At 69.3% G+C, this 57,671-nt stretch carries 52 protein-coding genes and 1 tRNA gene (1 of these 53 cut by a window edge); 46 read left to right on the top strand and 7 right to left on the bottom strand.

Annotated features, from left to right (window positions below; translation table 11 throughout):
* On the top strand, positions 1–206 hold the 3' portion of the coding sequence (locus AOP72_RS07015) for a SixA phosphatase family protein (protein WP_062134243.1). 301 nt of this gene lie to the left of the window's left edge; the window shows 206 of its 507 coding nt (coding positions 302–507); its start codon lies beyond the left edge, outside the window; it ends in the stop codon at positions 204–206.
* A 49-nt stretch (positions 207–255) separates the two neighbouring features.
* Here AOP72_RS07015 and serB read toward each other — a convergent pair whose 3' ends face one another.
* Positions 256–888 (bottom strand): phosphoserine phosphatase SerB, encoded by a 633-nt coding sequence (gene serB, locus AOP72_RS07010; RefSeq protein WP_062134242.1) that lies wholly within the window; start codon positions 886–888, stop codon positions 256–258.
* On the bottom strand, positions 885–2,126 hold the full coding sequence (gene glgC / locus AOP72_RS07005; RefSeq protein WP_062134240.1) for a glucose-1-phosphate adenylyltransferase: 1,242 nt from the start codon (positions 2,124–2,126) through the stop codon (positions 885–887). Before glgC ends, serB begins: the two co-directional genes overlap by 4 nt.
* A gap of 72 nt (positions 2,127–2,198) precedes the next feature.
* Here glgC and glgA point away from each other — a divergent pair, with 72 nt between their 5' ends.
* From glgA to AOP72_RS06945, 14 genes are all read left to right on the top strand, one after another.
* Entirely contained in the window at positions 2,199–3,401 is a 1,203-nt protein-coding gene (gene glgA / locus AOP72_RS07000; RefSeq protein ID WP_062134238.1) for a glycogen synthase, read from the top strand.
* Between the two features lie 10 nt (positions 3,402–3,411).
* Entirely contained in the window at positions 3,412–4,194 is a 783-nt protein-coding gene (locus tag AOP72_RS06995; RefSeq protein ID WP_062134235.1) for an ABC transporter ATP-binding protein, read from the top strand.
* A gap of 114 nt (positions 4,195–4,308) precedes the next feature.
* Positions 4,309–4,746, top strand: a complete 438-nt coding sequence (locus tag AOP72_RS06990) for an NfeD family protein (RefSeq protein WP_152650280.1) — start codon at positions 4,309–4,311, stop codon at positions 4,744–4,746.
* A gap of 2 nt (positions 4,747–4,748) precedes the next feature.
* Positions 4,749–5,825, top strand: coding sequence for an SPFH domain-containing protein (locus tag AOP72_RS06985; RefSeq protein ID WP_062134232.1), 1,077 nt, complete (start codon positions 4,749–4,751; stop codon positions 5,823–5,825).
* A gap of 166 nt (positions 5,826–5,991) precedes the next feature.
* A complete protein-coding gene (locus AOP72_RS06980) occupies positions 5,992–6,792 on the top strand; it encodes a TrmH family RNA methyltransferase (protein ID WP_062134229.1) in 801 nt (266 codons plus the stop codon).
* A gap of 115 nt (positions 6,793–6,907) precedes the next feature.
* On the top strand, positions 6,908–7,627 hold the full coding sequence (imuA', locus tag AOP72_RS13395; protein ID WP_062134226.1) for a DnaE2-dependent mutagenesis accessory factor ImuA': 720 nt from the start codon (positions 6,908–6,910) through the stop codon (positions 7,625–7,627).
* On the top strand, positions 7,624–9,396 hold the full coding sequence (locus AOP72_RS13785) for a Y-family DNA polymerase (RefSeq protein ID WP_238581632.1): 1,773 nt from the start codon (positions 7,624–7,626) through the stop codon (positions 9,394–9,396). Before imuA' ends, AOP72_RS13785 begins: the two co-directional genes overlap by 4 nt.
* A 9-nt stretch (positions 9,397–9,405) precedes the next feature.
* The gene (locus tag AOP72_RS06965) at positions 9,406–12,792 is read left to right on the top strand and encodes an error-prone DNA polymerase (RefSeq protein ID WP_062134223.1); all 3,387 of its coding nucleotides are present in this window, start codon (positions 9,406–9,408) and stop codon (positions 12,790–12,792) included.
* Positions 12,793–12,971: 179 nt separating this feature from the next.
* The gene (locus AOP72_RS06960; protein WP_152650279.1) at positions 12,972–14,912 is read left to right on the top strand and encodes a hypothetical protein; all 1,941 of its coding nucleotides are present in this window, start codon (positions 12,972–12,974) and stop codon (positions 14,910–14,912) included.
* Positions 14,913–15,021: 109 nt separating this feature from the next.
* The gene (locus tag AOP72_RS06955; protein ID WP_062134217.1) at positions 15,022–15,375 is read left to right on the top strand and encodes a hypothetical protein; all 354 of its coding nucleotides are present in this window, start codon (positions 15,022–15,024) and stop codon (positions 15,373–15,375) included.
* Positions 15,376–15,432: 57 nt separating this feature from the next.
* Positions 15,433–15,840 carry a hypothetical protein gene (locus AOP72_RS13390; protein ID WP_152650278.1) on the top strand — a complete coding sequence of 136 codons (408 nt, stop codon included), beginning with the start codon at positions 15,433–15,435 and terminating at the stop codon, positions 15,838–15,840.
* A gap of 315 nt (positions 15,841–16,155) precedes the next feature.
* Positions 16,156–16,239, top strand: a tRNA-Leu gene (locus AOP72_RS06950).
* Between the two features lie 255 nt (positions 16,240–16,494).
* Complete coding sequence (locus tag AOP72_RS13565) at positions 16,495–16,641, top strand: GPGG-motif small membrane protein (protein WP_193746376.1); 147 nt, start codon at positions 16,495–16,497, stop codon at positions 16,639–16,641.
* A gap of 185 nt (positions 16,642–16,826) precedes the next feature.
* Entirely contained in the window at positions 16,827–18,128 is a 1,302-nt protein-coding gene (locus AOP72_RS06945; RefSeq protein WP_062134214.1) for a M20/M25/M40 family metallo-hydrolase, read from the top strand.
* Positions 18,129–18,162: 34 nt separating this feature from the next.
* Here the strand turns inward: AOP72_RS06945 and AOP72_RS06940 are convergent, their stop codons facing one another.
* The gene (locus AOP72_RS06940) at positions 18,163–18,417 is read right to left on the bottom strand and encodes a DUF5703 family protein (protein WP_152650277.1); all 255 of its coding nucleotides are present in this window, start codon (positions 18,415–18,417) and stop codon (positions 18,163–18,165) included.
* Between the two features lie 42 nt (positions 18,418–18,459).
* On the opposite strand from AOP72_RS06940, the gene AOP72_RS06935 reads away from it, so the two are divergent.
* Complete coding sequence (locus AOP72_RS06935; protein WP_084631892.1) at positions 18,460–18,846, top strand: hypothetical protein; 387 nt, start codon at positions 18,460–18,462, stop codon at positions 18,844–18,846.
* Positions 18,847–18,873: 27 nt separating this feature from the next.
* Here the strand turns inward: AOP72_RS06935 and AOP72_RS06930 are convergent, their stop codons facing one another.
* Complete coding sequence (locus AOP72_RS06930) at positions 18,874–19,833, bottom strand: aldo/keto reductase (RefSeq protein ID WP_062134211.1); 960 nt, start codon at positions 19,831–19,833, stop codon at positions 18,874–18,876.
* 67 nt (positions 19,834–19,900) lie between these two features.
* Between AOP72_RS06930 and AOP72_RS06925 the strand changes: the two genes are divergently transcribed.
* Together AOP72_RS06925 and AOP72_RS06920 are read left to right on the top strand one after the other, a co-directional pair.
* Complete coding sequence (locus AOP72_RS06925; RefSeq protein WP_062134210.1) at positions 19,901–20,764, top strand: undecaprenyl-diphosphate phosphatase; 864 nt, start codon at positions 19,901–19,903, stop codon at positions 20,762–20,764.
* Positions 20,765–20,829: 65 nt separating this feature from the next.
* Positions 20,830–21,627: a hypothetical protein gene (locus AOP72_RS06920; RefSeq protein WP_062134206.1), complete on the top strand. Its 798-nt coding sequence runs from the start codon at positions 20,830–20,832 to the stop codon at positions 21,625–21,627.
* A gap of 12 nt (positions 21,628–21,639) precedes the next feature.
* Here AOP72_RS06920 and AOP72_RS06915 read toward each other — a convergent pair whose 3' ends face one another.
* On the bottom strand, positions 21,640–22,506 hold the full coding sequence (locus AOP72_RS06915) for a PAC2 family protein (protein WP_062134203.1): 867 nt from the start codon (positions 22,504–22,506) through the stop codon (positions 21,640–21,642).
* A gap of 24 nt (positions 22,507–22,530) precedes the next feature.
* Here AOP72_RS06915 and AOP72_RS06910 point away from each other — a divergent pair, with 24 nt between their 5' ends.
* Both AOP72_RS06910 and AOP72_RS06905 read left to right on the top strand, forming a co-directional pair.
* Positions 22,531–23,217: an HAD family hydrolase gene (locus tag AOP72_RS06910; protein WP_238581631.1), complete on the top strand. Its 687-nt coding sequence runs from the start codon at positions 22,531–22,533 to the stop codon at positions 23,215–23,217.
* 94 nt (positions 23,218–23,311) lie between these two features.
* The gene (locus tag AOP72_RS06905) at positions 23,312–24,889 is read left to right on the top strand and encodes a cache domain-containing protein (protein ID WP_062134200.1); all 1,578 of its coding nucleotides are present in this window, start codon (positions 23,312–23,314) and stop codon (positions 24,887–24,889) included.
* Between the two features lie 3 nt (positions 24,890–24,892).
* Here AOP72_RS06905 and AOP72_RS06900 read toward each other — a convergent pair whose 3' ends face one another.
* Positions 24,893–25,729, bottom strand: coding sequence for a RecB family exonuclease (locus AOP72_RS06900; RefSeq protein ID WP_062134197.1), 837 nt, complete (start codon positions 25,727–25,729; stop codon positions 24,893–24,895).
* Between the two features lie 127 nt (positions 25,730–25,856).
* Here AOP72_RS06900 and AOP72_RS06895 point away from each other — a divergent pair, with 127 nt between their 5' ends.
* From AOP72_RS06895 to pyk, 22 genes are all read left to right on the top strand, one after another.
* Positions 25,857–26,999 carry a site-2 protease family protein gene (locus AOP72_RS06895; RefSeq protein WP_062134193.1) on the top strand — a complete coding sequence of 381 codons (1,143 nt, stop codon included), beginning with the start codon at positions 25,857–25,859 and terminating at the stop codon, positions 26,997–26,999.
* A 19-nt stretch (positions 27,000–27,018) separates the two neighbouring features.
* Positions 27,019–28,086 (top strand): tRNA (adenine-N1)-methyltransferase, encoded by a 1,068-nt coding sequence (locus AOP72_RS06890; RefSeq protein ID WP_062134189.1) that lies wholly within the window; start codon positions 27,019–27,021, stop codon positions 28,084–28,086.
* Positions 28,086–29,495, top strand: a complete 1,410-nt coding sequence (arc, locus tag AOP72_RS06885; protein WP_062134186.1) for a proteasome ATPase — start codon at positions 28,086–28,088, stop codon at positions 29,493–29,495. The genes AOP72_RS06890 and arc overlap by 1 nt, the downstream gene beginning before the upstream one ends.
* A gap of 2 nt (positions 29,496–29,497) precedes the next feature.
* Positions 29,498–31,021, top strand: coding sequence for a depupylase/deamidase Dop (dop, locus tag AOP72_RS06880; protein ID WP_062134183.1), 1,524 nt, complete (start codon positions 29,498–29,500; stop codon positions 31,019–31,021).
* A 9-nt stretch (positions 31,022–31,030) separates the two neighbouring features.
* Positions 31,031–31,216 (top strand): ubiquitin-like protein Pup, encoded by a 186-nt coding sequence (locus tag AOP72_RS13385; protein WP_062134180.1) that lies wholly within the window; start codon positions 31,031–31,033, stop codon positions 31,214–31,216.
* Positions 31,217–31,251: 35 nt separating this feature from the next.
* Positions 31,252–32,661: a Pup--protein ligase gene (gene pafA / locus AOP72_RS06870; protein ID WP_238581630.1), complete on the top strand. Its 1,410-nt coding sequence runs from the start codon at positions 31,252–31,254 to the stop codon at positions 32,659–32,661.
* Positions 32,662–32,694: 33 nt separating this feature from the next.
* On the top strand, positions 32,695–33,618 hold the full coding sequence (locus tag AOP72_RS06865; protein WP_062134177.1) for an FKBP-type peptidyl-prolyl cis-trans isomerase: 924 nt from the start codon (positions 32,695–32,697) through the stop codon (positions 33,616–33,618).
* Entirely contained in the window at positions 33,618–34,388 is a 771-nt protein-coding gene (gene hisF / locus AOP72_RS06860) for an imidazole glycerol phosphate synthase subunit HisF (RefSeq protein WP_152650274.1), read from the top strand. The genes AOP72_RS06865 and hisF overlap by 1 nt, the downstream gene beginning before the upstream one ends.
* Positions 34,385–36,259, top strand: coding sequence for an ABC transporter ATP-binding protein (locus tag AOP72_RS06855; RefSeq protein ID WP_062134172.1), 1,875 nt, complete (start codon positions 34,385–34,387; stop codon positions 36,257–36,259). The genes hisF and AOP72_RS06855 overlap by 4 nt, the downstream gene beginning before the upstream one ends.
* 23 nt (positions 36,260–36,282) lie before the next feature.
* Entirely contained in the window at positions 36,283–38,031 is a 1,749-nt protein-coding gene (locus tag AOP72_RS06850; protein ID WP_238581681.1) for an ABC transporter ATP-binding protein, read from the top strand.
* Between the two features lie 185 nt (positions 38,032–38,216).
* Positions 38,217–38,576 (top strand): phosphoribosyl-AMP cyclohydrolase, encoded by a 360-nt coding sequence (hisI, locus tag AOP72_RS06845; RefSeq protein ID WP_062134166.1) that lies wholly within the window; start codon positions 38,217–38,219, stop codon positions 38,574–38,576.
* Complete coding sequence (locus AOP72_RS06840) at positions 38,525–40,120, top strand: anthranilate synthase component I (RefSeq protein ID WP_084631455.1); 1,596 nt, start codon at positions 38,525–38,527, stop codon at positions 40,118–40,120. Before hisI ends, AOP72_RS06840 begins: the two co-directional genes overlap by 52 nt.
* 29 nt (positions 40,121–40,149) lie before the next feature.
* A complete protein-coding gene (locus AOP72_RS06835) occupies positions 40,150–40,386 on the top strand; it encodes an HGxxPAAW family protein (RefSeq protein WP_062134163.1) in 237 nt (78 codons plus the stop codon).
* A gap of 42 nt (positions 40,387–40,428) precedes the next feature.
* On the top strand, positions 40,429–40,761 hold the full coding sequence (locus tag AOP72_RS06830) for a DUF4190 domain-containing protein (RefSeq protein WP_062134160.1): 333 nt from the start codon (positions 40,429–40,431) through the stop codon (positions 40,759–40,761).
* Positions 40,762–41,205 carry a DUF2752 domain-containing protein gene (locus AOP72_RS06825; protein WP_062134158.1) on the top strand — a complete coding sequence of 148 codons (444 nt, stop codon included), beginning with the start codon at positions 40,762–40,764 and terminating at the stop codon, positions 41,203–41,205.
* An 85-nt stretch (positions 41,206–41,290) separates the two neighbouring features.
* Positions 41,291–42,100, top strand: coding sequence for an indole-3-glycerol phosphate synthase TrpC (trpC, locus tag AOP72_RS06820; protein ID WP_062134155.1), 810 nt, complete (start codon positions 41,291–41,293; stop codon positions 42,098–42,100).
* On the top strand, positions 42,097–43,305 hold the full coding sequence (gene trpB, locus AOP72_RS13780; RefSeq protein WP_062134152.1) for a tryptophan synthase subunit beta: 1,209 nt from the start codon (positions 42,097–42,099) through the stop codon (positions 43,303–43,305). Before trpC ends, trpB begins: the two co-directional genes overlap by 4 nt.
* Positions 43,302–44,102 carry a tryptophan synthase subunit alpha gene (trpA, locus tag AOP72_RS13775; protein ID WP_062134149.1) on the top strand — a complete coding sequence of 267 codons (801 nt, stop codon included), beginning with the start codon at positions 43,302–43,304 and terminating at the stop codon, positions 44,100–44,102. Before trpB ends, trpA begins: the two co-directional genes overlap by 4 nt.
* Positions 44,099–45,097, top strand: a complete 999-nt coding sequence (lgt, locus tag AOP72_RS06805) for a prolipoprotein diacylglyceryl transferase (RefSeq protein WP_062134146.1) — start codon at positions 44,099–44,101, stop codon at positions 45,095–45,097. The genes trpA and lgt overlap by 4 nt, the downstream gene beginning before the upstream one ends.
* A 119-nt stretch (positions 45,098–45,216) precedes the next feature.
* The gene (gene gltB / locus AOP72_RS06800; RefSeq protein WP_062134143.1) at positions 45,217–49,752 is read left to right on the top strand and encodes a glutamate synthase large subunit; all 4,536 of its coding nucleotides are present in this window, start codon (positions 45,217–45,219) and stop codon (positions 49,750–49,752) included.
* On the top strand, positions 49,745–51,208 hold the full coding sequence (locus AOP72_RS06795) for a glutamate synthase subunit beta (protein WP_062134140.1): 1,464 nt from the start codon (positions 49,745–49,747) through the stop codon (positions 51,206–51,208). Before gltB ends, AOP72_RS06795 begins: the two co-directional genes overlap by 8 nt.
* A 19-nt stretch (positions 51,209–51,227) precedes the next feature.
* Complete coding sequence (gene pyk, locus AOP72_RS06790) at positions 51,228–52,646, top strand: pyruvate kinase (RefSeq protein ID WP_062134136.1); 1,419 nt, start codon at positions 51,228–51,230, stop codon at positions 52,644–52,646.
* 69 nt (positions 52,647–52,715) lie between these two features.
* On the opposite strand, the gene AOP72_RS06785 is transcribed toward pyk, so the two are convergent.
* The gene (locus tag AOP72_RS06785) at positions 52,716–53,180 is read right to left on the bottom strand and encodes a methylglyoxal synthase (RefSeq protein WP_062134132.1); all 465 of its coding nucleotides are present in this window, start codon (positions 53,178–53,180) and stop codon (positions 52,716–52,718) included.
* A gap of 105 nt (positions 53,181–53,285) precedes the next feature.
* Here AOP72_RS06785 and AOP72_RS06780 point away from each other — a divergent pair, with 105 nt between their 5' ends.
* The 4 genes from AOP72_RS06780 (at position 53,286) to AOP72_RS06765 (ending at position 57,580) form a co-directional block, all read left to right on the top strand.
* Positions 53,286–53,600, top strand: a complete 315-nt coding sequence (locus AOP72_RS06780) for an ArsR/SmtB family transcription factor (RefSeq protein ID WP_062134129.1) — start codon at positions 53,286–53,288, stop codon at positions 53,598–53,600.
* A complete protein-coding gene (locus AOP72_RS06775) occupies positions 53,597–54,652 on the top strand; it encodes a permease (protein ID WP_062134126.1) in 1,056 nt (351 codons plus the stop codon). Before AOP72_RS06780 ends, AOP72_RS06775 begins: the two co-directional genes overlap by 4 nt.
* 32 nt (positions 54,653–54,684) lie before the next feature.
* Positions 54,685–54,927 (top strand): thioredoxin family protein, encoded by a 243-nt coding sequence (locus tag AOP72_RS06770; RefSeq protein WP_062134123.1) that lies wholly within the window; start codon positions 54,685–54,687, stop codon positions 54,925–54,927.
* 298 nt (positions 54,928–55,225) lie between these two features.
* Positions 55,226–57,580 (top strand): putative bifunctional diguanylate cyclase/phosphodiesterase, encoded by a 2,355-nt coding sequence (locus tag AOP72_RS06765; RefSeq protein WP_062134120.1) that lies wholly within the window; start codon positions 55,226–55,228, stop codon positions 57,578–57,580.
* Positions 57,581–57,671: the final 91 nt, after the last annotated feature.

Below are 57,671 nucleotides of genomic sequence, written 5' to 3'. Positions count from 1 at the left end.
CGGTGATCCTCGTGGGCCACGAGCCCACCTCCTCGGCCGCGGCGGCGTTCTTCGCGGGCGTGGGTTCCGACACCACCGCGCTCAAGCGCGTCGCGCACGGCCTGCCCACCGGCACCGCCGCCGTTCTCGAGTTCGACGGATCGTGGGCAGACCTCGGTTCGCGTCAGGCCCGCATGACCGTGGTGCTGTCCGGCCGGGATGTCTGACCACAGCCGGCCCTCGTCGCATTCACGTGCGACGCTGCTCGGCGCCGAGCTACCGCTCGATGACCTCCAGGACGGCGTCGAGGCGCGGGGCGTTGACGGCGATGTCCGCCTGGCTCTGGACGAGCGGCTTGGCGTTGAAGGCGATGCCCAGCCCCGCCGCAGCCATCATGTCGAGGTCGTTCGCGCCGTCGCCTACTGCCACCGCATCGGCCGGAGAGATCCCCAGCTCGGCGCAGAACTCACGCAGGGCGTGAGCCTTGGCCGCCCGGTCGATGACCGGGCCCACGGTGCGGCCGGTCAGGCGCGCATCGGCCGTCTCGAGCCTGTTCGCGCGGAAGTGTTCGATGCGCAAGCGTGCGGCGAGCGGCTCGACCACCTCGGCGAAGCCGCCCGAGACCAGCGCGGCTGTCCAGCCCTCGGACTGCAGGATTCCCACCAGATTCTCGGCGCCAGGAGTGAACTGCACCTCGTCGAGCACCTCCGCGAAGACCGAGTCCGGGACGCCTTCGAGGGTCGCGACACGTTGGCGCAGCGACTCGGCGAAGTCGATCTCTCCGCGCATGGCCGCATCTGTCACAGCGGCCACCTCGGCCTCGGTTCCCGCGCGCCTGGCGATGAGTTCGATGACCTCGGCGGTGATCAGCGTGGAGTCGACATCCAGGACGATGAGCCGTCCGGTCATCCCTTGACCACAGTCCCCTTCGGCACGACGGTGATGCCCGACTCGGTGACGGTGAAGCCGCGCTCGATGTCCGCCTGGCGGTCGATGCCGATGCGCGCGCCCTCCTCGACGATCACGTTCTTGTCGACGATGGCGCGGTGCACCTGCGCATGACGATTCACGATGACGTGGTCGAGCAGGATCGAGTCGGAGACGGTCGACCACGAGTGCAGGCGCACGCCGGGAGACAGCACCGAGCCCGTGACCGTGGCACCCGAGACGATGACGCCGGGGGACACCACCGAATCGGCGGCGTGGCCAAGGCGGCCCTCCTCCGAATGGATGAACTTCGCGGGAGGCTCGGTGATGAGGCCCTGGTGGACCGGCCACTCGTGGTTGTACACGTTGAAGATGGGCTCGACCGCGATGAGGTCGAGGTGCGCGTCGTAGTACGAATCGATGGTGCCCACGTCGCGCCAGTAGTCGCGATCGCGGTCCGTGGATCCCGGCACGTCGTTGCGGACGAAGTCGTAGAAGCCGCACGTGCCCTTGTTCACGAAGTACGGGACGATGTCGCCGCCCATGTCGTGCTTGGAGTCCTCGTTCTCTGCATCGGCCTTGAGGGCCTCGAGCAGGGGCCCGACGGACGCGACGTAGTTGCCCATCGACGCGAGGATCTCGCCGGGGGAGTCCGGCAGGCCCTCCGGGTTGGTGGGCTTCTCGAGGAAGGCCTTGATCATGCCCGGGTTGTCCTTGTCGATGTCGATGACGCCGAACTGGTCGGCCATCTCGATCGGCTGGCGGATGCCGGCGACGGAGAAGTCCGCTCCGGTCTCGATGTGCGCATCGACCATCTGTGAGAAGTCCATGCGGTACACGTGGTCCGCTCCGACCACCACGACGATGTCGGGCTGCTCATCCTCGATGATGTTGACGGTCTGGTAGATCGCGTCGGCACTGCCCAGGTACCAGTGCTTCCCGCGGCGCTGCTGCGCGGGCACGGGCGCCACATAGTTGCCGAGCAGCGGTGACATGCGCCAGGTGCGGGCGATGTGGCGATCCATGGAGTGGGACTTGTACTGGGTGAGCACGACGATGTGCAGATAGCGCGAGTTCACCAGGTTGGACAAGGCGAAGTCGACGAGTCGATAGGTGCCGCCGAACGGGACGGCAGGCTTGGCGCGAGCGGCGGTGAGGGGCATCAGGCGCTTGCCCTCACCCCCGGCGAGGACGATGGCAAGTACTTTCGGCGCTGACATACGACCAGCATAAGCGCCACATCCGATGGGCGTGGGGCGGCACGGCGGGAAGACCCGGACTACCGTGGTGTCATGCGAGCCGACATCCTCACCCGTGAATACCCTCCCCACATCTACGGCGGCGCCGGAGTGCACGTCACTGAGCTGGCTGCCGTCCTCGGCCAGCACATCGACGTCGAGGTCCGCGCCTTCGACGGCCCACGTGACGAACCGCACGTCACGGGATACGAGGCGCTGGGCGGCGGCGTGGGCGATGCCGCGCTCGATGTCCTGGCGCACAACCTGCCGATGGCGAGGGACTGCGAGGGCGCCGACCTCGTGCACTCCCACACCTGGTACGCGAACATGGCCGGCCACCTCGCCGCGCGACTGCACGGCATCCCGCACATCCTCAGCGCTCATTCCCTCGAGCCGCTGCGGCCGTGGAAGGCCGAGCAGCTCGGCGGTGGCTATCGGGTGTCGTCGTGGATCGAGCAGACGGCCTACGAGGGCGCCGATGCGGTCATCGCCGTCTCCGGCGGCATGCGCGACGACATCCTGCGCTCCTACCCGACCATCGACCCCGGCAAGGTCCAGGTCATCCACAACGGCATCGATGTGGAGGCGTGGGCGGCGCCGTCGACCGACGAGGAGCGCGCCGCGGCCGCAGAGGTGGTGTCGCGCTGGGGGCTCGACCCGTCTCGACCAGCCGTGGTCTTCGTGGGGCGCATCACGCGGCAGAAGGGTTTGCCGCACTTCCTGCGCGCGGTCGAGAAGCTCCCGTCCGAGGTGCAGATCGTGCTGTGCGCAGGCGCGCCCGATACGAAGGACATCGCCGCTGAGGTCTCGGGACTCGTGTCGAAACTCCAGGAACGCCGCGATGGCGTGATCTGGATCGAGGAGCACCTGCCGCGCCCCCAGCTGGTCGCGGTGCTCGACGCGTGCACCGCCTTCGCGTGCCCCAGCGTGTACGAGCCGCTGGGCATCGTGAACCTCGAGGCGATGGCCGTGGGGCTGCCCGTCGTCGCCACCGCGACCGGCGGCATCCCCGAGGTCGTGGTGCCGGGCGAGACCGGCACGCTCGTGCCCATCGACCAGGTCGCTGACGGCACCGGCACGCCGACGGACCCCGAAGCGTTCATCGACGACCTGGCCGCAGCGCTCGCCGACATGGTGTCGGACCCTGAGCGTGCCCGCCGCATGGGCGCCGCCGGCCGTGAACGCGCCGCCGAGCACTTCTCGTGGGAGACCATCGGGGAGCGCACGCTGGCGCTGTACGAAGACATCCTCGGATAGGCTCGGAGCCATGACTGAGGTGCTGACTCTCGAAGGTGTGAGCCTGCGCCGCGACGGCAATTCCATCCTGTCGGGAATCGACTGGACCGTGAATGCCGACGAGCGCTGGGTGGTGCTGGGGCCGAACGGTGCGGGCAAGACCTCGCTGGTCACCATCGCGTCGGCTCGCATGCATCCCACCGAAGGCACCGTGCGGGTGCTGGGGGAGACGCTCGGCGAGGCGGACACGCAGGACCTGCGGACCCGCGTGGGGCTGTCGAGCGCCGCGCTCGCGGACCGCATCCCTGATGACGAGACCGTGCGCGACGTCGTGATGACAGCGGCGCACGGGGTCACGGGACGCTGGCGCGAGGAGTACGACACGATCGACGAGGACCGGGCCGATGCCCTGCTCGCGGCGTTCGGGATGAGCGGCTTCGCCGAGCGCGAGTTCTGGACGTTGTCGGAGGGCGAGCGCAAGCGCGTCCAGATCGGCCGTGCGCTGATGACCGACCCGGAGCTGCTGCTGCTCGACGAGCCGGCCGCGGGTCTCGACCTGGGGGGTCGCGAAGAACTGCTCGCGGCGCTGTCCGAGCTCGCCGGAGACCGCCGTTCGCCAGCGATGGTGATGGTGACGCACCATGTCGAAGAGATCCCCACGAACTTCACGCACGCGATGCTGCTGCGTGACGGAGCCGTCGTCGCCAGCGGGTCCCTGCGCGACACCCTCACCTCGGTGAACCTGACCGAGGCGTACGGCATGCCGGTGCGGCTCCACGCCTACGAGGGGCGCTGGACCGCTCGTCGAGGCTGAGCCCCGGTCTGCGGCTGATCCGCCACGCTGGGGACGCCTGACCGGGCGTTTTCATCCGTGAGGACGATGCTTCCCTTCAACCGTGCCTGTTAGGTTCGAAAAAGGAGGTGAGCCGTGGACTCTCTGTGGTGGTTCGTAGGAGCGATGGTGCTGGGCATCGTCGAAGTCTTCACGCTGGATCTGACCTTTGCGATGCTCGCTGGCGGCGCGATCGCCGGTGGCGCAGCGGCGCTGCTGGGCCTGCCGTGGTGGGTCTGCGTGATCATCGCGTGCGCGGTGTCCGCCATGCTGCTGTTCTCGCTCAGGCCCTACCTGCTCAAGTCGATCCGCGCCAAGGGCGCGGTCATCGAGACCAATGCGGCCGCCCTTGCGGGTGCCGCAGCCCGCTCTCTGGACGAGATCACCGAGTTCGCTGGTCGCGTCAAGCTTGCGGGAGAAGTGTGGTCTGCGCGTACCCAGGACGATGCGCCTGCGATCCCCGAGGGGGCCGAGGTCGTCGTGCTCGAAATCAGGGGAGCGACGGCCATCGTCGCGCCCGAGAAGGGGAACTAGTTATGGAGCCAGTCCAGATTGCGATCGCCGCCGCGGCGGTCGTCCTCGTCCTATTCGTCATCACGGCGATCGCCCGCGCGATTCAGATCGTGCCGCAGGCAGAGACCCGCGTGGTGGAGCGGCTCGGCCGTTACGCCCGCACACTGCAGGCGGGCATGCACCTCCTCATACCGTTCGTCGACCAGGTGCGTCAGAAGGTCGACATGCGCGAGCAGGTCGTGTCCTTCCCCCCGCAGTCCGTGATCACCTCGGACAACCTCGTCGTCGAGATCGACACCGTCATCTACTTCCAGGTGACCGACGCCCGCGCGGCGGTCTACGAGATCGCCAACTACATCGTCGGTATGCAGCAGTTGACCGTGACGACCATCCGTAACGTCATCGGCACCATGGACCTCGAGCAGACGCTGACCAGCCGCGACCAGATCAACGGCCAGCTGCGCACCGTGCTGGACGAGGCGACCGGCAAATGGGGCATCCGTGTGGGACGCGTCGAGCTCAAGGCCATCGACCCGCCCGTGTCCGTCAAGGACTCGATGGAGAAGCAGATGCGCGCCGAGCGTGACCGTCGCGCCGCGATCCTGACCGCCGAGGGCGTCAAGCAGTCGCAGATTCTGACGGCCGAGGGCCAGAAGCAGTCCGCGATTCTGAAGGCCGAGGGTGACGCGCAGGCCGCGATTCTCACGGCCGAGGGTGAGGCCCGCGCCATCCTGCAGGTGTTCGATGCCATCCACGAGGGCGACGCCGACTCCAAGCTGCTCGCCTACCAGTACCTGCAGATGCTCCCCGAGATCGCCAAGAACGAGTCGAACAAGGTGTGGTTCGTGCCCACCGAGTTCACCGGCGCACTCAAGTCGATCTCTGCGGCCTTCGGTGCCGAAGAGGCCGCCGAGCCTCTCACGCGCGACCACGAGCGTGGCAAGGACCGCAAGTCCAAGATCACCTCGGCGCTCGTGGATCCGGCGGAGGCGCTGCGGCTGGCCAAGCAGGAGGTGCTGGACGCCACGTCCGACGCCACCGAGGCCGGCACGACGTCGGGCCGTCCGTTCAACCCGGACGCCGAGAAGGGCCAGCAGTAGCCTGACCCGCCAGAGCCCCGGAGCGCAGCGCGCTCCGGGGCTCTCGCACGCCCGCCCCGCCCCTCCCCGCCCCACTTCCCGCCTTAGCGTCCCTGAGGGCGCTGAGTGTCGCCTGGTCGGCTCCGCGTGATCCTGGCGGGCGCCCAGTGTCGGACACAATGGGTCCGTGATCACGGACCCCGCCGACCCGCGCCTCGACGACTATCGCGGCCTCACCGACGTGGCGCTGCGCCGTCGCATCGAGCCCGAGCGCGGCCTGTATATGGCCGAGGGTGCCAAGGTGATCGAGCGCGCTCTGGCCGCCGGGCATCGGCCGCGTTCTGTGCTCACGAGCGAGCGCTGGCTGGACGGAATCCGGCAGGCGCTCGAGGTCGCGGGCAGCGACGCCCCCGTCCACGTCGCCCCTGAGTCCGTGATGGAGACTGTCACCGGCTATCAGGTGCATCGCGGCGCCCTGGCGGCGATGGAGCGGCCCGTCCTTCCTTCGCTCGAGGACATCGCCCGCGATGCGCGGCGCATCGTCGTGCTCGAGGGAATCGTGGACCACACGAACGTCGGGGCGATCTTCCGCTCGGCGGCCGGCATCGGCGCGGACGCCATCGTCGTCGCCCCCACCTGCGCGGACCCGCTGTACCGCCGCAGCGTCAAGGTGTCGATGGGAACGGTCTTCCAGGTGCCGTGGACCAGGGCGGACGAGTGGCCGGGGGCACTGGGGGAGCTGCGGGACATGGGCTTCGTCGTGGCGGCGCTGGCGCTGGCGGACGATGCGGTGGGCCTGGACGAGTTCGCGGCGCACGAGCACGTGCGGGTTGCGATCGTGATGGGGGCGGAGGGCGACGGGCTGTCCCGCGCGGCCCTGCAGGCGGCCGATGCGGTGCTCACCATTCCCATGGCCGGGGGAGTGGACTCGCTCAATGTGGCTGCCGCATCGGCCGTCGCGCTGTGGGCGCTGCGTCCCGAGCGGTGAGCCGTCCCCGGGGAGTCCAGCGCTCGGATTGACTCGGCGCCGATGTCGGCGTTCAATGCGATAATCGAACATATGTTCGAACGCGAGGACTTCTCGCAGTGATCGCAGGAGCGCCATGTCGACCCAGACGGACCCGGATGCCTCGCAGCAGCGGCGGCTGAGCCGCGCGCGTGCGGCGCTCAAGGGCGTCGAGGCGCGCATCGGCGCACCCCGCCCCGCGACGGACCGTCCGGTGCTGCCTCTTGCTCCGGAGCTCGCGCCGTTGCTGCCGGAGGGGCTCGGGCGTGGCCAGGTGGTCTCCGTCACCGGCGCCACCTCGCTCATGCTCGCTCTCGCCTCCGCGGCATCCGCTGCCGGCTCCTGGACTGCGGCGATCGGCATGCCCACGGTGGGGGTGGTGGCGGCCGCCCGGCGGGGCATCGCGCTCGAGAGGTTCGCCCTCATCCCTCACCCGGGGGCGCAGGCGGCGCAGGCGGTCGGCGCGTGCGTGGACGGGATGGATGTGGTGCTGCTTGGTGAGCGGCTCGCGCTGTCCGATGCAGACCGTCGCCGGTTGGCCGCTCGTGCCAAGGAGCGCGGCGGGGTGATCATCGCTGCGGGTGAGTGGCCGGGCGCGCACGTGACGCTCACGGTCGAGCGCTCCTCATGGGACGGGCTGGGCGCTGGCGACGGGAGGCTCATCGAACGCGATCTCACCGTCGCTGTCGGCGGGCGTCGACAGGGTGCCGTGAGGCGCGTGCGCCTCGCCTTGGACGCCGCCCCTGGCCTGCGGTTCGCACGCACTGGCGCACGCATCGACGTGGACCGCGTGAATGTCGACGGGGAGGTCGCATGAGCGAGATGGTGTCGCGACGTGCGGCCGGCGACGGTGCTCGGAGGGCCGATGCGCGGGCGGGGTCGGTCTCGCCCGCACGGTCCGGGCCCGTGGCGACGGTGCGGCGCGCGGTGCTGTGGGTCCCGGATTGGCCGGTGGTCGCTGCGATGTCCGACGCCGGCATCGGTGCGGACACCCCTGCGGCGGTGCTGCACGGGCGGGGCATGATGGCGGTCTCGGCTGCGGCACGGACTGCGGGGGTGAGGCGCGGGATGCGCAAACGCTTGGCCCAGCGGGCATGCCCCGATCTCGTGATCCTGCCCCACGACGAGGGCCGGGACTCGCGCGTGTTCGAGACCGTCGCGGCGGCGGCCGAGGACGTCGTGTCCGGCGTGGAGATCTCGCGGCCGGGGCTGCTGATGATCCCCGCCGATGGCGCCGCCCGGTTCCACGGCTCCGAGGAGTCGCTGGCGGAGGCCCTGGTGAACTCCGTTGCGGAACTCGCGGGCTGCGAGTGTGCCGTGGGTGCTGCCGACGGGCTGCTCGCCGCGATCCTCGCCGCGCGTGCCTCCGAGCTGGTGCCGCCGGGCACGTCGCGAGACTATTTGGCCGATGCCCCGGTGGGGGTGCTGCCACTCGCCGCCATGGAAAGGCGTCAGCGCGAGCAGGTCGAGGACCTCGTGGGGGTGCTGGTGAGGCTCGGCCTCACGTCGCTGTCCGACTTCACGGCGCTGCCGGCGGGCGACGTGCTCGCCAGGTTCGGCCCGGTGGGGAGGTGGGCCCACCGCATCGGCCGTGGGGAGGACGTGCGGCCGCCGGTGCTGCGTCGCTCCGAAGAGGACATCGCGGTGAGATACGATTTCGAGGAGCCGGCGCAGCGCGTCGAGCAGCTCGCCCTCGTCGCCGGTCACGTGGCTCAGCAGCTCGACGCCGCCCTCCTCGAGGCTGGCGTGCGATGTGGCCGGGTGCGGATCTCCGCCACCACCGAGCAGGGGGACATGCTCGAGCGGGTGTGGCGCACCGATGTGGGGTCGCGGTCGGGCGCGTTCTCCAGGCACATGACGGATCGGGTGCGGTGGCAGCTCGAGGGGTGGCTGTCGGGCACCTCCACCGGACCGGAGCCCGCGCCGCTGACCTCTTTGGGGCTGACGGCCGAGGACGTGGTGCCGCTGGGCAGCGAGCAGGCCTATCTGTGGGGAGGCGTGTCGGGTGCGGACTCGCGCGCGCAGCGGACCCTGGAGCGGGTGCAGTCCCTGCTCGGGCCGGATGCCGTGCTTGCCGTGCGCGAGCAGGGCGGCAGATCGCCTCGGGACCGGGTGCTCTCGCTGCCGTGGGGACAGGAGGCGATGCCCGCCCGCCGCATCGAGCATCCGTGGCCGGGACGCATCCCCGATCCCGCTCCCGCCACCGTGCTGCCGTTGCCGGAGCCGCTGCAGGTGCTGGATGCCGGCGGGGCACCGGTGCGGATCGACCGCCGGCTCGCGATGAGCGCCCCTCCGACCTGGGTGCGCCTGCAGGTGGATCCACGTGACGAACGCGCGGCGGCCGCCCGTCGGCACCCGTCCTCCGGCCATGTGGGTCATGGCGAGGGCGGGCCGACGTGGGGACTCGCGCAGCCTGTCGAGGCGTGGGCCGGCCCGTGGCCGGTGGCCGAGAGGTGGTGGTCCCCGGACGCTTCACGCCGCGCGTGTCTGCAGATCGCGCTGCGACGCCCCGACGGGAGCCCCGGGCAGGCGGTGCTCGCGTCCTTCACCGCCGGGGAGTGGGTGCTGGAGGCGGTCTATGACTGACGGTGCCCGATGACGAATGGTGTCGACTACGCCGAACTGCACGCGCACAGCGCCTTCAGCTTCCTTGACGGCGCGAGCCACCCCGAGGAGATGGCCGCCGAGGCCGGGCGGCTGGGCCTCAGCGCGCTCGCCATCACCGACCACGACGGGCTCTACGGCGCCGTGAGGTTCGCGAACGCGGCGCGCGCGATCGACCTGCCCACCGTGTTCGGAGCGGAGCTGCACATGGGGGCACCCGAGACCCCCGGCGGGCCTCCCGTGCTGGACCCGCCCACGGGGGTTCCCGATCCCCGCGGCAGCCACCTGCTCGCCTTGGCGCGCGGGCCGGAGGGCTACTCGCGGCTGTCGCACGCCATCGGCATGGCCCACCTCGCGACCGGAGAGAAGGGGCTCGCGCGCTACACGCTGGAGGACCTGGCGGAGACGGGTGCGGGGCAGTTCTTGATTCTCACCGGCTGCCGCAAGGGAACCGTGCGGCGTGCGCTGTCCGGGGTGGGCGTCGCCGGGGCGAACGCGCTCTCGGGCGGAGTCACCCCCGCAGGATTCGCCGCGGCACGCCGCGAGCTCGACCGGCTGACGTCGCTGTTCGGCCGCGACAACGTGGCGGTCGAGGTCACGGACACCGGCGACCCCTTCGACTCGGAGCGCAACGCCGCACTCGCGGACCTCGCGTTCGACGCCTCGCTGCCGCTCGTGGCGACCTCGAATGCGCACTATGCGAGGCCGCGAGACGCGGACCTCGCGGCGGCGCTGGCGGCGGTGCGGGCCCGGTCGTCGCTCGATGACATGGACGGGTGGTTGCCCGGGGGCGGGGGAGGGCACCTGCGCTCGGCCGCAGAGATGCTGCACCGGCATCGGCGCCATCCGCAGGCCGTGACGACGGCAGCGCGGCTCGCTGCCGAATGTGCGTTCGACCTGAACCTGGTGGCACCGAATCTGCCGCCGTACCCGGTGCCGGAGGGGCACACCGAGGCCTCATGGCTGCGTGAACTGGTGCGCCGCGGCGCCCACGCCCGCTACGGCTCCCCCCACGCCGAGCGTGTGCCGGGAGCGTGGAAGCAGATCGAGCACGAGCTCAACGTCATCGAAGCGCTCGACTTCCCCGGCTACTTCCTCATCGTCCACGACATCGTGAGCTTCTGCCGCGACCAGGACATCCTGTGCCAGGGACGGGGATCCGCCGCCAACTCCGCGGTGTGCTTCGCCCTGGGCGTCACCGCGGTCGACGCCGTCACTCACGGGCTGCTGTTCGAGCGGTTCCTCGCCCCCGAGCGTGACGGTCCGCCCGACATCGACGTCGACATCGAGTCGGATCGTCGAGAAGAGGTGATCCAGTACGTCTTCCAGCGGTTCGGCCGCATCAATGCCGCGATGGTCGCGAACGTCATCCAGTACCGGCCACGCTCGGCGGTGCGCGATGCCGCCAAGGCGCTGGGCTTCGACGTGGGTCAGCAGGACGCGTGGTCCAAGAGCATCGACCGGTGGGGCTCCCTGCGCGTGCCGCAGGCGCAGATGGAGGAGTGGGCCGCCAAGCAGCGGGATGCGATGTGGCCCGAGCCGCCTCCCACCCACGATCTCGACCACATCCCGGAACCGGTACTCGACCTCGCGGACCGGTTCATGAGGCTGCCGCGTCACCTCGGCATCCACCCGGGCGGCATGGTGCTGTGTGACCGGCCCGTCATCGACGTGTGCCCCGTCGAGTGGGCCCGCATGCCCGGGCGCACCGTGCTGCAGTGGGACAAGGACGACTGCGCCGATGCGGGGCTGGTGAAGTTCGACCTGCTGGGGCTGGGGATGCTCTCCGCGCTGCGGTACGCGTTTGGGTTCGTGCGCGACACCGAGTCGGAGGACATCGGCCTGCACTCGCTGCCGCAGGAGGACCCGGCGGTGTACGACCTGCTGTGCGCTGCGGACACGGTGGGCGTGTTCCAGGTCGAGTCGCGCGCGCAGATGGCGACCCTGCCCCGTCTGCGCCCGCGCCGCTTCTACGACATCGTGATCGAGGTCGCCCTGATCCGCCCCGGGCCCATCCAGGGCGGCTCTGTGCACCCGTACATCAGCCGTGCCCGGGGCCGCGAGCCGGTGACCTTCCTGCACCCACTGCTGGAGAAGTCGCTGGGCAAGACTCTCGGGGTGCCGCTGTTCCAGGAGCAGCTGATGCAGATGGCGATGGACTGCGCCGGCTTCGACGGGGCCCTCGCGGACCAGCTGCGCCGCGCGATGGGGTCCAAGCGATCGCCGGAGCGCATGGAGGCGCTGCGCGCGCGGTTCATGGTCGGTGCCCACGAGCGCGGCGTCACCGCAGACGTCGCCGACCAGATCTTCGACAAGCTCAAGGCGTTCTCCGACTTCGGCTTCCCGGAGTCGCACTCGTTCTCGTTCGCGTACCTCGTGTACGCCTCGAGCTGGCTGAAGGTTCACAAGCCCGCCGCCTTCTACGCGGGGCTGCTCGCGGCGCAGCCCATGGGCTTCTACAGCCCCCAGTCGCTCACGGCCGATGCTCGCAGGCACGGACAGGTGGTGCTGCGTCCGTGCGTGACGCGCTCCGCCGCGCTCGCGAAGGTCGAGCGGCTGGCCGAGCCTTTTGCGATCCCGGACGAGGCACGCGCAGACATGGCGGTCCTCACGCGGGTGGACCGCACCCTGGCAGTGCGCATGGGGCTGGCGGCAGTGCGCGGGCTCGGCGAGGATGCGGCGCAGGCGATCGTCGATGCCCGAGCGGCCGGCCCGTTCACTTCCGTCACCGACATGGCGCGTCGCGTACGGGTGCGGCCCTCCGGCGTGACGGGGGAGTCAGGGCTGGCTCCCGAGAAGGGGCTCACCACGGCCCAGTGGGAGGCGCTCGCGACGGCGGGGGCGCTCGAGTCCCTGGGTGTGACGCGGCGCGAGGGGCTGTGGGCCTCTGGCGCGCTGTCGAGGGAGGGGCCCGACACGCTGCCGGATCTCTCGACCGACGTCACCGCGCCCATGCTGCCGGGCATGAGTGCGGTGGAGGAGGCCGTGGCCGATGTATGGGCCTCCGGGGTCTCGACCGACAGCTATCCCACGGTGTTCGTGCGCGACGGGCTCGACCAGCAGGGGGTCCTCACCGTGGCCGGGGTGCTCGCTCACGAGGCGGAGCGGCGCGTGACTGTGGCAGGCGTCGTGACCCATCGCCAGCGGCCCGGCACGGCCAAGGGGGTGACCTTCATCTCGCTCGAGGACGAGACCGGTTTCCTCAACGTGATCTGCTCGGTGGGGGTGTGGCGTCGCTTCCAGGCGGTGGCGAGACGGTCTGCGGCGCTGGTGATCCGCGGGCGCATCGAGCGGGCGGACGGGGCCACCAACATGGTGGCCGAGCACATCTCCCCGCTCTCGCTGAAGGTGCCCGCCAAGAGCCGCGACTTCCGGTAACAGGAGGTCGCACCCACGTGTGTCGATGAGGATGGCCTTGACAGCGCATCGAGAACTCGTCCACGGTAAGAGTTGGCCGTCAGGGGAGACGGTCGGCCAAATTCAGGGGGGATCATGATGAACCGGAATCGTCGTCGTATGGGAGTTGTCGCCGCGATCGGCGCGTTAGTGGCGCGTTAGTGGCGCCAATGGTCGCTGTGGCCGCGTCGACTCCCGCTGCCGCAGCTGCGGCGTTCGTCTCGGATTGCAGCTTCTGGCCGCAGGAGACGTTCTATCGCAATCAGCCCGTGTGCGTGAGTGGTGATCTGGACTATGTCCCACCAGGTCACATCGTGCCGACGGCCGACATCTATGTGACCGCGAACACCACGTGGTCAGACGGCGATGCCGCCATCGACGTCACCGGTTCACCAAACCGTTTCCAGTCGTATGGGACGTTCTATGACGAGTACGCGTGGCTGCCAACGCTCCAGGCCGGCCGCTACGACATCCTGATCGACAACGACCTGAACGGCACCTGGGATCCAGCGCACGACATCCTGCTGGGGGACGGCACCGACTACGCCTTCGATGTGATCGGTGACGATCTGGCCGGGTACACCTTCGACTCGGCCGCGCTCAAGGCCGAGGGGCAGGCCCAAGTGGGAGGCTGGCAGACGCTGGCCCGCTCCTCGATATTCTTGTCGGGCGCGAGCAGCGTCGGCGTGAGCGTGGACGCGTACAACTACGCGAGCGCGGCTGGTTGGCGATTTCCGCTCGCATACGCTGGAGGAGTCGGTGGCGGAACGTTCATACCGTCCCTTTTCGACCTGACAGTGCCCACGAGCGCCCACGATGGTGTGCTATTCATCGGCGGGAGGATCATTGACTCGTTGGCGGGCACTCAGGCCCAGCACTATCAGAACCTTGCCGACGATCCGGCCGACCCCGCATATGGTCGGGCGGTGGGGCTCGACATGGCGGTGATCAACGATGACTTCGCCGCATCCTTGTCCTTGGTCGGCTTGGACGAGTCGTATCCGTTCTCACCGTTGGACTCCAGCGCCGAACATGCTCGGCAAGGCCGCATCGCGACCCTGTCGGCTGAGCAGGCGGCCTTGGTCGAGGCGATCATGCACGCCCACGAACGCTATCTGGGCGCGCAGCAGGCCGATGATGTGCGCTGGGCCGTCGCCCATGCCAGCGCTCTCGAGCAGTACACCTCTCAGTTGGTGACGAACCAGGACGAACTGGTCGACCTGTTGGAAGAGGTCCGGGACGAGATCGCGCTCCTCCCCGACGCGGCCACACCGGTTGATGTGTCGGCGCTGGAGGACCTTCAGGACCGGGTGGCGACGTCGGGTTTCACCGCCCAGGAGATCGCCGACTACGAATCCGTCGGATACGCCAGTGCCGACGCGCAGGTGGTGGCCGACCATCTGGCGGCGATCGAGTTGCCCGATGACGACGTCTCGCTGCTGGACGCGTATGACGGAGTCATCGATGCGGCCGACGACCTGCAGGCCGCGTTCACCGATGCCGCCGACGAGGCGGCCGCGCGCGTCGCCACCATGAACAGTGCAGTGCAGGCGGTTTCGGTGCCGTCGGTCACGGTCGCGACTCCCACGCAGCCGTTGAACGCCGGCACGGCATCGACGCTCTCCGCGTCGGCTTCTGGCGGCACTGGTGGCCTGACTGTGACGTGGGATCTGGATCTGGACGGTGTGTTCGACGACGAATCGGGCACGTCCACCTCGTTCACTCCGGCGATGGCCACGGATCAACTCGTGGGCACCCGTGTCACCGACGCACGCGGCATGATCTCGACCGCCTATACCCGTATCGAGTCCAGCGAGGCCAGCCAAGTCGCCACGATCGACACGCAATCTCCGGCCAGCGCCCATGTCACGATCACCGGGGGTGACTCCCAGACCTTCACCGTCTCTGCCACCGACCCCGAGAGCGCGACCGTCACCTACCAGTGGTTCCTGGACGACACACCGGTGGGCACTGGCACGAGTGACACCTACGACAGCACGCTTGGAGAACGTTCGATCCACGCTGTCAGCGTGCAGGCCTCCGACGGCGACCCGACCCACCGTCACCCTGAGGCGCGCTGGGCGCTGACCACGCTGCCATGACTGCCCGAGTCTGGACCTGACGCTGGTGACCGCACCGAGCGGACCACGGCGACCACGCACGAACATCTCCTGGTGGGTTGCGTACCGTCATTGGTCGATCGTTGTCGGGGTGGTGTGGTTGGCCCTGGCTGCGGCGCAGGTGCCGGTGGTTGCTGACACCGCCCTCGTCCCAGCGTCGCTGATGCCGTTGGCGCTGTCGTTTCGCGGGTCCAGAGTGGGGAGCACGGTGCTGGTAGTCCCGCGTGTCGCATGCGTCGTCGTCGCGCTCCTCTGGACGCAGGCGCTCCACCCGAACTACAATCCCCGCGGTCCCGCGCCGCGAGTGGGAGACGAAGTGCCGACGCGTGCTGAGTTCTGGGGCCAGGTCGCGGCCTTCGAGCTCCTGCTGCTGGTCGTGGTGGAGGTCGCCTTCTTCTCGATCGCGGCGATCATCGCCGATCGACAGGCGCGACGTCGCGAGTGATCGGTGTGGGCGACGAGAGGAGGGGAGCGCTCGGTGATTGGCATGAGGGACGCACCGGTGAATGACGGCTGGTGGGCACCCTACCTTCGATGGCAGGTGGTCGTCTGCGTCGGGTGGCTTGTCCTCGCGGTCGCGCGCGTTCCGGTGCTGGCTGACACTGCCGCATTGCCGGTAGCGCTGCTGCCGGCCTTGCTATCGACTGGCGGACCTTGGCCGGGCCGTGCATTGCCGGTCTCCCTTCGCGTGGCCGCTTTGGTTGGCTCGATCATCTGGGCGATGGTGCGCAACCCGTCATATTATCCGCGCGGTCCTGAGCCGCCGGTGTGGGTGGAGGTGCCGACGCGTGCTGAGTTCTGGGGCCAGGTCGCGGCCTTCGAACTTCTGCTTCTGGTCGTGGTGGAGGTGGCCATCATCTCTGTCGCGGTGATCATCGCCCGTCGGCACATGCGACATCGCGATCGTTGACCGGTGCTCCCGCGTACTTCGCGTTGGTGATCCGCCGAGGGAGAGGCGGGCATCGTCACCGCGCCGTCTGCGCGGACAGGGTGTGGCGGCGCTGGTGATCCGTGGGCGCATCGAGCGGGCGGACGGGGCCACCAACATGGTGGCGGAGCACATCTCGCCCCTGTCCCTGAAGGTGCCCGCCAAGAGCAGGGACTTCCAGTGAGCACAGCCGCGCCCGGACCGGGTGTCGCGGGCGCCGATGGTGGCATTGGGGCCTCCCGCCCATGCTACGATTGCCGTCGCGCTGAAGCGCCGATAAGGCACTTCAGACACCCTGTCCGGGTGGCGGAAATGGCAGACGCGCTAGCTTGAGGTGCTAGTGCCCTAACGGGCGTGGGGGTTCAAGTCCCCCCTCGGACACGATCAGGGCCGGAAGCTTATTGCTTCCGGCCCTTCGTCTTTCTCTGGACACTTCACGCCATGGTGCGTTCAGGCCCGCCCGCCCCATCGTGAATATTCCCCACTATGGGAATGGTGGCATGTGACTGCATTCTCGCCGTTCCCACCGCTGTGCCCATCACGAAACGATTACGAACCGGGAATGTCCAGGGCAGATGCCTGGTTGTCGATGGCGTCCGAAGCACGAGAAGCATCATCAAAGAAGGAGGCCACGTCATGTGGGATACCATCCTGTGGATCGCGGCAGTGATCATTGGAATCATCGGCATCGTCCGCTTGATCCAGCGTGACTTCGTCATGGGCGCCGTGCTCATCGTCGTCGCCCTGCTCGTCGGCCCCGGAGGCGTCAGCCTCTTCACATGACGATCGAGAGGCGTACGAGCCTCTCCGTCTGACACGCCCCGCCCGCGCGCGCCCCGCTCACGTCCCCCCTGTGACCGGATGGCGCCGCGGGCGGCGGCGTGTCCGGGCCCCTGGGGGACAGCACAAACCTCCGCGAGGCTTGGCGTCACGGTTCCGGCGGCCGATGCGGACGATAGCCTGAGGGCATGACCTCACCCCTCGACGTCGTCCAGATCTGCCGCGATCTCATCCGCATCGATACCTCGAACTACGGCGACGAGCCGGGCCCGGGGGAGATCGTGGCCGCAGAGTACGTCGCGGCCTTCCTCGCTGATCTGGGCCTGGAACCCGTGATTCGCGAGTCCGAGCCGGGTCGTGCGAGCGTCACCTGCCTGTGGGAGGGCTCCGATCCCGACCGTGACGCGCTCGTGGTCCACGGTCACCTCGACGTGGTTCCGGCTTTTGCGGAGGACTGGTCGGTGGACCCGTTCGCCGCCGAGATCCGCGACGGCATGATCTATGGCCGCGGCGCGGTCGACATGAAGAACATGGACGCGATGATCCTCGCCTCGGTCGCCAGCATGATCCGCGCCGGCGCCAAGCCGCCCCGCGACATCGTGCTCGCGTTCTTCGCAGACGAGGAGCACGGCGGCGCACGCGGCGCGAAATGGATGGTGGAGCACTACCCCGAGGACTTCCGCGGGGCCACCGAGGCGATCAGCGAGGTCGGCGGGTTCAGCGCCTACGTCAATGGCAGGCGCGCGTACCTGATCCAGACCGCGGAGAAGGGCATCCAGTGGCTCAAGCTCATCTCCCACGGCAAGCAGGGACACGGGTCGCTGGTGCACCGTGACAATGCGGTCGCGCACCTCGCCGGAGCGCTCTCGCGCATCGGCGCCTACGAGTGGCCAGTCGAGCTCACCCCCACCGCCGAGAGACTGCTCCAGGGAGTGGCGGAACTCGAGGGCATCGAGTACGAGCCCACTCCCGAGTGCATCAATCGGCTCGTCGAGGGCCTGGGCGCGATGGCGCCCATGATCGAGGCGTCCGTGCGGAACACCTCGAACCCGACGATGCTCGACGCCGGCTACAAGGCGAACGTGATCCCCGACACTGCCGTCGGGTACGTGGACAGCCGCTACCTTCACGGCCAGCAGGAGCAGGCGCTGCGGCAGATCGAGGAGTTGGCGGGCACCCACGTCAAGGTCGAGCCCTACATCACCGAGCGGAGCCTCGAGGTGCCCTTCGAAGGAGCGCTCGTGGACAAGATGATCGCCGCGCTTGGCGCCGAGGACCCGGACGCGCCCGTGCTGCCGTACTCCCTGATGGGTGGCACGGACAACAAGCACCTGGCCGCGCTGGGGATCACCGGATACGGATTCGCTCCGCTTCAGCTGCCGCCGGACCTGGACTTCCCGTCGCTCTTCCACGGCATCGACGAGCGCATCCCGGTCGACAGCCTGCACTTCGGCACCCGCGTGCTGGAGCGGTTCCTGCGCGACTGCTGACGGCGGCGACAGTGGGCGCCGGACAGCAGAGGCGTTAGGCGGCGTCGGTGCGCTGGACGCGCATGACGCGTCGCCGCAGCCACACCCGTCGGGCGCCGCCGTAGAGAATCTGTGAGCGCGCCAGCTCCCACCGCCCGTACTCCGCCTGCTCCGTGAGCAGCGAGCGGGTGTCGGCGCGGGGGACGTCACGCGGGATCTCGATCACGCGCCACTCGAGACGGCTCGAGCTCGAAGGCCGGCCGCGTGTGGAGGTGACCACATGGGTGGCGTCAGATGCGATTTCCTTCATGATCTCTCCCATTCAATACGATCCGCGAGTACCGTCATGACCATGAGCGCAGAGGCGACCGAAGCACTGAGGCGACTGATGGCCGCCCTTGAGGAGCACCTCGAGGCGATCGCGATGCGGCGAGGCGATGCGGACGCCGCCGTGGACGATGCGTACGAGGCCGTCGCGACGGAGTTCGAGCGATACGAGGACATCCTCGACTCCGAGTACGGGGAGACGCTCCCTCTCGTCCTCGACGACTCCGAGGGCGACGAGTATGACGGCGAGGACGACGTCGACGATGATGACGACGACCCGGACGACGACCAGGGTGACGATGACACGGGGGCGTCGGGCGATGACCCGGACGCCGACGAAGCGCTCGATCCCCACGCTGTCGAGGACGACGACGATATGGACGACGACATCGACGAGTTCGATCTGCGATAGCGCCTGAGGCGCAGGCGCATCATCGCGCTACCGGCGCTCGGGGTAGCCGATGTGGGGGGCAGAGATCTCGTCGAGCGCCTCGGCGATCGCGGGCGGAAGATCAAGGTCGGCGGCAGTCAACGACGGCGAGAGCTGTGCCGCAGTGCGCGCTCCCACGATCGCGGAGCTGATGCCGGGACGCCCGAGCACCCACGCCAGCGCCACCGCGAGCGGAGGCTCGTCGAGCCCTTCCGCCGCCGTCGTGAGCGCGTCGACGATGCCCGCGGACCGGTCGTCGAGGTAGGGAGACACAAAACCGGCCAGGTGCTCCGATGCCGCCCTCGAGTCCGCCGGGATGGCGTCGCGGTACTTGCCCGTCAGCACCCCGCGTCCCAGGGGAGACCACGCGAGCGCACCCATGCCGAGCGCATCGGCGGCCGGCAGCACCTCACGCTCGACGCCTCGCTGCAGCAGCGAGTACTCGACCTGCGTCGCCGTGATGGTGGGGCGAGTGGCGAGCGCCGAGATCTGTGCGGTCGCCCAGCCGGGGTAGTTCGAGACGCCTACGTAGCGCGCGCGCCCGGAGTTCACTGCGATCTCCAGTGCGTGCAGCGTCTCTTCGACGGGGGCGACGGGATCGTAAGCGTGCACGAGCCACAGATCGACGTGGTCGGTGCCCATGCGCTCCAAGGACGCGTCGAGAGTGTCGAGCAGGGTGTCGCGCGACGCGTCGATGAGCCCGCCCTCCGCGGTGCGCCGGATGCCCGCCTTGGTGCAGATCTGCACGTCGCGCCGGGAGATGGTTCCGCCCAGCATCGTGCCGATGAGGGACTCTGCGCCTCCGCCGGCGTACGAGGCCGCCGTGTCGAGCAGCGTCCCGCCGGCGCTGAGGAAGGCATCGAGCTGCGCGCCGGCCTCGTCCGGACCGGTGTCCCGGCTCCACGTCATGGTGCCGAGCGCGAGCGAGGACACCGTCAATCCACTCGTGCCGACCCGTCTGCGCTGCATGCACGCGACGCTACCGGGCGGGACGGCGAGTCCGGAGGCGCGACGCGCTGACGCTAGCCTTGCCGTCATGAACTGGTGGGAAGCCGTCGTGCTCGGAGTGGTGCAGGGAATCACGGAGTTCCTGCCGATCTCCTCGAGTGCGCACGTCCGCGTCGTGGGTCCGCTGCTGCCGAGCGGTGGCGATCCCGGTGCGGCGTTCACGGCGATCATCCAGATCGGCACCGAGGCGGCGGTCCTGCTGTACTTCTGGAAGGACATCGTCCGGATCGTGTCGTCGTGGATGCGCGCGCTCGCGGGCAAGCACGGCCGCGACCGCGCGTCCCGGCTGGGCGCCCACAATGCCGACGCGCGCATGGGCTGGTGGGTCATCCTCGGCTCGATCCCGATCGTGGTGCTCGGCGTGCTCTTCCAGGACTACATCGAGAACCAACTGCGCCACCTATATCTCACCGCTGCGGGTCTCGCGATCTTCGCTCTGGTGCTGGGCTTCGCCGACAAGATCGGCGCCAAGCGGCGCGAGCTCGACGACGTGCGAGGCAAGGACGCGATCCTGCTGGGACTCGCGCAGGCCATGGCGCTCGTCCCGGGCGTCTCACGTTCCGGCGGCACCATCTCGATGGGCCTGCTGCTGGGGCTCACCCGCGAGGCCGCGGCCCGCTATTCGTTCCTGCTCGCCATCCCGGCAGTCCTCGGGTCGGGGTTCTTCCAACTGCTGTCGAACTCCGGGGAGATCACGGCCGACGGGGGGCCAGGAATCGTCAACACCGTGATCGCCGCGATCGTGGCGTTCGGTGTGGGCTATGTCGTGATCGTGTGGTTCCTGAGGATCATCACCAGGCGTTCGTACTGGCCGTTCGTCTGGTACCGCATCGCGTTGGCGGTCGGGATCGTCGTGCTGGTCGTGGCCGGCGTGATCCCCGCGATGTCCTAGTCAGACCGCAGCGCCGGCATCAGGTCCTCCGGTCGCCCGTCGGCGCGCCCATGCAAGAATCGCCTATGGCATCGCTACCAGAGCACCTGCCACCTCTGCCGAGCCGACCTCCCGACTTCGCCGACGACTTCGCGCGCGGACTGAGCGACACGAGGTGGGTGCCTCACTACCTTCCGCACTGGACCACGCCGGACCGGTCCGCCACTCGCTACGGGCTCGTCCCCGAGGGTCTCGAACTGCGGATAGAAGCCGACCAACTGGACTGGCGACCTGAGGATGCACCGATGCGTGTCTCGAATCTCCAGACGGGGACGTTCTCCGGCCCCGTCGGATCCACACACGGCACGCATCGTCACCGGAGCGACGGTCTCGCCGTGCGGACGGAGACGCCTCTGCAACTGCTCTTCGCACCGTCTCGAGGGCGCATCGACCTCACGGTCGCCGCGTCTCGTGCGGACGGCTGCATGCTCGCCGTGTGGCTGGTGGGCACGGAGCACCTCTCGCCCGAGCACTCGGGTGAGATCTGCGTGGTCGAGATCGACGCCGCCGCGATCGGCGAGGTCACGACCGTGCGGTCTGGACTCAAGGCCCACGACGACCCCGCGTTGGTCACCGACATGGCGGAGGTCGCGGTGGCCCTCGACGCGAGCGTTCTGCACACGTGGACCGTGATCTGGGGAGACGGCGAGACCCTGATCGGCTGCGAGGGGCTCGTCGTGCGCCGCATTCCCCACGCGCCGGACTACCCGCTCTTCCTGATGATCGACCTGTTCGAGATCGGGCCGACCCAAGGTTCGTATCCCAAGGCCGCGACCGTCAGCCGTGTCACCGCGTGGGGGAACGGCGCTCCTGCGCAGGGCTGACGCGCGACCGGGTCACGGAGTCTTCGGCCCGCCGCCGTCGCGGCGGCGCAGGAACTTCTCGAACTCCTCGGCGATCGCGTCTCCAGAGGCCTCCGGCAGACTCGTCTCGTCCATGAGGGACTCGAGCTGCTCGACGTGGGCGGCGATCTCTTCGTCGTCCTCCGTCAACTCGTCGGCCCCGCGCTGCCAGGCCTCCGCCTCGTCGGGGAGCTCGCCCAGGTCGATGGGCGCCCCGAGCAGCCTCTCGAGCTGACCGAGCAGCGTGACGGTCGCCTTGGGGCTCGGCGGGTGAGCGATGTAGTGCGGCACGCCCACCCACAGGCTCAGCACGGTGATGCCGCGCAGCTGGGCCTCGTGGCCCAGCACTCCGACGATCCCGGTGGGGCCCTCGTAGTCGGAGGCTTCCAGGCCGTACTGAGCGCGAGCCACGGCATCGTCGCTCGTCACGAAGGTGGGCAGCGGGCGGGTGTGAGGCACGTCGAGCAGCAGCGCCCCGCAGGTGACGAGCGTCGTGACACCCAGTTCCTCAGCGGCGTCGAGCACCTCGGCGCAGAACCGACGCCAACGCATCGACGGCTCGATGCCGCGCGCGAGCACCACGCGGGCGGCCTGCGGCGGACCGGGGGTCGTCGACACGATGGTGCCGGGCCACGACACCACCCGATCACCAGACGGCAGGATCGCGATGGACGGTCTGGCCACCTGGAAGTCGTGATAGTCCTCAGGGTCGAGCGTCGTGTGCTCTGTCGAGCCCCAGGTCTGAGCGACGTGGTCCAGTGCAGCTGAGGCGGACGAGCCAGCGTCGTTCCAGCCCTCGAACGCGGCGACCATGACGGTCTCGTCCGCGGGGATCGCCGCGTCGTTCTCGTCGATGTCCATCACGCCAGCCTAGACTCCTGACCCGTGAATGCACACACCACCGCCCCCGCCGCGATCCTGTGGGACATGGACGGCACCCTGATCGATTCCGAGCCCTACTGGATTGCCGCCGAGACGGCCCTTGCTGAGCGATTCGGCGTGACATGGACGCACGAGGACGGGCTGTCATTGGTGGGCCGACCGCTGTCGGACAGCGGTCAGATCCTGCAGGAGCGCGGGGTCGCGCTCGAGGTCGACGAGATCATCGCCTCCATGGTGGCGACGGTGGCGGACCGCGTTCGCAGCCACGTCCCGTGGCAAGCAGACGCGAGACTGCTGCTGGAGAGAGTCGTGGCGGCGGGCATCCCGTGCGCGCTCGTGACGATGTCGTACTCGACGCTCGCCGACGCCTTCCTGGCGCAGGTTCCGGAGGCATTTGCGGTCGTCGTCACAGGGGACCAGGTCGCGCGCGGCAAGCCCGACCCGGAGGCGTACCTGACAGCGGCCCGTCTTCTGGGGGTCGACGCCGCCTCGTGCGTCGCAATCGAGGACTCGCCGGCCGGCATCGGCTCGGCGCTCGCGTCGGGGGCCGCGACCATCGGCGTGCAGAGACTCGTTCCCGTGGGCGCCGACCCCCGCCTGACCCGCCTGTCCACGCTCGCAGGTCTCGATGTCGAGGCACTGGGCCGCATCGCGGCGGGCGAGCGCTGGGACGCCCTCGACGCGCTCTAGACCTTCCACGGGTTCGCGCGCACTGCTCACACGTGCCGTGGCGCGACCGATGAGACCCTCGACGAATTCCGTGAGCGGAGAGGGAACCTCCACCATGAAGCACCGGTCCATCCGCGTGTCGATCCAAGCCCGAATCCTCGCCGTCGTGGGTGTGATCGCGCTGGGCGTGGCTGCGTTGATCGCGGTGGGTGCGACGGCAGTCAAGGACCGCATGACCCTGGAGCGCGAGCTCGCGATGCAGCACATCGTCGAAGTGGCGCTCGGAGTGGTGGAGGGGTATGTCGCGCAGGAGCAGGCCGGGGAGCTCACTCGTGAGACGGCGCAGGCGCGTGCGGCGCAGCAGGTCGGCTCGCTGCGCTACCAGGAGGACGGCTACTTCTGGATCAACGACGAACGCCCCGTCATGGTGGTGCACCCCATCAATCCGGATCTCGATGGCACGGACCTGAGCGGGATCACCGATGCCGACGGCACCGCGATCTTCATGCAGTTCGTCGAGACTGTGCAGGCCGAGGGGGCCGGGTACGTGGCGTACCACTGGCCCAAGCCAGGCTCCGATGACCCTGCCCCGAAGATCTCGTACGTGGCGGGAGTCCCAGAGTGGGGCTGGGTGCTCGGCTCGGGCGTCTACGTCGATGACCTCGAGGCCGCCGCCGCCGCCGAGGCATGGCGACTCGTCTGGTGGGGACTGGCGGTCCTGGTCCTGGTCGCAGGAGCGGCCTGGCTCGTGGGACGGTCGATCGTGCGCGGTGTGGATTCGGCGTCGGAGGTCCTCGAGTCGGGGGACGTCGCGACGAGGCTTCCCGAGAACGTGGGAGGCGCCGAACTCGAGCGACTCGCGGTCGCGCTGAATGCGACGCTGGATCGCTCCGCAGCGGTGGCCCGGGACGTGCGCGCCGCCATCGACGATCTCGACACGGCTGCCTCCTCGCTCGCCGCCAACTCCGAGGCGATGACGCGCGATGCGCGCGCCACCCACGAGCGAGTCGACTCGGTGTCCGTCGCCGCTGGCTCCGTGGGCGCGAGCATCGAGGCCATCGCTGCGGCGACGGGTCAGATGGGCAGCTCCATCAGGGAGATCTCGGAGAACGCCCAGGACGTCGCTCGCATGGCGGCCGAGGCGGTGGAGGCCTCGGAGGCCACGACCGCGACCGTGGTCGAACTCGGGACGTCGAGCGAGGAGATCGGCTCGGTCGTGAAGGTGATCACGCAGATCGCCGCTCAGACCAACCTGCTCGCTCTGAATGCGACCATCGAGGCTGCGCGGGCGGGAGAGGCAGGCGCCGGCTTCGCCGTGGTCGCGGGCGAGGTGAAGGATCTCGCCCAGGAGACCGCGCGTGCGACGGAGGGCATCTCGGAGCGCGTGCAGGGCATCCAGTCCACCGTGGAGCGTGCGTCGGAGGAGATCACCCGGATCGGGGCGATCATCAAGCAGATCTCGGATCACCAGTCCACCATCGCCAGCGCGGTCGAGGAGCAGACCGCCACCACGACCGAGATGGCGACGAACAGCGAGGTCGTCGCCGATGGCAGTCGGCAGATATCCGTGTCGCTCGAGGCGGTGAGCGCCTCCTCCCAGAGCGCCACGGATGGCCTGCTGGAGGTGAACGCCGCGGCGGAGGCGCTCGCGGAGACCTCCCGGCTCCTGCGCGCTGCGGTGTCCTCGACGTAGAGGTCAGTCGCTCCGCGTGGTGACCGTGACGCCGAAGGCTCGCTCGACGCTGGCGACGTCCAGCGGTGGCGTCTGCCCGCCGAACTCCGGGCACAGCGACTGGAAGCTGCACCATCCGCACAGCTTGGACGGCGAGGGCCTGAAGTGCCCCGACCGCGCCGCGTGCAGGATGTCGTCCCACAACTCCCGGATCTCGACCTCGACCTGGTCGAGATCCTGCGCGGTGGGATGCATGACCACCGTCCCGCCGTCGCGCAGGTACAGCAGCTGCAGCAGCGCGGGCCGCCGTCCGCGCAGCCGCTCGACCAGCAGCGCGTAGAACCTCATCTGGAACTTCGCGGCCTGGCCATACTGGGGTCGCGGCGCCTTGCCGGACTTGTAATCGACGATGCGGATGGAGCCGTCAGGGGCGACGTCGACGCGGTCGATCACGCCTCGCAGCGACGGCCCGTCCTCGAGCTGGAGCTCGACGTACTCCTCGCGCGCTGCGGGCTCGAGGCGCTGAGGGTTCTCGAGCGTGAAGTACCGGTCCACGCGGACGCGGGCGTCGTCGAGCCATCTCCGTTCGGCGGTGGTGCCCTCGTGGAGTAATGCGAGGCTCGGGTCCTTGTCGAGCATCGCACGCCACTCGGGCTCGACCATGGCGGTCGCTGCGGTCGGTGTGCGCTCCGCAGCCGGGAGGTCGTACAGGTGCTCGAGCACCGCGTGCACGAGAGTGCCGAGCGTCGCGGCGGGAGACGGCGGCTCCGGGATGCGGTCCACGACGCGCAGGCGGAACATCAGCGGGCACTGGCGGAAGTCCGATGCGCGGGAGGGCGAGATGCCGGGGGCGGAAGCCATGCCCACCAGGGTAGGCGGGGGCGCGGACACGGGCCGCGCATCGGTCCCGCGAGCCCCGTCCGCTGCTCGCGTGCACCGGTTCGTGAAATGGTGCATCTCTGCGGCCGCGACCGTCTACCGTTGAGCCATGACTGACGCCCAGCGCCCCACCCGGGGCCTGTCCTTGGGGCGCGCATTCGGCGGGCGCATCGTCGTGCAGCCCTCGACGCTCGTGATGCTCGCGATCCTCGCCTTCGTGTTCGCGACGAATGGCGGGGGCGCTCTGGACCGTCGCTCGTTCACGGTCGGGCTCGTGCTCGCGGTGCTGCTGTTCGCTTCCGTGCTCGTGCACGAGATCGCTCACGCGGCCGCCGCCCGGGCGTTCCACCGACAGGTGCACGAGGTCGTGCTGACTCTCTGGGGAGGGCACACCACCTTTGATGCCCGCGGCATGACGCCCACGGTGAGCGGCGTGACCGCGCTCGCGGGCCCGCTCGCGAACGTGGTCCTGGCCGGCATCGGCGCGCTCGTGCTGGCCACGGGCGCGCTCGACTTCACGTTCGTGGAGATGCTGGAAGGCGATCTCACGGCCTCAGGCATCGTGCGGTACCTGGTCTACGTGAACCTGGCCCTCGCGGCCTTCAACGCCCTGCCTGGCATCCCGATGGACGGCGGGCGTGTGCTGGAGGCCATCGTGTGGGGCGTCACCGGGGACCGGTACCGCGGTGTCAGGGTCGCGGCCTGGGCGGGCCGGGTCATCGCCATCGGCGTCGTCCTGGTGGCGCTGGCGCTGCCGCTGACCCAGGGCCGCACGCCCGAGCTCTTCGACATCATGTGGGCGGCGCTGGTGTTCGTGATCCTCTGGCCGGCCGCGTCCAGCGCGCTGCGGGCGGCCCAGGCGCTGGGCCGTCGCGAAGGGGTGTCCGCCGGCACGGTGATGGTGCCCGCGATCGCGGTCCGCTTCGACACCACCGTCGAGGCTGCCCGAGCGCAGGCGCAGCAGGGGGGAGCGCGAGAGGTGGTCGTGGTCTCCGCCGACGGCGCTCCGGCGGGACACTTCCCGGTGACGCTGACGGACTCCGTGCCGCCCGAGCAGCGTGGGACGGCGAGCCTGCAGAGCGTCACCATGCCGCTCCCGCGGGGCGCGGCGGTGCCGTCCGACCTCACAGGAGAGGACCTTCAGCTCGCGCTGCGCGAATGGTGGGGGAGAACGGATGTGTGGACCGTCGCCGTGTCCGGCCGCGTGGTGGGAGTCGTGAGGCTCGAGGACGTCATGAAGGCGCTTCAGTAGCGCGCCCTAGACTGGAGGCATGACTGCCCCCACCCCTCCTGCCGGCGCCGACGCGCGCCGCGGCCCCCTGCGCGCAGGCGACAGAATCCAGCTCACCGACGCAAAAGGGCGCCACCACACGATCGTCCTGGAGGCGGGCAAGACGTTCCACACCCACCGCGGCCAGTTCACGCACGACGAGATCATCGGCCGTCCTGAGGGCGTGGTGGTGACCAACACGGCCGGCTACGACTACCTGGTGCTGCGTCCATTGCTGAGCGACTTCGTGATGTCCATGCCGCGCGGTGCCGCCGTGATCTACCCCAAGGACTCGGGCCAGATCATCCAGATGGCGGACATCTACCCCGGTGCGACCGTGGTCGAGGCGGGCGTCGGCTCCGGCGCCCTCACCATGTCGCTGCTGCGTGCGGTCGGCGACCACGGCCGCCTGATCTCGATCGAGCGCCGCGAGGACTTCGCGGACATCGCCCGCGCCAACGTCGAGAGCCACTTCCACGGCCCGCACCCCGCCTGGAGCCTGGAGATCGGCGACTTCGCCGATCGCGTGCGCGACGTGGCGGAACCGGGCACGGTCGATCGCATCGTGCTCGACATGCTCGCACCGTGGGAGAACCTCGAGGCGGCGGCCGAGGCGCTCGCCCCCGGCGGCGTCTTCCTCGCCTACGTCGCGACGGCCACTCAGCTGTCGCGCGTCGCCGAGGAGCTGCGGTCCCACGGCGGCTATACCGAGCCGCAGGCGTGGGAGTCGATGGTGCGCACCTGGCACCTCGAAGGACTCGCGGTGCGCCCGGACCACCGGATGATCGGCCACACGGGATTCCTCATCACCGCGCGCCGCCTGGCACCTGGTCAGACGGCACCCGTGCGCACGCGTCGCCCATCCAAGGGCGCGTATCCCACCGACGCCGACTGGACGCCGGAGGATCTGGGCGAACGGTCCGTGAGTGATAAGAAGGTGCGCCGCGTGCGCAGGGATGCCGAGCGCACCCGCGACGTGGAGATGGGCGTGATGCCCGGCACCACCGATGACATCGAGACCGGTGCACCTGTCGACACCGACACGGGCACCGAGGACGGAGGCCGCTGATGGTCGTCGACGGACAGGACAAGGTGGCCGCGCTGCAGGCGCGCAACACCGAGCTGCAGCGTCTCCTCGAGGCGGCCCGCGAATCGCTGGGCGACATGCGCGACAAGCTCGCCCAGGCGCAGCAGCCGCCCCACACTTTCGCGACGTTCGTGAAGCGCGAGGGGGCGCTCGCCGACGTGGTGAGCAACGGGCGCAGGATGCGCGTCGCGATGCTGCCCGAGGTCGGTCCCGACCTCGCCTCGGGAGACGAGGTGCTCCTGAACGCCATGAGCGTGGTGGTGGGGGTGGCCGAGCCCGAGCGTTCTGGCCAGGGGGCCATCGTGCGCGAGGTCCTGGACGACGAGCGCGTGCTGGTCGTGGCGCGCGGCGAGGACGAGCGCATCGTCGTGCTGGTCGGCGGCGACGCGTACGAACGTCTGCACGAGGGCGACACGGTGATCATCGACCCCCGGACGGGGTTCGCGACCGAGCGCGTCGAGCGCACCGGCGTGGAGGCGCTCCTGCTCGAGGAGGTGCCGGATGTCGACTACGCGTCGATTGGTGGACTGGGCGCGCAGATCGAGCGCATCCGGGACGCGATCGAGCTGCCGCTGCGCCACCCTGACCTGTACCGCGAGCACGCGCTGACGCCGCCCCGAGGCCTCCTGCTGTACGGCCCGCCCGGCTGCGGCAAGACGCTGATCGCGAAGGCCGTCGCGCACTCTCTTGCCGATGCGGTGGGCGCGGACCGCTCGTACTTCCTGTCCGTCAAGGGCCCCGAGCTGCTCAACAAGTACGTGGGCGAGACCGAGCGATACATCCGCACCATCTTCGAGCGGGCACGCGCGAAGGCGTCCGAGGGCTCTCCTGTGGTCGTGTTCTTCGATGAGATGGAGGCGCTGTTCCGCTCCCGGGGCTCCGGCGTCAGCTCCGACATGGAGACCACGATCGTGCCGCAGCTGCTGACGGAGCTGGACGGCATCGAGCAGCTCGGCAACGTGATCGTGATCGGCGCCTCGAACCGTGAGGACATGCTCGACCCCGCGATCCTCCGTCCGGGTCGCCTGGACGTCAAGATCGAGATCAGCCGGCCCGATGCGGCATCCGCGCGCGACATCTTCTCGAAGTACCTCACGGCCGACCTGCCGCTCGCCGACTCCGCCCTCGAGGCGGCCGGAGGCGACCGGGCGGCGGCCATCGCGGACCTCATCGAGCGCGGCGTGGATCGGCTCTACGCCGACCCGTCGAACGCCAAGTACATGTCTGGAGCGCTGGTGCGCAACGCGGTCGACCGCGCGAAGACACGAGCCATCAAGTCGGTGATCGCGGGAGGCGAGCGCGGCATCTCCGCGCAGCACGTCGACGCCGCATGCGACCAGGAGCTCGCGGAGGCCAAGGCCGTCGCGTCCAGCTCGCTGCGCGAGGGGTAGGCATGCGCGTCGTCGGCATCGAGACCGAGTACGGCATCGTCGATCCCGCGCGGGACCAGGCGAACCCGATCCTGCTGTCCTCGCGGCTCGTGAACGCGTGCCGTCTGTGGGCGGATGGCCGCAGCGCCCCCTGGGACTACGGCGGCGAGGATCCTCTGCAGGATCAGCGCGGTCACCGGCGCGAGCGTGCGACGGCGGGGGCGGACATGCTGACGGACGCCCACGAGTGGAACCCGCAGCACGGCCTGATCTCCCTGCGGCGACGCCGTGGCTCGTGGGAGGACCCCGCCCACCTGAACGCGGTGCTGGGCAACGGATCGCGCTTCTACGTCGACCACGCGCATCCCGAGTACTCGGGTCCGGAGGTCGCGACGGCCCGTGAGGCCGTCGTGTGGGACCGCGCCGGAGACGCGATCGCGCTCGCGGCCGCCGCGCGCTATGCACAGGAGGAGGACTCCACCGTCGCGCTGTACAAGAACAACGTGGACGGCAAGGGGGCGAGCTACGGCACCCACGAGAACTTCCTGGTGCGTCGCGACGTCGACTTCGACCGGTTGGCGCGCCTGATCACCAGCCACCTCGTGACCCGTCCCGTCGTGACCGGTGCGGGCCGGGTGGGCATCGGCCAGCGGGGCGAGCAGGCAGGATTCCAGATCTCGCAGCGGGCCGACTACATCGAGACCGAGATCGGTCTCGAGACCACACTGCGCCGGCCCATCGTCAACACCCGCGACGAACCGCATGCGGATCGTCGTCGGTGGCGACGCCTCCACGTGATCGTGGGGGACGCGAACTGCTTCGACGTACCCGTCTACCTCAAGGTCGGCGCGACGTCTCTGGTGCTGTCGGCGATCGAGGCCGATGACGAGCGCCTCGACGCGCTCGTGCTGGCGGAGCCGGTGGCCGCCGTGCGCACCGTGTCGCGCGACCTGGCCCTGGCAGCCACGCTGCCGCTCGCCTCAGGGGAGAGCGCCACCGCGCTCGAGATCCAGCGCGCCCTGCTCGAGATCAGCCGCGACTACATCGCCGATGCTGACGACGCCCAGGTGATCGCTCGCTGGGAGGGCGTGCTGGACGCGCTCGGACGGGACATGTTCGACGCCGCACGCGACGTGGAGTGGGTCGCCAAGCTGCAGCTCCTGGGCCGCATCCGCGACAAGCACACTGAACGGGGCGATGACGGGCTCGCGGCGCCGATGCCGTGGTCGGATCCGCGCCTGGCGGCGCTCGACCTTCAGTGGGGTCGGCTCGGGGACGGGTGGGCGTCTCGGCTGACCGATGCGGGCGCCGTCACGCGCGTGAGCGACGACGCGGAGGTCGAACGAGCCATGCGCCAGCCTCCGTCGTCGACCCGTGCCGCCGTGCGAGGCGCCTTCGTCGGCACCTACCCACAGCTCGTGGACGCCGCAGGGTGGGCATCGGTGGTGCTCGATCGCGAGACCGCCCACGGCAAGCTCGAAGTGCTGCACTTGGACGACCCGCTGGCCACCACTCACCCCCTCCTCGACGAGCTTTCACAGGGATAGGATCGACAGATGCCTCAGCACCAGACCTCAGGAAGTTCCTTCGACCACGACGCGCCCGCTCCCGAGCCCGGCCCTCCCGGCGCCAAGGCGGAGAGCACCGATGCGGTGGACAGCCTCCTCGACGAGATCGACGGCTCGCTGCAGACCAATGCGGAGCAGTTCGTGCGCTCGTTCGTCCAGAAGGGCGGGCAGTAGCCGCGGGCGCGTTCCCTGATGGCGTCTCCGCCGAGGTGCCGCCACCGCTGGAGGTCCCTGCCGAGCGCCGCATCTTCGGACTCGAGACCGAGTTCGGACTGCACCTGGATGCGCCGAACGCGCGCGCCGTCACCCCCGAGGAAGTGGCGGGGCACCTGTTCCACTCGGTCGTGAAGTGGGGGCGCTCGTCGAACGTGTTCCTGCCGAATGCCTCGCGCCTGTACATCGACGTGGGCGCCCACCCCGAATATGCGACCGCGGAGTGCGACTCGCTGACGGACCTGATCGCCTCCGACAAGGCGGGCGAGCGGATCGTGCACGATCTCGTCGCCGAAGGCGAGCGCCGGCTGGCCGATGCCGGCGTCGAGGGCACGATCCACCTGTACAAGAACAACACCGATTCGGCGGGCAACTCGTACGGCTGCCACGAGAACTACCTCGTGAGGCGACGTGCGGACTTCCGCGCGTTCGCATCGGCCCTCCTGCCGTTCCTGATCACTCGCCAGATCGTCACCGGGGCGGGCTCCATCACCCGCGCCCCGGGAGGAGCCGCGTACAGCTTCTCGCCGCGCGCCGACCACATGTGGGAAGGCATGAGTTCGGCGACCACCAGGTCCCGACCCATGATCAACACGCGCGACGAGCCGCACGCCAACGCAGAGCTGTACCGCCGCATGCACGTCATCGTGGGCGACTCGTCGATGTCGGAGACCACGACGCTGCTGAAGATGGGGGCCACTGACCTGATCCTGCGCCTCATGGAGGCGCACGTCCGGCTGCCGGACCTGACTCTCGCCAACGAGATGCAGGCCATCCGGGACGTCGCCCACGACCTGACCGGCGCGGCGACCGTCGAGCTCGAGGACGGCCGGCGCCTGACCGCGGTCCAGATCCAGCAGGAGTACCTCGACGCCGTCCGCTCCCAGGTCGGAGCGGTGATCGACGGGACCGACGAGGTCGCGCGGATTCTGGACCTGTGGGAGCGCGGCATCCGCGCAGTGCGGGACCAGGAGCCTGGCCTGATCGACACCGAGATCGACTGGGCCATCAAGCTGCGTCTGCTCGAGCGGTACCGCGACCGCCTCGCGTGCGCGTGGGATGACCCGCGGCTCGCGCGCCTCGAGCTCGCCTACCACGACGTCTCGCCGTCCACGGGGCTGTTCACCCGCCTGGTGCGCGATGGTCTGGCGGCGACGGTGGTGGACGAGAGCCGGATCGAGCGCGCGAAGACGGTGGCGCCGGCCACCACCCGCGCGCATCTGCGCGGGCAGTTCGTGACGGCGGCCCTCGCGGCAGGCCAGGACTTCACCGTGGACTGGGTCCACCTCAAGATCGCAGGCGGCGCGAGGAGCACGGTGCTGCTCAAGGACCCATTCAGGAACGCCGACGAACGCGTGGACGTTCTGCTCGAGGCGCTCGACACCGCTTCCGCGCCGGTAGAATGACGTTCTCCCACCTCGTCCTGAAAGGGGCCTCCCATGCGCTCGAGAGCCGTGACCGGAGCGGCGTGCGCCCTCGCGCTGGTGCTCTCGGCATGCTCGGCGACTGGCGACGGGGCTGAGGCGAGCGCATCGGCCTCCGGCGACATCGAGCAGGTGACGGTCGTGCAGTCCGAGACGCTCGCGCCTGACATCGAGTTCCAGCCCGGTCTGGACTATCCCGAAGAGCAGACCCGAGTGCTGTGGGAAGGCGACGGCGAGGCCCTCCAGGAGGGTCAGCCGCTGCTGCTGGACATCTATGGCGAATCGCTCGTCGACGGCACCGTGATGATGAACACGTTCGACGGGTCGCCCGAGTCGTTCCTGATGGCCCCCGAGATCGTCGGAGAAGGCATCTACGAGGCACTTCAGACCGTCCGTGTCGGCGGACGGGTGCTGGTCGTGTCCCCTCCCGGACAGGGCGAGGACGAGCACGAGCCCGTCGCGATCGTCGTGGACGTGCTGCCCACGCACGCCCAGGGTGAGGACCAGCAGCCGGTGGCGGGCATGCCGGAGGTGACGCTCGGCGTCGAGGGCGAACCCGTGGTCGAGATCGATCCGGACCGCGAGGCGAGCCCTGACCTCGAAGTCGCGACCCTGATCAACGGTGGCGGCACGCAGGTGCGGTCGGCCTCGCACGTGCTCGTCAACTACACGATGGTGCATCACGACGACAGCCCGGACGATTCGGACGAGGAATGGCAGGCCGGCGATGTCTTCGACTCGTCGTGGGACGCGGAGCGCGAGCCGCTGCTGGTCCAGATGGACGAGGTCTCCGCGGTGCCCGGCTTCCAGCAGGGACTGCTCGACCAGCGGGCGGGGTCGCGCGTCCTCATGGTGGTACCCCCGGCGCTCGGCTACCCCGAGCGCGGCAGCATGATCATCGTCGTGGACATCCTCGACGTATGGAACCCGGAGGAGTAGTGGGCACAGCAGTGCGTGTGATTCCGTGTCTCGACGTCGACGCGGGCCGGGTGGTGAAGGGCGTCAAATTCGTGGACCTGCGGGATGCTGGCGACCCCGTCGCGCTCGCGCGCGCCTACGGAGCTGCAGGCGCGGACGAGGTCACGTTCCTCGACGTCACCGCATCGTCCGCGAACCGCGACACGACATTCGACGTCGTCGGCCGCACCGCCGACGAGGTGTTCGTCCCCCTCACGGTCGGCGGGGGAGTCCGCTCGACTGCCGACGTGGACCGACTGCTGCGCGCCGGCGCGGACAAGGTGGGCGTCAACACCGCGGCGATCGCCCGTCCCGAACTCGTGTCCGAGATCGCGGCGCGGTTCGGAAGCCAGGTGCTGGTCCTCTCGGTGGACGCCCGCCGCTGCCAGGGCGAGACCGTGACTCCGTCGGGGTACGAGGTCACGACTCACGGCGGACGTCGGGGCACCGGCATCGATGCGGTCGAGTGGGCGCGGCGTGGTGCGGACCTGGGGGCCGGCGAGATTCTGCTCAACTCCATGGACGCCGATGGCACGACCTCCGGCTTCGACGTGGAGATGATCCGTGCGGTGCGCGAGGTCGTCTCCATCCCGTTGATCGCCTCGGGTGGCGCCGGCACGGTCGAACACTTCGTCGAGGCTGCGCGAGCAGGAGCCGACGCGGTGCTGGCCGCGAGCGTGTTCCACTTCGGCACGCTCGCGATCTCCGACGTGAAGGATGCGATGCGCGCCGCCGGGATCGAGGTCCGGTGACCGCCGCCGGCCGTCACGCGGCGGACTATCGACTGTCAGGAACGTTCAACCGCAAGGCGATGCAGCTGCTGCGCCACGGCATGCGCACCGAGCCCAAGCGCTTCGCGTTCGCGATCTCCGCTGCCGCCGCGTTCTCTCTGCTCACGGTCGCGTTCGGCACCCTGCTGGGCCAGATCACCGACGACGTGGTGATCCCCGGCGTCGAGGGCGAGACGATCGGCGGCCCGTGGGGGGAGATCACCCAGGACCCCATCGCGGCGATCTGGCTCGCCGGCGCCGTCTTCCTTGTCATCGGCATCCTCAACGCGGTGCTCGTAGGTCTGCGACGTGGCGTGCAGGGCATCGCGGTGGCAGGCGTGGGCGCCCGCCACCGCCGCGTCGTCGCCGATGCGCTGGCGAGCCTGCCGCTCGGCTGGCACCGCGCCAACCCCTCCGGCCGCATGCTGTCGGCCATGTCCTCGGACTCGGAGAGCGCGACGAACACTCTGCATCCGTTCGCCTTCACGGTGGGGTCGTTCGTGATGATGTTCGCCGCCGGATACTCGATGTGGCGCATGGACCCGTGGCTCGCCGTGACTGGGCTCGCGGTGGTGCCGGTGATCTTCGCGATCAACCTCGCGTACGAGAAGGTCATCACCCCGCGCTGGGACCTGGGACAGACGCTCCGCGCGGACGTCTCGACCATCGCTCACGAGAGCTTCGAGGGCGGCACCGTCGTGAAGGCGCTCGGCGCGGAGGAGCGCGAGACGGAGCGCTTCGCGGCAGCCGCACGCGGGCTCCAGGACGCGGACATCAAGGTGGGCCGCACGAGCGCGTGGTTCGAGCCGCTGATGGACCTCATCGTCCCCCTCGGGTCGGTGGCGCTCATGATCGTGGGCGCGATCCGGGCCGACGCGGGCGCCGTGTCCGTGGGCAACGTCGTCTCCGCGATCTACCTGGTGACGCTGATGGCCGTGCCGATCCGCGGTCTGGGATGGGTGCTCGGCCAGATGCCGCAGGCTCTCGTCGCGTTCCGCCGCGTGGGAGAGATCGCGCAGGCGGCCACCGAAGTCGACGACCCCGGCCACTCTCCGCTCGCGAAGTCGGGTGCAGGGTCGATGCGCTTCGACGCGGCGGACATCGGCGCGGACGACGGCGACGGCAACCTCGCCGTCATCCTGCGGGATGTGTCTCTCGAACTGGCGCCCGGGACGGTGACCGCGCTCGTCGGGGCCACCGGTTCAGGGAAGTCGACGGTGGCCCTCGCGGCGTCCCGGCTCGCCCGCCCCATCGAGGGCACGGTGACGCTCGACGACGTGGACCTCAGCACCATCGCGGGCCTCGGGGAGCACGTCGCCCTGGCCCCGCAGACGGCCTTCGTGTTCGCTGGCACGGTGCGGGAGAACGTCACGCTCGGCGAGCCCTTCTCCGACGATCAGGTGTGGGACGCGCTGCGGCGCGCGAATGTCATCGACGTGGTCGAACTGCTCGGTGGCGGCGAGCACGCCGGGCTCGACGCGCGCCTCGCTGAGCGCGGGATGAATCTCTCGGGCGGCCAGCGGCAGCGACTCGCGCTGGCCCGCGCGCTGGTCCGCCATCCGCGGGTGCTCGTGCTCGACGACGCCACCTCCGCGGTGGACCCGCGCGTCGAGCAGGAGATCCTGCGCGGCCTCAGCGCCGATGGTGCTGGACCCACCGTGCTGATCATCGCGTACCGGCTCGCCTCGATCCTGCTCGCCGACCACGTCGTGCACGTCGACGCGGGTCGCGTGGTCGACGCAGGCTCTCACCTCGAGCTGATCGCTCGGGACCCGGGGTATCGCGAGCTCGTGATGGCCTACGAGGAGGACTCGAAGCGCCAGGCGGACGAAGAGGCGGGGTACGTCGGATGAATGAAGACTCGAGCGTGACGCAGATGTTCAGGCGGGGTCTCCAGGTGAGCCCGGAGTTCCGTGTCGGCCTCACCGTGACCCTGGTGCTGGCGACGTTCGCGGCGATGGGCCGTGCGGCGGTGCCGTTCCTGACGCAGCGCGTGACCGATGAGGGCCTGCTCGCCGACGGGGGCGTGGACGTCGACACCGTGGTGTCGTACGCGGCGGCGGGCTCTGCAGTGCTGGTGATCGCCGCCATTCTCGCGTGGCAGGTGCGTGTACGCATGGTGACGGCCGCGGAGAAAGGGCTCGCGACGCTGCGGATCCGTGCATTCGGCAAGGTGCACGAGCTGTCGGTGCTCACTCAGAACGAGGAGCAGCGCGGCCGCTACGTGTCGCGTGTCACCGGCGACGTCGAGACGATGCGCGACCTGATGCAGTGGACGGGCGCCGCCATGATCATCTCGGCGCTCGAGTCGACAGTGGTGTTCGCGGTGATGCTCGCGTACTCCTGGCAGCTGTCGCTGCTGGTGCTGCTGGCCTTCCTGCCGATGGTGGGGTCGCTGCTGTGGATTCAACCGCGGGTGCGGCGAGCATTCCAGGTCGTGCGCTCCAAGATGGCAGACCTCATGGGCCGCACGTCTGAACAGATCGTGGGCGTGGCGACCATCCGCTCGTACGGCGTGCAGCAGCGGATGCGTGATCAGCTGCACGGCGAGATCGACGACATCCTCGCGGCCGAGCGCAAGGCCTCGATCCTCGCCTCCGCCAACTTCTCGTCGACGGTCATCGGGCAGTCGCTCGCCACCGGCCTGGCGCTCATCGGCGGCACCGTGCTGGCCGTGCGCGGCGACCTGAGCGTCGGCACCGTGGTGGCCTTCGCCTTCCTCGTCTACATGTTCGCGGGACCGCTCATGTGGATCATCGAGATGCTCGCCGAGATGCAGCGCGCGGTCGTGGGGTGGAAGCGCGTGCTCGAGCTCGTCGATCAGGAGGTCACCGTCGCGGATCCGGGCGCCGATGGCACGCCCATCCCGCACGGCCACGGAGAGCTGTCCGTCGAGGGCGTTCGGCTGACGTACTCGGACGGCCCTGAGGTGCTCAAGGGGGTGGACCTCGCTGTCCCTGCAGGGCGACGGATCGCACTCGTCGGCCAGACCGGGTCCGGAAAGACGTCGCTCGCCCGTCTGATGTCGCGGTTCTTCGACCCGACGGAGGGCGTGGTGCGCGTGGGCGGTGTGGACCTGCGCGAGGTGCCGATGCAGTCGTTGCGGCGATCGGTCGCCGTGGTGCCGCAGGAGGGCTTCCTCTTCGACGGTACGGTGCGCTCGAACCTGGCGTACGCGCTGCCGCGGGCCAGCGAGGACGACCTCGAGCACCGTGCGCTGGCTGCGTTCGAATCGCTGGGGCTCGACGCGTGGGTCGCTGCCCTTCCGCACGGACTGGACACGCCGGTCGGTCCCCGCGGAGAGCTGCTCAGCGCGGGGGAGCGGCAGCTCGTGTCGATCGCGCGTGCCTACCTGCGCGACCCCGACCTGCTCATCCTCGACGAGGCGACCAGTGCGGTCGACCCCGCCACCGAGGTGCGCATCTCGCGCGCCCTCGAGGGGCTCATGCAGGGGCGCACGGCGGTCGTGATCGCGCACCGACTCTCAACCGCTGAGCGCGCGGACGTGGTCGCCGTCATGGAGCAGGGAGAGCTCGTCGAGGTGGGACCCCACCGCGAGCTCGTGGCCGCAGGCGGGATCTATGCCAGCCTCTACGAGGCGTGGGTGTCGCAGACGCGCGACTGATCCCCGCGCATCGGCCGCCTGGCCTGCATTGGCGCACCACTGGTGCACATACGCGTGACGCTGGCTGCTGGTGGCGTCGCCGTGACTGCACGGGCGTCTCCTGAGCCACGGCCGTCGCAGCCGTGTGCAGCACTGGTCGGCGTCGTCCGGCGTGTCCCCGCGTCCCAGTCTGGAAGGATGGGCGCATGCCTCTCGATGCCGACATCGCCTCGCGGCTCAAGCGCACCGCCGATGGACTGGTGTGCGCCGTCGTTCAGGAGCGCGCCACCCGTGACGTGCTGATGGTGGCCTGGATGAATGACGAGGCGCTCCACGCCACGCTCACCACCGGGCGCGCCGTGTACTGGAGCCGTTCACGGGGCGAGCTGTGGCGCAAGGGCGACACCTCGGGACACATCCAGATCGTCCACAGCGTCGAGATGGACTGCGACGGCGATGCCCTCCTGGTCACTGTCACTCAGGAGGGCCCGGCCTGCCACACCGGCACGGCTCGATGCTTCGACGCCGGGGGCGAGCTGCCGGTCTCCGGTGGGGCGGCGCCGTGAACGCGCCGGTGACGGTCGAGTGGGGACAGACGTGGCCCGCTCTCGACGAGTTCATCGCGCTCGGGCGCACGCACCGCGTGGTGCCCGTGGTCCGGCGCCTGCTCGCCGACGGGCTCACCCCTGTCGCCGTGTACCGGGCGCTCGCCGCCGGTCGCCCAGGCACGTTCATTCTCGAATCCGCCGAGCCCGACGGCACCCGCGGACGCTATTCGTTCGTGGGCGTCCACTCCCGGGCGGCGCTCACGGTCGACGGTGACGAGGGTCGGTGGTCGGGAGACGTTCCTGTGGGGCTTGCCGATGGGGCTCCGCTCGACGTCATCCGCGCGGCGCTGCGAGAGCTGCGGTCCGAGGCGATCCCCGGCCTTCCGCCGCTGACGGGTGGTCTCGTGGGAGTGCTCGGCTGGGACGTGGTCCGGCAATGGGAGCCCACGCTGCCGCAGAAGGCGCCCAAGGACATCGATGTCCCGGACGCCCACCTGCTGCTGGCGACCGACGTCGCCGCGATCGACCACCACGATGGGTCCGTGTGGCTCATCGCCAACGCCGTGAACGCCGATGCCCAGGCAAGCGGCATCGAGCAGGCTCATGCGGACGCTCTCGCTCGCCTCGACGCGATGCAGCGCGCGCTCGTCGATGCGCCCGTAGGCGAGGTGTCGGCCCTGCGGGACGATGCGTCCGAACCCGGGGTGCGGCACCGCAGCGGCCCGGGGGAGTACGAGCGCATGGTCGAGTTCGCGAAGGAGGCGATCCGCGACGGCGAGGTGTTCCAGATGGTGCCCGCGCAGCGGTTCGACGTCGATTGCGAGGCATCGGCCCTGGACGTCTATCGCGTACTGCGCACGCTGAACCCCAGTCCGTACATGTACTGCTTCCAGCTCCAGGACGATGCCGGCCGCGAGTTCGCCGTTGTCGGGGCCAGCCCCGAGTCGCTCGTCAGCGTGCACCGTGGCCGCGTGTCGACGTTCCCGATCGCGGGCTCGCGTCCGCGCGGAGGCTCGGCGGACGAGGACCGTCGGCTCGAGGAGGACCTGCTCGCCGACCCCAAGGAGCGCGCCGAGCACGTCATGCTCGTCGACCTCTCTCGCAACGACCTCGTGAAGGTGTGTGAGCCCACGTCGGTGGAGGTGGTGGAGTTCATGCGGGTCAACCGCTATTCCCACATCATGCACATCTGCTCGACGGTGGAGGGCGACCTGGAGGCCGCCTACGGTCCGGTCGACGTGTTCACGGCGACGTTCCCCGCGGGCACCCTGTCGGGAGCGCCCAAGCCGCGCGCGATCGCGCTCATCGACGAGATCGAGCCCGCGCGCCGCGCCTTCTACGGCGGTGCGGTCGGCTACTTCGACTTCGCGGGCGATATGGACATGGCTATCGCCATCCGCACCGCGCTCATCGAATCCGGCGTCGCGCATGTCCAGGCGGGTGCAGGAGTCGTCGCCGACTCGGTGCCGGCGCGCGAGGATCAAGAGACCAAGGACAAGGCCGCCGCGATGATGCGGGCCATTGCGCTCGCGTCGCGCCTGGGCCCTGCGGGCCGTGGCTAGACTGTCCCCACGACTGGCAAGGAGAAGGTATGTCGAGCATCGAGATCGCCCCGGAAGACCTCCCGGATGAGGCCCACGCTAACCACGGCAAGACCACCGCAGGCTGGGTGACCAATGTGGGACTGATCATCGCGGCGCTCGTCGCGTCCATCGGCATCGCCTTTCCGGTGTGGCCGGTGGTCTGGGTGGGCATCGGTCTCGCTGTCGTCGCCCTTGCCGCTGGCGCCTCGCTGCGCGCCCTCGGCCACGGCCAGCCACTGAAGTAGCGGTCGTCTTCCTCGACCGCGCTGAACCACAAGGAGACAGATATGACGGACGTTCCCCCGCCCCCTCCGCCCTCGGCACCGCAGCCGTTCCCCGGTGCAGGTGGCAATGAGTCGAAGAACAGCCTGGGCACGATTTCGCTCGTGCTCGGCATTCTCGGCCTGGTGTGCTGTGGCTTCTTCACGGCGATTCCGGCGATCATCGTCGGCAACAAGTCGAAGCAGGCGCAGGCCGAGGGCCTCGCCACCAACGGCAACCTGGGCCAGATCGGCTTCATCCTGGGAATCATCGGCACCGTGCTGTCGGTGCTCGGCGCCGTGATCTGGGGAATCCTGATCGCGACCGGCTCGTACGAGTTCACCACCACCGAGTTCTAGGTGCAGTCGAGGACGGCCGAGGCGCTCGCCGCGTCCGCGACGGACTCTCCCGTTCGTCGCCTCGTGGCGCCCGTGAGCGCCTTGGCCGTCCTCGCCGTCGCCACCGCGTACACCGCGATGGCCGACCCCTACCGCTCCGGGTTCTTCCCGCCCTGTGTGTTCCTGTCCGCGTCCGGCCACTGGTGCCCGGGCTGCGGCGGCCTGCGTGCCGTCCACGAGCTCGCTCATGGAGAGGTGGGCGCCGCGCTGGCCCTGAACCCCGTCGTCGTCCTGCTGATCGTCCCGCTCGGAGTCGCGTTGGCGCTGGCATGGGTGCGGACTGCGTGGCGGGGGCAGCCTCCACCCGCGATTCCGATGTGGCTCGCGATCTCCCTGCCCGCCGTGCTGCTGGTGTTCTGGGTGGTGCGCAACATCCCTTCGCTCGAGCCGTATCTCGCGCCCTGAGCCCGGGCACGTTCTCACTTCTGGCAGACGGTCCTCAGATGTCGTGCCCGGCGGTAGCATGGGGGCGACGGAAAGGGGGCAGCGAATGAGCGTGCTGGAGAGCATCGTCGCAGGCGTGAGGGAGGACCTCGCGCAGCGAGAGTCCGGAACTTCCATGGACCAGTTGAAGGAACGCGCGTCGCGCCTGCCCTGCGCCATCGACGCGCGAGCCATGCTCGCCTCTGACGAGGTGTCGGTGATCGCCGAGGTCAAGCGCTCGAGCCCGTCCAAGGGCGACCTCGCCACGATCGCAGACCCCGCATCGCTTGCCACCGAATACGAGGCCGGGGGAGCGACTGTCATCTCCGTGCTGACGGAGCAGCGGCGCTTCGGAGGTTCGCTCGCGGATCTCGACGCGGTGCGCGCGAAGGTCGACATCCCCATCCTCCGCAAGGACTTCATCGTCACTCCTTACCAGGTGTGGGAGGCGCGCGCCCACGGCGCGGACGTCGTCCTGCTGATCGTCGCCGCGCTCGACCAGATGGCGCTCGAGAGCCTCGTGGAGCGTGTGCACTCGCTCGGCATGTGCGCGCTGGTGGAGGTGCACGACGAGGAGGAGTTGTCGAGGGCCGTCGACGCCGGAGCGCGGGTGATCGGCGTGAACGCCCGCAACCTCAAGACGCTCGAGGTCGACCGCCACACCTTTGCGCGGCTCGCTCCTGCGATCCCCGAGGGGATCGTGCGCGTGGCCGAGTCGGGAATCCGCGATGGCCACGACGTCGTCGAGTACGCCCGCATGGGCGCCGATGCGGTGCTCGTCGGGGAAGCGCTGGTCAAGGACAAGGACCCGCGTACCGCCGTGGCCGAGATGGTCGCCGCCGGCGCACACCCCGCGCTGCGAGCGGTGCGTCCGTGACCTCATCTCTGCAGTCGGCTCCCGGGCCGTTCTTCGGCGACTTCGGCGGCAGGTACGTCCCCGAGGCGCTCACCGCGGCCCTCGACGAGCTCACGGACGCCTACGAGAAGGCGCGCATCGACCCGCAGTTCACGGATGAGCTCGCGCGGCTTGCGCGTGACTATACGGGACGGCCGTCGATCATCACCGAGGTGCCGCGATTCGCGCGCCACGCGGGTGGAGCGACCGTCGTGCTCAAGCGCGAGGACCTCAACCACACGGGCTCCCACAAGATCAACAACGTGCTGGGCCAGGCCCTGCTGACCAAGCGCATCGGCAAGTCGCGGATCATCGCGGAGACCGGAGCGGGCCAGCACGGGGTCGCCACTGCGACCGCAGCCGCCCTCATGGATCTCGAGTGCGTGATCTACATGGGCGAGGAGGACACCGAGCGCCAGGCGCTCAACGTCGCTCGCATGAGGCTGCTCGGAGCGGAGGTGGTTCCGGTCACGACCGGGACCCGCACGCTGCGCGACGCGATCAACGAGGCGTTCCGCGACTGGGTGACGAACGTCGAGACCACCAACTATGTGTTCGGCACGGCTGCTGGGCCGCACCCGTTCCCGGCGATGGTGCGCGACTTCCAGCGCGTGATCGGCGTCGAGGCGCGGGCGCAGATGCTCGAGCGCGGCGGTCTTCCCGATGCGGTGCTGGCGTGCGTGGGCGGCGGGTCCAACGCGATCGGTGCGTTCGACGCGTTCCTCGATGACGAGGCCGTGCGGCTGATCGGATGCGAGGCCGCAGGCGACGGCGTCGAGACGACCAGGCACGCGTCGACCATCACGGGCGGTCGCCCCGGGGTCCTCCACGGTTCGAAGTCGTACATCCTTCAGGACGACGACGGTCAGACCAACCCGTCCCACTCGATCTCGGCCGGCCTCGACTACCCCGGCGTGGGCCCGCAGCACGCGTGGCTGGCGGACCTGGGGCGTGCCGAGTACTGGCCCGTCACCGATGCTCAGGCGATGGAGGCCTTCCGCCTGCTCAGCCGCACCGAGGGGATCATGCCCGCCATCGAGTCTGCCCACGCCCTGTACGGCGCGATGAAGCTCGGCCAGGAGCTGGGCCCGGATGCGACGCTGCTCGTCAACCTCTCGGGTCGTGGCGACAAGGATGTCGAACAGGCGGCACGGTGGTTCGAGATGCTGCCAGGAGAGGACGCGTGAGCGCCCTCGCCGACCGCCTCGATGAGATCAGGGGCGAGGGCCGAGCCGCGCTGATCGGGTACCTCCCCGTGGGCTACCCGGACGTCGACACATCGATCAAGGCGATGGTCGCGATGGTCGAGGCCGGAGTCGACATCGTCGAGGTGGGCCCGCCCTACTCGGACCCCGTGCTCGACGGGCCGGTGATCCAGCTCGCTGCGGCGCATGCCCTCGAAGGTGGGGTGCGGCTGACCGATGGGTTCCGCGCCGTCCGCGCGATCGCCGATGCCGGCGCGGTCCCCGTCGTGATGTCCTACTTCAACCCCATGCTGCAGTATGGCCTGGAGCGCTTCGCTGCGGATCTCGTGGGGGCCGGTGGCGCGGGAGTCATCACGCCCGACCTCACGCCGGACGTGGGCGAGGAGTGGATTGCGGCCGCGCGCGCCCGCGACCTGGACACCATCTTCCTCGTCGCGCCGTCGACCACGCGTGAGCGGATGCACCTCACGGCCGCCGCGTCTCGTGGCTTCGTCTATGCGACGCCCCTCATGGGCGTCACCGGCGAACGCGCAGCGGTGGGAGACGCCGCCGAGAGGGTCGTGTCAGAGGCGCGCGCCGCCGGCGCCCCGCGCGTCTGCGTGGGAGTGGGCGTGTCGACCGGCGAGCAGGCCGCGCAGATCGCGCGCTTCGCAGACGGCGTGATCGTCGGCACCGCGTTCGTCCGCTGCCTCACCGAGGCCGCGACGCCCGACGAGGGAATCGAGGCGCTGCGCCGCAAGGTGTCCGAGCTCGCCGAAGGCGTCAGGAGCGCACGTTGACCCCGACGTTCATCCCGGCGCCGCCCGTGGAGTGGCAGAGCTTCTCTCTCGGCCCGGTCACCCTCCACCTCTACGCACTCTGCCTCCTGGCAGGCATCTTCTTCGCGCTGTGGTTCACCACCCGGCGGTGGGTGGAGCGAGGCGGCGACCCAGAGATCGCGGGCGAGATCGGGCTGTGGGCCATTCCGTTCGGAATCGTCGGCGGTCGCCTCTACCACGTGATCTCCACTCCGGGTCCGTACTTCGGCGAGAACGGCGACCCGTGGGCGGCGTTCGAGATCTGGAACGGCGGCCTGGGAATCTGGGGTGCGGTCGCGCTCGGAGCGCTCGGCGCGTACATCGGTGCGCGCCGTCACGGCGTGTCCTTCGCGGCCTTCGCCGATGCCGCAGCCCCGGCCGTACTGCTGGCGCAGGCGATCGGGCGGACTGGCAACTACGTCAACCAGGAGCTGTTCGGCGGCCCGACGACGCTCCCATGGGCGCTCGAGGTCGACGCGGCGTTCCGTCCCGAGGGCTACGAGCAGTTCGCGACCTTCCACCCCACGTTCCTGTACGAGATGGTGTGGAACATCGCCGGCGCCGTGCTGATCGTGTGGCTCGACCGTCGCTTCGACCTGCGTGGCGGACGGGTGTTCTGGCTGTACGTGATCGTCTACGTGAGCGGCCGGCTATGGATCGAGATGGTGCGCATCGACACCGCCGTCACGGTGGGCGGACTGCGCATCAACGTGTGGGTGTCGATCGCGGTGCTCACCCTCGCGATCGCGATGTTCGTCCTTCTGGGGCGCCGCACGCCGCATGGCGTGGCGCGCACCCCGCGCCACCACCTCGCCACGGCTCCCCAGGCACATGCCGCAGCAGGCGACACCAGCGCATCGGCCGTGGTCGCAGACGACGCCGAACCCAGCACAACGCTTGACGACGCCGACGAGCCAGCCCACCCGGCTGATCCGTCGGACCACGACGACCCGGCCACAAGCCAGGGGAAGTCATAGACGATTCTTTACCTTGACCATGTTCGCGGTAGGCTGTTCACCCGTGTGTTCCCGGGCCGACGGCGTCCCGCAATCAATCAAGTCTTCGGCCTGTGCCGACGACGGCTAAGGACGGTGTGATGGCCGCGATGTCCCGCGTCAACCAGCCCGCTACGGGGCTCTACGACCCCGCATACGAGCACGATGCGTGCGGTGTCGCCTTCGTGGCGACGCTGCGTGGCACGCCCGGACGGGATATCGTCGACGCGGGCCTGACGGCCCTCAAGAACCTCGAGCACCGCGGTGCTGTGGGCGCCGAGACCGAGACGGGCGACGGCGCTGGCCTGCTCACGCAGATCCCGCACGCCTTCCTGCGGTCTGTCGTCGACTTCGCGCTCCCGGACGAGGGCTCGTACGCCGTCGGCATCGCCTTCCTGACGCCGGGGGAGGAGAGCGCCGAGGTGCGGGCGTTCGAGGACGCGGCCCGTGCCGAGCACCTGCACGTGCTCGGATGGCGCGATGTGCCGGTCAACCCCGAGCCGCTCGGTCCCTCTGCCCGTGCCGCCATGCCCGTCTTCCGCCAGGTGTTCGTGGCCGCGGACGGCCTCGAGGGCGTGGCGCTCGATCGCCGCGTCTATCGTGTGAGGAAGAGGGCCGAGAAGTCCGGCGGCCCGTTCTTCGCATCCCTGTCCAGCCGCACCCTGACGTACAAGGGCATGCTGACCACCTATCAGCTCGAGCAGGTCTTCCCGGACGTGACACACGAGCTGTTCGCCTCCGAACTCGCTCTGGTCCACTCGCGGTTCTCCACCAACACGTTCCCGTCCTGGTCACTGGCGCAGCCGCTTCGCGGGATCGCCCACAACGGTGAGATCAACACCGTCCAGGGCAACCGCAATTGGATCACGGCTCGCGAGGGCACCATGAGCTCTGAGCTCCTGGGCGACATGTCTGACCTGAAGCCGATCTGCACCCCGTCCTCCTCCGACACCGCCTCGTTCGACGAGGTGCTCGAGCTGCTGCACCTCTCGGGGCGTTCCATGCCTCACGCCGTGCTGATGATGATGCCTGAGGCGTGGCAGAACAACGATGAGATGGACCCTGATCGTCGGGCCTTCTACGAGTACCACTCCGCGCTGATGGAGGCGTGGGACGGCCCGGCCGCTCTGCACTTCACCGACGGCAGCCTGATCGGCGCCACGCTGGACCGCAACGGCCTGCGTCCCGGTCGCTTCTGGGTGACCGACGACGGTCTGGTCGTCGCCGGCTCGGAGGCCGGACTGCTCGACATCGATCCCGCGAAGGTGGTGCGCAAGGGCCGCCTGCAGCCTGGCCGCATGCTGCTGGTCGACACGGCGGCGGGCCGCATCATCGAGGACGAAGAGATCAAGTCGCAGCTCGCTGCCGAGCACCCGTACCAGGCGTGGGTGCGCGAGAACGCCGTGCGCCTCGCTGACGTGCCCGACCGCGAACACGTGGTCCACTCCCGTGCATCGGTCAAGCGCCGCCAGCGCGCGTTCGGCTACACCGAGGAGGAGCTGAAGCGCCTCCTGACGCCGATGGCGCAGCAGGGCCTCGAGCCCATCGGTGCCATGGGCTCCGACACGCCCATCGCCGTGCTCTCGAACCGTCCGCGGCTGCTCTTCGACTACTTCACCCAGATGTTCGCGCAGGTCACCAACCCGCCGCTGGACTCGATTCGCGAAGAGATCGTCACCGCCATCGGCGGCGCCATCGGTCCCGAGCCGAACCTCCTCGAGGCGACGCCGGAGCACGCCCGGAAAGTGCTGCTCGAGTTCCCGGTGATCGACAACGACGAGCTCGCGAAGATCCTGCACATCGACGCCGACCCTCGTCTCGAGGGCGTGTTCTCGGCACGCCGCGTGCGCGGCCTGTACCGAGTCGCGGACGGTCACGAGGGCCTGGAGCGCCGCCTGGCGGACATCTTCGATGAGGTCGACACTGCGGTCGCCGATGGCGTGTCGTTCATCGTGCTCTCCGACCGCGACTCGAATCAGGACTTCGCCCCCATTCCGTCGCTGCTGCTGACCTCCGCCGTGCACCATCACCTGGTGCGCAACCACACTCGTACCCGCTGTTCGCTGGTGGTCGAGGCAGGCGACGTTCGCGAAGTGCACCACGTCGCGCTCCTCATCGGGTACGGCTGCGCCGCGGTGAACCCCTACCTCGCCATGGAGACGGTCGAGGACCTCGCCCGTCGGGGCTACCTGGGCGACACCGCGTCTGACGTCGCAGTGGCGAACCTGATCAAGGCGCTCGGCAAGGGTGTCCTCAAGATCATGTCGAAGATGGGCATCTCGACCATCGCGTCGTATCGCGGGGCGCAGGTCTTCGAGGCAGTGGGCCTGTCGCGCGAGCTCGTGAACCGTCACTTCGTCGGCACTCCCAGCCAGATCGATGGCGCCGGTATCGACGTCATCGCGCAGGAGGTCGCCCTCCGCCACGCCGACGCGTACCCCGCCTCGGGCGAGATTCAGCCGCATCGGCGCCTGAACAGCGGCGGCGAGTACCAGTGGCGCCGCGACGGCGAGGAGCACCTCTTCGACCCGCACACGGTGTTCGCGCTGCAGCACTCGACGCGGACGCGCAAGTACGACGTCTTCCGCCAGTACACGGACCGTGTCGACGATCAGTCCAAGCGCCTGATGACGCTGCGCGGGCTGTTCGAGTTCTCGTCGGACCGCCCTGCGATCTCCGTCGACGAGGTGGAGCCCGTGAGCGACATCGTCAAGCGCTTCAACACCGGCGCCATGTCGTACGGCTCGATTTCGGCCGAGGCGCACGAGACTCTGGCGATCGCGATGAACCGTCTCGGGGGACGGTCGAACACCGGCGAGGGCGGCGAGGCAGTCGAACGGCTCTACGACCCCGAGCGTCGAAGCGCGATCAAGCAGGTCGCCTCGGGCCGCTTCGGTGTGACCAGCGAGTACCTCGTGAACGCGGATGACATCCAGATCAAGCTCGCACAGGGAGCCAAGCCAGGTGAGGGCGGCCAACTGCCCGGCACCAAGGTGTACCCCTGGGTCGCCGACACCCGGCACTCGACGCCCGGCGTGGGGCTCATCTCCCCGCCTCCTCACCACGACATCTATTCGATCGAAGACCTCAAGCAGCTCATCCACGACCTCAAGAACGCGAACCCGCAGGCGCGCATCCACACCAAGCTGGTGTCGGAGGTCGGCGTCGGCACCATCGCTGCGGGCGTCGCCAAGTGCAAGTCCGACGTCGTGCTCATCTCCGGCCAGGATGGCGGCACGGGAGCCAGCCCGTTGAACTCCCTCAAGCACGCCGGTGCGCCGTGGGAGATCGGTCTGGCCGACACTCAGCAGACTCTGGTGCTGAACGACCTCCGCGACCGCATCGTGGTCCAGGTCGACGGCCAGATGAAGACCGGCCGCGACGTCGTGGTCGCCGCACTGCTGGGTGCGGAGGAGTTCGGCTTCGCGACCGCCCCGCTCGTGGTCGAGGGGTGCATCATGATGCGCGTGTGTCACCTCGACACGTGCCCGGTGGGCGTGGCCACGCAGAACCCAGAGCTGCGGTCGCGGTTCTCGGGCAAGGCCGAGTACGTGGTGACATTCTTCGAGTTCATCGCTCAGCAGGTCCGCGAGCACCTCGCGGCACTCGGCTTCCGCACGATCGCTGAAGCTGTCGGTCACGTCGAGGCGCTCGACACCCGCAAGGCCATCGACCACTGGAAGGCCAAGGGTCTCGACCTGTCGCCGGTGCTGGCCCGCCCTGAGCCCGGCCGCGCCATCACGAGCGCGACCACTCAGGACCACGGCCTGGAAGAGGCGCTGGACCGCACGCTCATCGAGCTGGCGGCTCCTGCTCTCGAGCGCGGCGAGCGGGTGTCGATCGAGCTTCCGATTCGCAATGTCAACCGCACGGTCGGCACGATGCTCGGCCACGAGGTCACCAAGCGATACCGGGGCGCCGGTCTTCCGGACGAGACGATCGACATCACGTTCTCCGGCTCGGCTGGCCAGTCGTTCGGAGCCTTCCTTCCGCGCGGCATCACTCTTCGCCTCCTTGGCGACGCGAACGACTACGTGGGCAAGGGACTGTCCGGCGGCCGCGTCGTCGTGCGCCCCCACCGCGAGTCGATGATGGACGATTCGAAGGACGTGATCGCGGGCAACGTGATCGGCTATGGCGCCACCAGCGGTGAGATCTTCCTGCGTGGCCAGGTGGGCGAGCGCTTCCTGGTCCGCAACTCCGGCGCGTCCGCCGTCGTGGCGGGAGTGGGCGACCACGCTCTCGAGTACATGACCGGCGGTACCGCGGTGATCCTCGGTCGCACGGGCCGCAACCTCGGTGCAGGCATGTCCGGCGGTACGGCCTACGCGCTGGACCTGCGGCGTGAACGGGTGAACCGGCAGGCCCTCGCCTCCGGCGAGCTGACGTTGAGCGCACTCGACGCCGAGGATGAGACCATCGTCCGGACGCTGATCCAGCGGCACCTCGACCTGACGGAGTCGCCGCGTGCGCGCGACATCCTGACCCATTGGGACGAGTATCGCGGGCGGTTCACGCGGGTGCTTCCCGCACAGTACGCGCGAGTGCGCGATGCCCTTGCCGAGCTCGAATCGGTCGGGGGTGACCTGCGCGCCCCCGGTGCGTGGGCAGAGTTCTTGGAGGTGACCAGTGGCTGATCCTCGCGGATTCCTCAAGCACCGTGAGCGGGAGCTGCCCGCATCGCGGCCGGTGCCCGTGCGCCTGCTCGACTGGAGCGAGGTGCGCGACGAGCTCACGCGCGACGAACCGACGCTGCGGCGCCAGGCCACGCGCTGCATGGACTGCGGCATCCCGTTCTGTCACCAGGGCTGCCCCCTGGGCAACCTCATTCCTGAGTGGAACGACCTCGTCCGCGAGGGCCACTGGAGTGACGCGATCGAGCGGCTGCACGCCACCAACAACTTCCCCGAGTTCACCGGGCGCATCTGCCCGGCACCGTGCGAGACCTCGTGTGTGCTGGGCATCAACCAGCCTGCGGTGACCATCAAGAACATCGAGGTCGAGATCATCGACCACGCGTTCGAGGATGGCAATGTCACCCCACACGTGCCGCAGCGGCAGACCGGCAAGACGATTGCGGTCGTGGGCTCAGGGCCTGGCGGTCTCGCCGCCGCGCAGCAGCTCACCCGTGCGGGCCACACCGTGCGTGTCTACGAGAAGGATGATCGCCTGGGCGGCCTGCTCCGCTACGGGGTGCCTGACTTCAAGCTCGACAAGATGCACATCGACCGGCGCATCGCGCAGATGGAGGCCGAGGGTACGCGGTTCCGCACCGGCACCGCGATCGGCACTGACATCGCGTGGGACGAACTGCGGGCTCGCTACGACGCCGTGCTGGTGGCGACGGGTGCGCCGAAGCCTCGCGACCTGCCGATCCCCGGGCGCGACCTCGATGGCATCCACTATGCGATGCCGTACCTGTACCAGGGCAACAAGGCGGCCGCCGGCGATGACGTGCCGGACCAGATCCACGCCGAAGGCAAGCACGTGATCGTCATCGGCGGCGGCGACACCGGTTCGGACTGCATCGGCACCGCGCTGCGCCAGCAGGCGGCATCGGTGACCACGCTGGCGATCGGCAAGAAGCCGCCGGAGGCGCGCGCCGAGACCGAGCCGTGGCCCACGGACCCCCGCATCTTCGAGATCTCCTCGAGTCACGAAGAAGGCGGCACCAGAGAGTACTTGGCGTCCACCGTCGAGTTTGTGGGCGAGGACGGCCACGTCACCGCCCTGCGCGTAGCCGAGACCCAGTACAACCCGGACGGCTCGCGCACGCCCACCGCAGGCACCGAGCGGGACATTCCCGCTGACCTGGTGCTCATCGCGATGGGCTTCACGGGCCCGGAGACCGCGGAGCTGTCCTCTCAGGGCGGCCTCGCGATCACCGAGCGGGGAGCGATTCAGCGTGGCGAGGACTACGCCACGAACGTCGACGGCGTCTTTGTCGCCGGGGATGCGGGCCGAGGCGCCTCACTTGTCGTGTGGGCGATCGCTGAGGGCCGTGCGGCAGCCGCCGAGATTGACCAGTACCTGTTGGGGAGCACCGAGCTTCCTGCTCCGGTGACGGCGCACACCGCCGCCATCCGGGCTTAACACCGTAAGGTTGGAGAACATGCGAAACGCGAAGATTGTCTGCACCATCGGCCCCGCGACGGCCGCCATCGAGGACATGCGTCTGCTCGTAGGCGCCGGAATGGACGTCGCCCGGATCAACCGCTCCCACGGCAGCGCCGAGGAGCACGAGCAGGTGTACCGGAACGTGCGACAGGCCGCGGAGGAGGCAGGCCGGAACGTCGCCGTCCTCGTCGACCTGCAGGGCCCCAAGATCCGCCTCGGCCGCTTCTCCAACGGACCTCACGACCTCGCGGTCGGCGACGTGTTCACCATCACCACGCGCGACGTCGAGGGCACCAAGGACATCTGCGGCACGACCTTCGAGGGGCTGCCCGCCGACTGCTCGCCCGGCGACTCGCTGCTGATCGATGACGGCAAGGTTCGCCTCGAGGTGACCGAGGTCACCGACACGGACGTCGTCACGACGGTCGTGGTTCCTGGCCCCGTCTCGAACAACAAGGGCATCAACCTGCCCGGCGTCGCAGTCTCCGTTCCCGCGCTGTCGGAGAAGGATGAGGACGACCTGCGCTGGGGCCTGAAGATGGGCGCCGACTTCATCGCACTGTCGTTCGTCCGCTCCGCAGCCGACTACGCCGACGTGGCCCGCATCATGTCCGAAGAGGGCATCACTGTGCCGGTCATCGCCAAGGTCGAGAAGCCCCAGGCCGTCGACAACCTCGAAGAGATCGTCGACGCGTTCGACGGGATCATGGTCGCCCGCGGCGACCTGGGCGTCGAGCTCCCGCTCGAGGACGTGCCGCTGGTGCAGAAGCGTGCGATCGAGCTGTGCCGCGCGAACGCCAAGCCCGTGATCGTGGCCACGCAGGTGTTGGAGTCCATGACTCACTCACCCGTCCCCACTCGCGCCGAGACCTCGGACTGCGCCAACGCCATTCTGGACGGCACTGACGCCGTGATGCTGTCGGGCGAGACCTCGGTGGGCGATTTCCCGATCGTCACGGTCGAGACCATGGCCCGCATCGTCAAGAACACCGAGGAGAAGGGCTTCACGCGGATCGCACCGTATCTGACGACGCCCAAGACCCGCGGTGGCGCCGTGACGCACGCGGCCGCCGAGATCGCCGACGTCCTCGACATCAAGTACATCGTGACGTTCACGCAGTCGGGCGACTCGGCCCTGCGTATGGCGCGCCTGCGCCCGAGCGTCCCGATGCTCGCATTCACGCCGGAGCCCAAGACGCAGAAGCGCCTTGCACTCACCTGGGGCGTAGAAACCGCGCTCGTGAAGCGTGTCGAGTCCACCGACGAGATGGTCAACCTCGTTGACGCCTATCTCACGGAGAACGAGATGGCGAGCGAGGGCGAGTATGTGGTCGTCGTCTCCGGCACGCCGGTCGGCGTCCCGGGCACCACCAACTCGATCTTCGTCCACAAGGTCGGTCAGGTGCGCAAGTAGTACTCAGCATTCACACGCCACGACGGCCCGCTCTCTGTCGAGAGCGGGCCGTCGTCGTCTGCGGCGATGTCAGGACGGGCCGGACAGCTCCGTATAGTCTCGCGGCCCGAACGGAGGCACCACGCGCTCGTATTCCTCGTGGAACAGGGGAGAGGAGATCAGGAAGTCGGCCGTCGCCACGTTGCTGGCCATCGGGATGTTCCACACGGTGCACAGCCGCAGCAGCGCCCTGACGTCAGGGTCGTGGGGCTGCGACTCCAGCGGGTCCCAGAAGAAGATCAGCATGTCGATTCCGCCCTCGGCGATGCGGGCGCCGATCTGCTGGTCGCCTCCCACCGGACCCGAGAGGAATCGGTGCACCTGCATGCCGAGTTCGTGCTCGAGCATGTTGCCGGTCGTGCCGGTGGCGTAGAGGTAGTGCTTCTTCAGCGACCCGGCATTGAAACTCGCCCACTCGAGGAGCTCGGGCTTCTTGTTGTCGTGCGCGACGAGAGCGATGTGTCGGGCCGCGGCAGGCTCAGGCGTGGTGTTCATCCCTGCAGTATGGCGTGTCAACGACGTTTCGACCCGAGCGGCGAGCCTGACCTCGGTGGACGTTGGTCCCGGAGATGACGCCGATGCGCGGCCTACGCTTCAAATGTGGCTGTACCAATAGGAATTGAGACGGGACTGGCTCGCTCTGCGGAGCGCGTGGCCCTGCTCGAGGCCGTCTCGGATCCCGTGCGGTGGACTGTGCTCGACGTCCTGTCGCACGGGCCGCAGTGCGTGTGCGACCTGCAGGAGCGAGTGCCCGTTCCCGGCAATCTCCTGAGCTACCACTTGAAGGTGCTGCGCACGGCCGGGCTTGTCACGACATCGCGTCGCGGCCGCTGGGTGGACTATGCCCTCGCTGGTGAGGCCCACGCGCGGCTGGCCGCCGCGCTGCCTGGCGCACCTCGCGAGGTCGCGCCGTGAACGCGCCGATGCGCGTGAGCAGCGGTCAGCGCGGCGCGACTGCGAGGACGGCGGCAGCGCTCGCCGGACTCGCACTGCTGTGGGCCGGGCTCTTCGCCCTCAACGAGGTGGGCTGGGACGTCCTTCTCGGCGACTGGCTGGGCCTCGACCTGAACGCTCGCGTCGTCGATGCGGTGCGCTTCTTCTTCTCCGACGTGGTCAAGATTCTGCTGCTGCTCGTGGGCATGATCTTCGTGATCGGTCTGCTGCGCACGACACTGCGTCCCGAGCGGGTGCGCACGTTCCTCGAAGGGAAGCCGCTGTTCCTGTCGCTCGGCATGGCGGCCGTCCTCGGGGCGCTCACCCCGTTCTGCTCATGCTCGTCGATCCCGATCTTCATCGGGTTCGTCGCCGCAGGCGTGCCGCTCGGGGTGACGTTCGCGTTCCTCATCGCGTCGCCCTTGGTCAATGAGGTCGCCGTGGTGATGCTCGCCGACATGTTCGGCTGGGAGGTCACCGGCGCCTATGTGGCCGCTGGGCTGGGGCTTGCCATCGGGGCCGGGTGGGTGTTCACGCGCATGAGTCTCGGGCGGTGGGTCGAGGACTTCGTGTTCGCGGCGCCTGTCGCCGCTCTTGGCGCGGATGGTCACCGGCCCACTCTCGTCGAGCGGGTGGCGGCGGCACGGGACGAGACCCGCGAGATCCTTGGGCGGGTCTGGGCGTGGGTGATCGTGGGCGTGGCCGTCGGCGCTGGCGTTCACGGCTGGGTGCCGACGGAGTTCTTCGCCTCGTATGCCGGCCCGGACAATCCCCTGGCGGTGGTCGTGGCGACACTCGTGGGCATTCCCCTGTATTCGAACGCGGCCGGGGTCATCCCCATCGCGGAGGCGCTGTGGGCCAAGGGCATGGCCACCGGCACCGTGATGGCGTTCATGATGGGCACCGTCGCCCTGTCGATTCCGGAGTTCATCCTGCTCAAGCGGGTCCTCAAAGGCCCTCTCCTCGGACTGTTCTTCGGCACGGTCGCCGCGGGAATCATGATCATCGGCTTCTTCGTCAACGCCGTCTTCTAGCCACCGCCCACCACTCACCCATGGAGGTCACCATGACCATCACGATCCTCGGCCCCGGCTGCCGCAACTGCATCACCCTGGAAAAGATCACGCGAGAGGCGATCGCGGATCTGGGCATCGACGCGGACGTGGAGAAGGTCACCGACTACGCTGCGATCGCCCGCTACGGAGTGATGTCCACCCCCGGCCTGGTGGTGGACGGCGAGGTGGTGCTGTCCGGACGGGTGCCTACCGTCGCTCACGTGCGCGAGCTGCTCGCGGCACGGAGCGCCTGATGGAGGCGGTCCCACGTGGGGCATGGCTCGCCACAGCGTGACGCGGCGAGGGTCACAGGAGCGATCCACGAACGCCGCGAACTCTGAGGAACGGTGGACTCCGGCGACCGTGGGAGCCCGACCACCGGCGACTCTCCACGGAGCCCCATGAGGCTCGAGCCCCTGAGCGCTGTTCTCGCGCGCGCATCGTCTGTCCAGAGAATGCGCCAGGGAAGTGGCGCCGCGCCTGCGCGGGGGTCCCGGTGGCGGGTGTGACACCTTCCCTCACAACCGGTTCCCCGAGGACGATGGGCCTCCCATGAGGCGTCGCGCGTTCCAGGTGTGGCCCACCGCAGCCGCCGTGCTCGGCGTGGTCGTGGCCGCGTCGCTCATGAGCGGTGGTCTCGCAACCGGCGTGGTGGGGAGGCTCGTCGCCTCGGCCGTGTTCTTCGGCGGGTGGGCGGCGGTGCGATCAGCGGCGCGCGGTGAGCGCGACGACGCCGCATCGCCATGGATCTGGATCGCGCGCGCCTGCGGGGCCATGGGGGTCGGCACGGTGCTGGCGACGGTCGTCGACGGCGACCATGAGCACATCGCGCGTTCCATCGGGCACGTCGCGACGATCGTCGCGGCCATGCTCGTGTATCAGGGCATGGTGCGGTGGAACAGGTTCCGTTCCGGAACCGCGGCTCCCCACGACTGGCTCAACGGGCTCTCGGCTCTGCTCGCCGGAACTGCAGCCCTGCAGGCCGCCGCAGTTCACGGCCTCGTGGCCGTCGACGCGACCTCGCCACTGCCCGCGATGGAAGTCGCCAGCGGCCTGTTGGTCCTCGGGACGATGGCAACCATCTCTCACCTCGCGGGACTGCGTCGTGACCCACGCTTCTGGCTGACGTGTGGCGCCTTCGTGGTCATCGCAACCGTGCAGGTGATCTCGAGCGTCCGCGGCGGCATGGCAGATCTGGTGCTGATCACGTGGACGCTTGCTGCCGCATTGTGCATCGCGTGGGCGTGCCACGGCCCCCGACGCGGGCGCGGTCAGATGCACCCGGCGTCGGCAGGTGCCACCGCTGCCGGATCGATCGTGGTGCTCGCGGCGAGCGTGGGGACCTTGTTGGTGGAGGACGTGGCGCATCTCGCGGCTCAGCTCGCCACCGCGGAGACGAATGGCCGAATCTGGCCGGCGGCGTTGGCCGGGGCAGCGGCGGCTGGTGCGATTCTCCGGCTGGCGGGGATGGTCAGAGACCACTCGATCCTGGCGGTCACTCGCCACGAAGCGCGCACCGACGATCTGACAGACCTCGGCAATCGACGTGCCCTGCTCGAGTACCTCGATCGAGCGCAGCGACGACGCCGTCCGCTCGGCCTCGTGCTGGTGGACCTCGACGACTTCAAGTCCGTCAACGACAAGCACGGCCACCCGGTCGGCGACGAGCTTCTCCGGACGGTCGGACGCGCGCTGTCGGACGTGCTCCCCGCGGGCGGCCTGGCGGCGCGGATCGGGGGTGACGAGTTCGCCCTGGCCATCGACGGTGCTCCGGGCGAGGCTGGCGCGCTTGCAGAGCGCACTGCGCATGCCTTGTCGCAGATCGTGGTGGTGGCAGGTTCGAGGATCACCGTGAAGGCCAGCATCGGCGTCGCGGCGAGCGTCGGTGACACCCGCGTTCTGCTGTGGCGTGCCGATGTCGCCCTGTACGGAGCGAAGCGGTCGGACGACACCGTCGTCACGTTCGACCGACGCCTCGGCGAGGCCGCCGACGACCGTCGGCGCATGCGCGATGAACTGCGCGATGCCCTCGCTACGGCTGACGGTGCTCGCGAGCAGTTCGTGGTCTGGTACCAACCGCAGCTCGACGCCCAAACGGCCCGCGTGAACGGAGTCGAGGCCCTCGTGCGGTGGAACCGTCCTGGCCAGGGACTGCTGGACCCCGGTGCCTTCCTGGTGGCTGTCGAGGACGCCGGGCTGATGCTGGAACTCACCGATCACGTGCTTCGCACGGCGTGTGCTCAGGCCGCACGGTGGGCAGCGGATGAGATCGTCGTACGGATCTCGGTGAACGTCGCGCCCAGCGTGCTCGCCCACGAGCGTCTCCTCACGATCGTCGGGGACTCTCTGCGCGAGTCGGGCCTGCCCGAGTCGGCCCTCGTCGTGGAGATCACCGAGACTGCTGCCATCGCGGAGCACACGGCCGCGGTGCTCAATGCGCAGGAGCTTCGCCACCGTGGAGTCGCAGTGAGCATCGACGACTATGGGACGGGGTACTCGTCGCTGACGCGCCTTCACCGACTCCCTGCCGATGAGATCAAGCTCGACCGGAGGTTCACCGCCGACCTGGAGCACGACGACAGGGCCCGCGTCATCGTCTCGGCCACCATCGACCTCGCCCACCAGCTTGGGCACCGCGTCATCGCGGAAGGGGTCGAAGACCACGCCACACTGGGGCTGCTCGCGTGCCTGGGGTGCGATGAAGTGCAGGGCTGGGTGCACGCACGTGCCATGCCCGCCGATCAGCTCACGACGTGGCTCGCGAATCGCCAGGGAACGATCGTGGCGACCGACGAGAGCGCTCGTGCCGTGGCGCCTCAGAAGAATCACCACTCCGGGAAGGGCCGGACTCGGCCCCCACTCGACTCGGGTGAGACCACGTGGGAGGCGCGATCCTTAGCGTGGTGATGGCCGAGCGTCGGGGCCCTCGACCTGCCGGTCGATCGCACGCCAGCCATCCGTCTTCGGGAGACTGGACGTGGTGCCGTGTGCGGGAGAG

Origin of the sequence: Demequina aestuarii, assembly GCF_000975095.1 — a bacterium.
In the GTDB taxonomy this organism is placed as follows: domain Bacteria; phylum Actinomycetota; class Actinomycetes; order Actinomycetales; family Demequinaceae; genus Demequina; species Demequina aestuarii.
Note: the sequence above shows the minus strand (reverse complement) of the source record. Positions and strands in the feature narration are given on the sequence as shown.

Coding starts and splice junctions, on each gene's coding strand:
- glgC (WP_062134240.1), bottom strand. CDS start 2,126: ATGTCAGCGCCGAAAGTACTTGCCATCGTCCTCGCCGGGGGTGAGGGC.
- AOP72_RS06890 (WP_062134189.1), top strand. CDS start 27,019: ATGACTGCCCCCACCCCTCCTGCCGGCGCCGACGCGCGCCGCGGCCCC.
- AOP72_RS13565 (WP_193746376.1), top strand. CDS start 16,495: ATGTGGGATACCATCCTGTGGATCGCGGCAGTGATCATTGGAATCATC.
- AOP72_RS06895 (WP_062134193.1), top strand. CDS start 25,857: ATGACTGACGCCCAGCGCCCCACCCGGGGCCTGTCCTTGGGGCGCGCA.
- glgA (WP_062134238.1), top strand. CDS start 2,199: ATGCGAGCCGACATCCTCACCCGTGAATACCCTCCCCACATCTACGGC.
- AOP72_RS06850 (WP_238581681.1), top strand. CDS start 36,283: ATGTTCAGGCGGGGTCTCCAGGTGAGCCCGGAGTTCCGTGTCGGCCTC.
- serB (WP_062134242.1), bottom strand. CDS start 888: ATGACCGGACGGCTCATCGTCCTGGATGTCGACTCCACGCTGATCACC.
- AOP72_RS06865 (WP_062134177.1), top strand. CDS start 32,695: ATGCGCTCGAGAGCCGTGACCGGAGCGGCGTGCGCCCTCGCGCTGGTG.
- AOP72_RS06925 (WP_062134210.1), top strand. CDS start 19,901: ATGAACTGGTGGGAAGCCGTCGTGCTCGGAGTGGTGCAGGGAATCACG.
- pyk (WP_062134136.1), top strand. CDS start 51,228: ATGCGAAACGCGAAGATTGTCTGCACCATCGGCCCCGCGACGGCCGCC.
- dop (WP_062134183.1), top strand. CDS start 29,498: ATGCGCGTCGTCGGCATCGAGACCGAGTACGGCATCGTCGATCCCGCG.
- AOP72_RS06915 (WP_062134203.1), bottom strand. CDS start 22,506: ATGGACATCGACGAGAACGACGCGGCGATCCCCGCGGACGAGACCGTC.
- AOP72_RS06840 (WP_084631455.1), top strand. CDS start 38,525: ATGCTTCGACGCCGGGGGCGAGCTGCCGGTCTCCGGTGGGGCGGCGCC.
- AOP72_RS06770 (WP_062134123.1), top strand. CDS start 54,685: ATGACCATCACGATCCTCGGCCCCGGCTGCCGCAACTGCATCACCCTG.
- AOP72_RS06965 (WP_062134223.1), top strand. CDS start 9,406: ATGACGAATGGTGTCGACTACGCCGAACTGCACGCGCACAGCGCCTTC.
- AOP72_RS06835 (WP_062134163.1), top strand. CDS start 40,150: ATGTCGAGCATCGAGATCGCCCCGGAAGACCTCCCGGATGAGGCCCAC.
- AOP72_RS06985 (WP_062134232.1), top strand. CDS start 4,749: ATGGAGCCAGTCCAGATTGCGATCGCCGCCGCGGCGGTCGTCCTCGTC.
- arc (WP_062134186.1), top strand. CDS start 28,086: ATGGTCGTCGACGGACAGGACAAGGTGGCCGCGCTGCAGGCGCGCAAC.
- AOP72_RS06905 (WP_062134200.1), top strand. CDS start 23,312: ATGAAGCACCGGTCCATCCGCGTGTCGATCCAAGCCCGAATCCTCGCC.
- AOP72_RS06940 (WP_152650277.1), bottom strand. CDS start 18,417: ATGAAGGAAATCGCATCTGACGCCACCCATGTGGTCACCTCCACACGC.
- AOP72_RS06995 (WP_062134235.1), top strand. CDS start 3,412: ATGACTGAGGTGCTGACTCTCGAAGGTGTGAGCCTGCGCCGCGACGGC.
- hisI (WP_062134166.1), top strand. CDS start 38,217: ATGCCTCTCGATGCCGACATCGCCTCGCGGCTCAAGCGCACCGCCGAT.
- AOP72_RS06830 (WP_062134160.1), top strand. CDS start 40,429: ATGACGGACGTTCCCCCGCCCCCTCCGCCCTCGGCACCGCAGCCGTTC.
- AOP72_RS06920 (WP_062134206.1), top strand. CDS start 20,830: ATGGCATCGCTACCAGAGCACCTGCCACCTCTGCCGAGCCGACCTCCC.
- AOP72_RS06900 (WP_062134197.1), bottom strand. CDS start 25,729: ATGGCTTCCGCCCCCGGCATCTCGCCCTCCCGCGCATCGGACTTCCGC.
- AOP72_RS06930 (WP_062134211.1), bottom strand. CDS start 19,833: ATGCAGCGCAGACGGGTCGGCACGAGTGGATTGACGGTGTCCTCGCTC.
- AOP72_RS13385 (WP_062134180.1), top strand. CDS start 31,031: ATGCCTCAGCACCAGACCTCAGGAAGTTCCTTCGACCACGACGCGCCC.
- AOP72_RS06945 (WP_062134214.1), top strand. CDS start 16,827: ATGACCTCACCCCTCGACGTCGTCCAGATCTGCCGCGATCTCATCCGC.
- AOP72_RS13785 (WP_238581632.1), top strand. CDS start 7,624: ATGAGCGAGATGGTGTCGCGACGTGCGGCCGGCGACGGTGCTCGGAGG.
- gltB (WP_062134143.1), top strand. CDS start 45,217: ATGGCCGCGATGTCCCGCGTCAACCAGCCCGCTACGGGGCTCTACGAC.
- trpC (WP_062134155.1), top strand. CDS start 41,291: ATGAGCGTGCTGGAGAGCATCGTCGCAGGCGTGAGGGAGGACCTCGCG.
- imuA' (WP_062134226.1), top strand. CDS start 6,908: ATGTCGACCCAGACGGACCCGGATGCCTCGCAGCAGCGGCGGCTGAGC.
- AOP72_RS06935 (WP_084631892.1), top strand. CDS start 18,460: ATGAGCGCAGAGGCGACCGAAGCACTGAGGCGACTGATGGCCGCCCTT.
- AOP72_RS06765 (WP_062134120.1), top strand. CDS start 55,226: ATGAGGCGTCGCGCGTTCCAGGTGTGGCCCACCGCAGCCGCCGTGCTC.
- AOP72_RS06785 (WP_062134132.1), bottom strand. CDS start 53,180: ATGAACACCACGCCTGAGCCTGCCGCGGCCCGACACATCGCTCTCGTC.